The 56702-nt window shown below is 44.1% G+C and carries 62 protein-coding genes (2 of these 62 cut by a window edge); 21 read left to right on the top strand and 41 right to left on the bottom strand.

Annotated features, from left to right (window positions below; all coding sequences use genetic code 11):
* The 3 genes from R7O13_RS18525 to R7O13_RS18535 form a co-directional block, all read left to right on the top strand.
* Positions 1-184, top strand: partial view of a tripartite tricarboxylate transporter permease gene (locus R7O13_RS18525; RefSeq protein ID WP_005388177.1) — the 3' end only. Its footprint begins 1343 nt before the window's first position; the window shows 184 of its 1527 coding nt (coding positions 1344-1527); the start codon falls outside the window, past its left edge; it ends in the stop codon at positions 182-184.
* Between the two features lie 279 nt (positions 185-463).
* A complete protein-coding gene (locus tag R7O13_RS18530) occupies positions 464-979 on the top strand; it encodes an adenylate kinase (protein WP_053307019.1) in 516 nt (171 codons plus the stop codon).
* A gap of 81 nt (positions 980-1060) precedes the next feature.
* On the top strand, positions 1061-1831 hold the full coding sequence (locus tag R7O13_RS18535) for a sulfite exporter TauE/SafE family protein (RefSeq protein WP_318304426.1): 771 nt from the start codon (positions 1061-1063) through the stop codon (positions 1829-1831).
* 292 nt (positions 1832-2123) lie between these two features.
* Here R7O13_RS18535 and R7O13_RS18540 read toward each other — a convergent pair whose 3' ends face one another.
* The 13 genes from R7O13_RS18540 to sctW all read right to left on the bottom strand — a co-directional run bounded on the left by R7O13_RS18540 (position 2124) and on the right by sctW (position 13736).
* A complete protein-coding gene (locus R7O13_RS18540) occupies positions 2124-3095 on the bottom strand; it encodes a TAXI family TRAP transporter solute-binding subunit (RefSeq protein WP_005377264.1) in 972 nt (323 codons plus the stop codon).
* A gap of 978 nt (positions 3096-4073) precedes the next feature.
* Positions 4074-5078, bottom strand: a complete 1005-nt coding sequence (gene vopD, locus R7O13_RS18545; protein WP_130546111.1) for a type III secretion system translocon subunit VopD — start codon at positions 5076-5078, stop codon at positions 4074-4076.
* Between the two features lie 10 nt (positions 5079-5088).
* Positions 5089-6288 (bottom strand): type III secretion system translocon subunit VopB, encoded by a 1200-nt coding sequence (vopB, locus tag R7O13_RS18550; protein ID WP_318304427.1) that lies wholly within the window; start codon positions 6286-6288, stop codon positions 5089-5091.
* 7 nt (positions 6289-6295) lie between these two features.
* Positions 6296-6781, bottom strand: a complete 486-nt coding sequence (gene vcrH / locus R7O13_RS18555) for a SycD/LcrH family type III secretion system chaperone VcrH (protein ID WP_005377258.1) — start codon at positions 6779-6781, stop codon at positions 6296-6298.
* Between the two features lie 12 nt (positions 6782-6793).
* Positions 6794-8617: a virulence-associated V antigen gene (locus R7O13_RS18560; protein ID WP_318304429.1), complete on the bottom strand. Its 1824-nt coding sequence runs from the start codon at positions 8615-8617 to the stop codon at positions 6794-6796.
* A gap of 10 nt (positions 8618-8627) precedes the next feature.
* The gene (locus tag R7O13_RS18565) at positions 8628-8912 is read right to left on the bottom strand and encodes an LcrG family type III secretion system chaperone (protein WP_005377254.1); all 285 of its coding nucleotides are present in this window, start codon (positions 8910-8912) and stop codon (positions 8628-8630) included.
* Positions 8913-8972: 60 nt separating this feature from the next.
* Entirely contained in the window at positions 8973-9386 is a 414-nt protein-coding gene (locus R7O13_RS18570) for an LcrR family type III secretion system chaperone (RefSeq protein ID WP_005377252.1), read from the bottom strand.
* Positions 9386-11512 (bottom strand): SctV family type III secretion system export apparatus subunit VcrD, encoded by a 2127-nt coding sequence (vcrD, locus tag R7O13_RS18575; RefSeq protein ID WP_086013006.1) that lies wholly within the window; start codon positions 11510-11512, stop codon positions 9386-9388. Before vcrD ends, R7O13_RS18570 begins: the two co-directional genes overlap by 1 nt.
* Complete coding sequence (gene vscY / locus R7O13_RS18580) at positions 11496-11837, bottom strand: type III secretion system chaperone VscY (protein WP_005377248.1); 342 nt, start codon at positions 11835-11837, stop codon at positions 11496-11498. Before vscY ends, vcrD begins: the two co-directional genes overlap by 17 nt.
* A 5-nt stretch (positions 11838-11842) precedes the next feature.
* Complete coding sequence (gene vscX, locus R7O13_RS18585; RefSeq protein ID WP_318304431.1) at positions 11843-12220, bottom strand: type III secretion system protein VscX; 378 nt, start codon at positions 12218-12220, stop codon at positions 11843-11845.
* Positions 12217-12591: a type III secretion chaperone SycN gene (gene sycN, locus R7O13_RS18590; RefSeq protein ID WP_005388159.1), complete on the bottom strand. Its 375-nt coding sequence runs from the start codon at positions 12589-12591 to the stop codon at positions 12217-12219. Before sycN ends, vscX begins: the two co-directional genes overlap by 4 nt.
* A complete protein-coding gene (locus R7O13_RS18595) occupies positions 12578-12862 on the bottom strand; it encodes a TyeA family type III secretion system gatekeeper subunit (protein WP_005377239.1) in 285 nt (94 codons plus the stop codon). The genes sycN and R7O13_RS18595 overlap by 14 nt, the downstream gene beginning before the upstream one ends.
* On the bottom strand, positions 12843-13736 hold the full coding sequence (gene sctW, locus R7O13_RS18600; RefSeq protein WP_017821331.1) for a type III secretion system gatekeeper subunit SctW: 894 nt from the start codon (positions 13734-13736) through the stop codon (positions 12843-12845). Before sctW ends, R7O13_RS18595 begins: the two co-directional genes overlap by 20 nt.
* Before the next feature lie 185 nt (positions 13737-13921).
* Here sctW and vscN point away from each other — a divergent pair, with 185 nt between their 5' ends.
* The 10 genes from vscN to R7O13_RS18650 all read left to right on the top strand — a co-directional run bounded on the left by vscN (position 13922) and on the right by R7O13_RS18650 (position 22484).
* On the top strand, positions 13922-15244 hold the full coding sequence (vscN, locus tag R7O13_RS18605; RefSeq protein WP_054575030.1) for a SctN family type III secretion system ATPase VscN: 1323 nt from the start codon (positions 13922-13924) through the stop codon (positions 15242-15244).
* Positions 15241-15702 carry a type III secretion protein gene (locus tag R7O13_RS18610; RefSeq protein ID WP_042523778.1) on the top strand — a complete coding sequence of 154 codons (462 nt, stop codon included), beginning with the start codon at positions 15241-15243 and terminating at the stop codon, positions 15700-15702. Before vscN ends, R7O13_RS18610 begins: the two co-directional genes overlap by 4 nt.
* Positions 15703-15711: 9 nt before the next feature.
* Positions 15712-16923 carry a type III secretion system needle length determinant gene (locus R7O13_RS18615; RefSeq protein WP_239945630.1) on the top strand — a complete coding sequence of 404 codons (1212 nt, stop codon included), beginning with the start codon at positions 15712-15714 and terminating at the stop codon, positions 16921-16923.
* Positions 16920-17888: a SctQ family type III secretion system cytoplasmic ring protein VscQ gene (gene vscQ, locus R7O13_RS18620; protein ID WP_025768125.1), complete on the top strand. Its 969-nt coding sequence runs from the start codon at positions 16920-16922 to the stop codon at positions 17886-17888. The genes R7O13_RS18615 and vscQ overlap by 4 nt, the downstream gene beginning before the upstream one ends.
* Positions 17885-18535, top strand: coding sequence for a SctR family type III secretion system export apparatus subunit VscR (vscR, locus tag R7O13_RS18625; RefSeq protein WP_005377232.1), 651 nt, complete (start codon positions 17885-17887; stop codon positions 18533-18535). Before vscQ ends, vscR begins: the two co-directional genes overlap by 4 nt.
* A gap of 13 nt (positions 18536-18548) precedes the next feature.
* Positions 18549-18815, top strand: a complete 267-nt coding sequence (gene vscS, locus R7O13_RS18630; RefSeq protein ID WP_005377227.1) for a SctS family type III secretion system export apparatus subunit VscS — start codon at positions 18549-18551, stop codon at positions 18813-18815.
* Positions 18812-19597 (top strand): type III secretion system export apparatus subunit SctT, encoded by a 786-nt coding sequence (gene sctT, locus R7O13_RS18635; RefSeq protein WP_248486633.1) that lies wholly within the window; start codon positions 18812-18814, stop codon positions 19595-19597. Before vscS ends, sctT begins: the two co-directional genes overlap by 4 nt.
* Positions 19598-19612: 15 nt before the next feature.
* On the top strand, positions 19613-20662 hold the full coding sequence (vscU, locus tag R7O13_RS18640; protein WP_318304437.1) for a SctU family type III secretion system export apparatus subunit VscU: 1050 nt from the start codon (positions 19613-19615) through the stop codon (positions 20660-20662).
* 102 nt (positions 20663-20764) lie between these two features.
* Positions 20765-21475: a helix-turn-helix domain-containing protein gene (locus R7O13_RS18645; protein WP_054576983.1), complete on the top strand. Its 711-nt coding sequence runs from the start codon at positions 20765-20767 to the stop codon at positions 21473-21475.
* Positions 21476-21581: 106 nt separating this feature from the next.
* Positions 21582-22484: a DMT family transporter gene (locus R7O13_RS18650; RefSeq protein ID WP_412125721.1), complete on the top strand. Its 903-nt coding sequence runs from the start codon at positions 21582-21584 to the stop codon at positions 22482-22484.
* Between the two features lie 89 nt (positions 22485-22573).
* On the opposite strand, the gene R7O13_RS18655 is transcribed toward R7O13_RS18650, so the two are convergent.
* The 20 genes from R7O13_RS18655 to R7O13_RS18750 all read right to left on the bottom strand — a co-directional run bounded on the left by R7O13_RS18655 (position 22574) and on the right by R7O13_RS18750 (position 38682).
* Complete coding sequence (locus tag R7O13_RS18655) at positions 22574-24052, bottom strand: CesT family type III secretion system chaperone (RefSeq protein ID WP_318304439.1); 1479 nt, start codon at positions 24050-24052, stop codon at positions 22574-22576.
* 9 nt (positions 24053-24061) lie between these two features.
* On the bottom strand, positions 24062-24520 hold the full coding sequence (locus tag R7O13_RS18660) for a CesT family type III secretion system chaperone (RefSeq protein ID WP_005377211.1): 459 nt from the start codon (positions 24518-24520) through the stop codon (positions 24062-24064).
* Between the two features lie 230 nt (positions 24521-24750).
* Entirely contained in the window at positions 24751-25728 is a 978-nt protein-coding gene (vopR, locus tag R7O13_RS18665; protein ID WP_005377210.1) for a type III secretion system effector VopR, read from the bottom strand.
* 10 nt (positions 25729-25738) lie between these two features.
* Complete coding sequence (locus tag R7O13_RS18670) at positions 25739-26185, bottom strand: type III secretion system chaperone (RefSeq protein WP_021707758.1); 447 nt, start codon at positions 26183-26185, stop codon at positions 25739-25741.
* Positions 26186-26440: 255 nt separating this feature from the next.
* Entirely contained in the window at positions 26441-27604 is a 1164-nt protein-coding gene (locus R7O13_RS18675; RefSeq protein ID WP_062730560.1) for a VopS family T3SS effector adenosine monophosphate-protein transferase, read from the bottom strand.
* A gap of 3 nt (positions 27605-27607) precedes the next feature.
* Entirely contained in the window at positions 27608-28093 is a 486-nt protein-coding gene (locus R7O13_RS18680; RefSeq protein ID WP_258512499.1) for a type III secretion system chaperone, read from the bottom strand.
* 131 nt (positions 28094-28224) lie between these two features.
* Positions 28225-28863 carry an HrpE/YscL family type III secretion apparatus protein gene (locus tag R7O13_RS18685; RefSeq protein ID WP_005387146.1) on the bottom strand — a complete coding sequence of 213 codons (639 nt, stop codon included), beginning with the start codon at positions 28861-28863 and terminating at the stop codon, positions 28225-28227.
* A complete protein-coding gene (gene vscK / locus R7O13_RS18690) occupies positions 28842-29507 on the bottom strand; it encodes a SctK family type III secretion system sorting platform protein VscK (protein ID WP_005387147.1) in 666 nt (221 codons plus the stop codon). The genes R7O13_RS18685 and vscK overlap by 22 nt, the downstream gene beginning before the upstream one ends.
* Positions 29500-30246 (bottom strand): type III secretion system inner membrane ring lipoprotein SctJ, encoded by a 747-nt coding sequence (sctJ, locus tag R7O13_RS18695; protein WP_086012989.1) that lies wholly within the window; start codon positions 30244-30246, stop codon positions 29500-29502. The genes vscK and sctJ overlap by 8 nt, the downstream gene beginning before the upstream one ends.
* On the bottom strand, positions 30246-30590 hold the full coding sequence (gene sctI / locus R7O13_RS18700) for a type III secretion system inner rod subunit SctI (protein ID WP_005387149.1): 345 nt from the start codon (positions 30588-30590) through the stop codon (positions 30246-30248). Before sctI ends, sctJ begins: the two co-directional genes overlap by 1 nt.
* An 8-nt stretch (positions 30591-30598) precedes the next feature.
* Positions 30599-31234, bottom strand: a complete 636-nt coding sequence (locus R7O13_RS18705) for a YopR family T3SS polymerization control protein (protein ID WP_318304442.1) — start codon at positions 31232-31234, stop codon at positions 30599-30601.
* Positions 31231-31590, bottom strand: a complete 360-nt coding sequence (locus R7O13_RS18710; RefSeq protein WP_005377200.1) for a YscG family type III secretion system chaperone — start codon at positions 31588-31590, stop codon at positions 31231-31233. Before R7O13_RS18710 ends, R7O13_RS18705 begins: the two co-directional genes overlap by 4 nt.
* A gap of 3 nt (positions 31591-31593) precedes the next feature.
* Positions 31594-31842 (bottom strand): type III secretion system needle filament subunit SctF, encoded by a 249-nt coding sequence (sctF, locus tag R7O13_RS18715; protein WP_005377199.1) that lies wholly within the window; start codon positions 31840-31842, stop codon positions 31594-31596.
* Between the two features lie 18 nt (positions 31843-31860).
* Positions 31861-32064 (bottom strand): EscE/YscE/SsaE family type III secretion system needle protein co-chaperone, encoded by a 204-nt coding sequence (locus tag R7O13_RS18720; RefSeq protein WP_005377198.1) that lies wholly within the window; start codon positions 32062-32064, stop codon positions 31861-31863.
* The gene (sctD, locus tag R7O13_RS18725) at positions 32051-33352 is read right to left on the bottom strand and encodes a type III secretion system inner membrane ring subunit SctD (RefSeq protein ID WP_005377197.1); all 1302 of its coding nucleotides are present in this window, start codon (positions 33350-33352) and stop codon (positions 32051-32053) included. Before sctD ends, R7O13_RS18720 begins: the two co-directional genes overlap by 14 nt.
* Before the next feature lie 5 nt (positions 33353-33357).
* Positions 33358-35232 (bottom strand): type III secretion system outer membrane ring subunit SctC, encoded by a 1875-nt coding sequence (sctC, locus tag R7O13_RS18730; protein WP_161441215.1) that lies wholly within the window; start codon positions 35230-35232, stop codon positions 33358-33360.
* The gene (locus tag R7O13_RS18735; RefSeq protein ID WP_053307002.1) at positions 35229-35657 is read right to left on the bottom strand and encodes a YscB family type III secretion system chaperone; all 429 of its coding nucleotides are present in this window, start codon (positions 35655-35657) and stop codon (positions 35229-35231) included. The genes sctC and R7O13_RS18735 overlap by 4 nt, the downstream gene beginning before the upstream one ends.
* A 12-nt stretch (positions 35658-35669) precedes the next feature.
* Positions 35670-36650, bottom strand: coding sequence for a T3SS regulon anti-activator ExsD domain-containing protein (locus tag R7O13_RS18740; protein ID WP_005377193.1), 981 nt, complete (start codon positions 36648-36650; stop codon positions 35670-35672).
* 148 nt (positions 36651-36798) lie between these two features.
* On the bottom strand, positions 36799-37659 hold the full coding sequence (locus R7O13_RS18745) for an AraC family transcriptional regulator (protein ID WP_005377191.1): 861 nt from the start codon (positions 37657-37659) through the stop codon (positions 36799-36801).
* 609 nt (positions 37660-38268) lie between these two features.
* Entirely contained in the window at positions 38269-38682 is a 414-nt protein-coding gene (locus R7O13_RS18750) for a YscW family type III secretion system pilotin (protein ID WP_017821348.1), read from the bottom strand.
* Between the two features lie 388 nt (positions 38683-39070).
* On the opposite strand from R7O13_RS18750, the gene exsC reads away from it, so the two are divergent.
* Entirely contained in the window at positions 39071-39517 is a 447-nt protein-coding gene (exsC, locus tag R7O13_RS18755) for a type III secretion system regulatory chaperone ExsC (RefSeq protein WP_005377174.1), read from the top strand.
* Positions 39518-39525: 8 nt separating this feature from the next.
* Positions 39526-39831: a T3SS regulon translocated regulator ExsE2 gene (gene exsE2 / locus R7O13_RS18760; protein ID WP_005377171.1), complete on the top strand. Its 306-nt coding sequence runs from the start codon at positions 39526-39528 to the stop codon at positions 39829-39831.
* A 126-nt stretch (positions 39832-39957) separates the two neighbouring features.
* Here exsE2 and R7O13_RS18765 read toward each other — a convergent pair whose 3' ends face one another.
* Entirely contained in the window at positions 39958-41478 is a 1521-nt protein-coding gene (locus tag R7O13_RS18765) for an aldehyde dehydrogenase family protein (protein WP_318304443.1), read from the bottom strand.
* Positions 41479-41717: 239 nt separating this feature from the next.
* Here R7O13_RS18765 and R7O13_RS18770 point away from each other — a divergent pair, with 239 nt between their 5' ends.
* The gene (locus R7O13_RS18770) at positions 41718-43484 is read left to right on the top strand and encodes a sigma-54-dependent Fis family transcriptional regulator (RefSeq protein WP_005377167.1); all 1767 of its coding nucleotides are present in this window, start codon (positions 41718-41720) and stop codon (positions 43482-43484) included.
* Positions 43485-43545: 61 nt separating this feature from the next.
* Here the strand turns inward: R7O13_RS18770 and R7O13_RS18775 are convergent, their stop codons facing one another.
* The gene (locus tag R7O13_RS18775; protein WP_005377165.1) at positions 43546-43683 is read right to left on the bottom strand and encodes a hypothetical protein; all 138 of its coding nucleotides are present in this window, start codon (positions 43681-43683) and stop codon (positions 43546-43548) included.
* 578 nt (positions 43684-44261) lie between these two features.
* Between R7O13_RS18775 and R7O13_RS18780 the strand changes: the two genes are divergently transcribed.
* Positions 44262-44465: a hypothetical protein gene (locus tag R7O13_RS18780; protein WP_005377162.1), complete on the top strand. Its 204-nt coding sequence runs from the start codon at positions 44262-44264 to the stop codon at positions 44463-44465.
* Positions 44466-44475: 10 nt separating this feature from the next.
* On the opposite strand, the gene R7O13_RS18785 is transcribed toward R7O13_RS18780, so the two are convergent.
* From R7O13_RS18785 to zwf, 4 genes are all read right to left on the bottom strand, one after another.
* A complete protein-coding gene (locus R7O13_RS18785) occupies positions 44476-45003 on the bottom strand; it encodes a hypothetical protein (protein WP_033906174.1) in 528 nt (175 codons plus the stop codon).
* Positions 45004-45229: 226 nt separating this feature from the next.
* Positions 45230-46678: a decarboxylating NADP(+)-dependent phosphogluconate dehydrogenase gene (gene gnd / locus R7O13_RS18790; RefSeq protein ID WP_005377160.1), complete on the bottom strand. Its 1449-nt coding sequence runs from the start codon at positions 46676-46678 to the stop codon at positions 45230-45232.
* Positions 46679-46716: 38 nt separating this feature from the next.
* Positions 46717-47433 (bottom strand): 6-phosphogluconolactonase, encoded by a 717-nt coding sequence (pgl, locus tag R7O13_RS18795; protein WP_017634562.1) that lies wholly within the window; start codon positions 47431-47433, stop codon positions 46717-46719.
* Complete coding sequence (gene zwf / locus R7O13_RS18800; RefSeq protein ID WP_017634563.1) at positions 47430-48932, bottom strand: glucose-6-phosphate dehydrogenase; 1503 nt, start codon at positions 48930-48932, stop codon at positions 47430-47432. Before zwf ends, pgl begins: the two co-directional genes overlap by 4 nt.
* A gap of 537 nt (positions 48933-49469) precedes the next feature.
* On the opposite strand from zwf, the gene R7O13_RS18805 reads away from it, so the two are divergent.
* Together R7O13_RS18805 and R7O13_RS18810 are read left to right on the top strand one after the other, a co-directional pair.
* Positions 49470-50435, top strand: coding sequence for a helix-turn-helix domain-containing protein (locus tag R7O13_RS18805; protein WP_033906176.1), 966 nt, complete (start codon positions 49470-49472; stop codon positions 50433-50435).
* 99 nt (positions 50436-50534) lie between these two features.
* Entirely contained in the window at positions 50535-52670 is a 2136-nt protein-coding gene (locus tag R7O13_RS18810; RefSeq protein ID WP_170890281.1) for a TonB-dependent siderophore receptor, read from the top strand.
* Between the two features lie 91 nt (positions 52671-52761).
* Here the strand turns inward: R7O13_RS18810 and R7O13_RS18815 are convergent, their stop codons facing one another.
* Together R7O13_RS18815 and R7O13_RS18820 are read right to left on the bottom strand one after the other, a co-directional pair.
* A complete protein-coding gene (locus R7O13_RS18815) occupies positions 52762-53448 on the bottom strand; it encodes a response regulator (RefSeq protein WP_167415241.1) in 687 nt (228 codons plus the stop codon).
* A complete protein-coding gene (locus R7O13_RS18820; protein ID WP_318304444.1) occupies positions 53445-55064 on the bottom strand; it encodes a sensor histidine kinase in 1620 nt (539 codons plus the stop codon). The genes R7O13_RS18815 and R7O13_RS18820 overlap by 4 nt, the downstream gene beginning before the upstream one ends.
* 476 nt (positions 55065-55540) lie before the next feature.
* Here R7O13_RS18820 and R7O13_RS18825 point away from each other — a divergent pair, with 476 nt between their 5' ends.
* Both R7O13_RS18825 and R7O13_RS18830 read left to right on the top strand, forming a co-directional pair.
* Positions 55541-55768: a hypothetical protein gene (locus R7O13_RS18825; protein WP_005377125.1), complete on the top strand. Its 228-nt coding sequence runs from the start codon at positions 55541-55543 to the stop codon at positions 55766-55768.
* Positions 55769-55898: 130 nt separating this feature from the next.
* A protein-coding gene (locus R7O13_RS18830) for a TolC family protein (RefSeq protein ID WP_104975368.1) crosses the window boundary here: on the top strand, positions 55899-56702 show its 5' portion. It continues 612 nt past the right edge of the window; only the first 804 of its 1416 coding nucleotides appear in the window; it begins with the start codon at positions 55899-55901; the stop codon falls past the right edge of the window.

Raw genomic sequence — 56702 nt, forward strand, 5'->3', positions numbered from 1 at the left:
TGGAGGATTAATGGAAGAGAACTTACGCCGCGCATTAATGATTTCAGATGGAGAACTGAGTTTCCTATGGGAGCGTCCTATTACCCTTACCTTTACTGTTTTAGCTGTATTGGTATTGGCAAGTCCACTAATCGTAAAGCTGATTCAAAAGTTTAAAGCACAGCCAGTCAGCGTTGAGCAGTAATCGCTGTCTCTTTCAACCTAGATAAAGCCATCCATCGTGATGGCTTTATCTTCCGCCCTCCAAATCGTTCGCTTATTGTGCAGATGGTATTGACAAATCACTGTCGTTATATGAAGGTGATTGTATGAACACACACTTAGCGCAACTTAACCAACGAATTATCATCATTCCATAGGAATGGTGGGATTTTTTGATGCGCTCAGTATTTATCGAACCCACCCATAACGGTGGGTTTTCTGTCTCTACCGTATGGGAAAAGCTCTCTTGGAGGCGGTCACAATGCAAAAAATAGCAGTTTTTGGTAAACCCGGCAGTGGAAAATCGACGGTAAGTAAAGTAATCGCGTCGGCTACCGGTCTTCCTCTTCATCAATTAGATTCAATAGTCTATAAACCAAACGGTGATCCCGTTGAGCGTAACGTTTTTGATGAAGCCCATAGCAATATACTAAGCTCAGATCGTTGGATTATAGATGGCCTTGGACCGATCAGCTCTTTTAACGCTCGTTTAGATGCAGCCGATACTCTCATTTATATTGATCTACCATACTCAGTAAGCTATTGGTTTGTGACGAAACGTCTCCTTAAAGGACTTTTCATTAAACCTGAAGGTTGGCCTGATGGTAGTTCGGTACTGAAAGGAACGTTACAAAGCTACAAAGTTCTTCAGCAATGCCCTGCATTCTGGAATGATGACTTTATGTCTCGCCTCGAGGGGTACTCTCAAACTAAAGCCGTTCATGTCATCAAAAACGTTACAGAACTGAACAATTTTGTTTTGGAGCGGGTAAAGTAAACCTCATATCAGAACATTAGAGCATGTAGGTTGGATCATCTGAAGCTCTAACAATGAAAAAGAACATAACAAGGATTGTTTATGCTTTTAGAACTCGTACTTTTATTCGTTGCTGGCGTAATTGGTGGGATCATTAACTCCATAGCAGGAGGCGGAAGCTTTATTACTTTTCCGGCTCTATTGGCAGTTGGTGTTCCTCCTATTATGGCTAACGCAACAAACACGTATGCTTCATGTGCGGGTTACATTAGCGGAGCCGTCGGGTTCAGAGAAGAGATCATGAAGAACAAGCATGAACTGCTGTTCACAGTCTCATTCAGTTTAGTCGGCGGCGCTGTCGGAGCATATCTGTTGCTCAACACGCCAGAATCGCTATTTATGGAAGCTATCCCTTGGTTACTCTTATTTGCCACCGTGCTTTTTCTCACCGGTTCTCGTTTAACAATGCTAATCAAAACTGTCGCGAAAGAGCACAAACATGCTGGCATACTCGGAGCAATCGCGTTGGGTTTACTACTTGTTGGTGTCTCTGCTTACGGTGGTTTTTTCAACGCAGGTTTAGGGGTTATTGTTCTGAGTTATCTGGTAGTAGCTGGTCACCAAGACATTAATTTAATGAACGGTTTGAAATTGCTCGTATCTACGTGTGTTTCACTCATTGCTATCGTGATTTTTGTTGCCAATGGCTCCATTGATTGGCACACAGGTAGTGTTGTTTTGGTCGGTACGTTGGTAGGTGGGTATCTTGCAGCTCGTGTATCTCGTCAACTGAATCCCAATCATGTTAAAGGGTTTGTTGCTCTTTCTTCTATTCTCATCACTCTCTACTTTTTCATTGATGTTTATGTTTAAGCAAAACTTGTACAAGTGGATAACACTCCTAAAAAACGCTAGCGCGAAAGATTAATGCAGATAGCCTAACGATTTTTTGTGTCACTCCAGCGAGGTTAGGAATCTAATAGCACTACACTGAGCGGCTAATGAAACCATTTTGATCACAAAGTGCTCGGATGGAAGATCCTGTATCACGCTCCTTCGTCGCTGTACAGGATGACAAGAAATAGAAATATGCCACTCGCAGTTAAACGAGTGGCATTGTTCGAGAAAGATGGCGTTTTACATCAATAATAAGAGAAAGTAACGCTTACTTAATCAGCCCTACTTCTTTGTAGTATTTGAGCGCACCTGGGTGAAGAGGCGCAGATAAACCGTCTTTTACCATTTCCTCTTTCTTCAAGTTTGCAAACGCTGGGTGGAGACGGCGGAAATCATCGAAGTTTTCAAATACCGCTTTAACCACGTTATAAACCACATCTTCTGGTACAGCAGTAGAGGAAACAAACGTCGCGCCCACACCAAAGGTTTGAACATCACTATCTGTGCCACGATACATACCACCCGGGACATTTGCGACACGATAGAAGCTGTTGTCTGCAACCAGTTTTTCTACATTAGGTCCAGCTACCGTTACGATATTACTATCACACGACGTAGTGGCTTCTTTAATCGCTCCACTTGGGTGACCAACGGTATAAATCATCGCATCAATTTTGTTATCACAAAGTGCTTTTGATTGCTCTGCTGCTTTTAACTCAGAGACAAGCTTAAAGTCGTCGTTACTCCAACCATACTGGTTCATTAGCACTTCCATAGTACCTCGCTGACCAGAACCAGGATTACCAATGTTAACGCGCTTACCTTTCAAGTCATCAAAAGTTTTGATGTTCGCGTCTTTACGTGCAACGACAGTAAACGGTTCTGGATGAACGGAGAATACGGCGCGCAGCTCTTTAAAAGGCCCGCTTTCTTCAAACTTACTGGTTCCTTTGTAAGCATGATACTGCCAGTCTGATTGCGCGATACCGAGGTCCAATTCACCAGCACGAATAGTGTTGATGTTATAAATCGATCCCCCAGTACTTTCTACCGAACAACGGATACCGTGCTCTTCTCGCGATTTGTTAACCAAGCGACAAATAGCGCCACCAGTCGGATAATAAACCCCTGTTACGCCACCGGTACCAATCGTGACAAACGTTTCCTCCGCAGACGCAGAAAAGCCTGTTGTGAGTGCAGCCAAAGAAGCCGCAAGTGCGATTTGCTTAAACTTAAACATTGAACATCCCTTTTACTTGTGTTGATGACCGTTTAAGTATAGCAACCGTTAACAATTTGATAACGTTTGAGTTCTCATCCTTGGCGGTTAGCTTAGTAATCACCATTTTATTGGCATATTCTGCCGTTATATAATGGCTCTATATAAGCGTAAACCGTATAGTCTAGAAAATTAAATCTTTAGACTGATATGTCCATTCTAAATTATCTATTAAATAGAAATACTCAGGTCAAATTACTATAATCTTGTTAAATAACCTTTATTCTATATAAATATGATGAGTTATAACTCCAGCCAGAAGACATGATGTACTTGAAATAAATAATACGAATGAGAGAACAAACAATCGTTGAATATGAATTGGAACCTTATCCCTCTTCTCTAACATTTTATATCGTTTCGCATGAAAAGTGCTCAGAAAAACAGTTCCATATTGTAGTACTCCGTGACCTGATAAGAATATATTCAGAGTGTAGTATCGAACTCCATTATCAAGAGCATCTTCAAGATACTTCAACCACTTGGATTTCAAATAAATAACAAACAAAACCCAAGTAAATATACCTAAAATTCCAACCGTAGTCAGATAAATCACTAAATCTGATGCTAAACTGATATCTTCCATCTTCGACTACTTATTAAGTTGAGTTTTATATAATTCTGTTCCCAAATACTCACCAATCGAACTACCATATTTTGTTATTGAGTATCTAATTACACCCTTCACTACAAAAAATTCTTAAACACACTTTTTGTGAATAATAATGGCACTTTAACTTAATTTTACGCAACAAGGCTACTATGAAGTTGTTAGCTTTGAGCTGAGTTCAACAAAAACAGTAACTTTTATGCAATGTAACTCACTACGTTATATTGCTTTACAAACAAATCACCCAGTAAATATCCGTATCTAGTTTAGATAGCTGAAATAAAAAAAGCGTTGTATAAACAACGCTTTGTAGTTAGTGAAACGGATGGTTACACCGTTGGGACTGACGCTCGCCACGCTTGGTTCTGGCTATCTGAGATAGATCGGAACAAGTCACGTAGCTCTTTCAATAAACCTTCTTGGAAACCAATGTTTTCATCGGCTTTCTGTTTGGCTGCTTGTGCGCGAGTCGCTTGTACTTCATCATCTTTGCTGCGCGCTTGCGCTTTGGTTTGCTCTACATTCGATGCTGAGTTTGCCATCTGGCCCAAAGCTTGAAGAATCGCGTTCTTCGCTTGGTTTGAGCTCATCAACTTATCGAACTTACGGCCACCACTTGTCAGCTGCGCTGTCGTGTCTGCGATATTGTCTTTCGCTAGTGAGTGCGCACGCTTAACCTGATCTTGCTGCGTTTTAGACAAGCTATTGTTATTTAATAACTCTTCTGCTTGATCGAAGCCAGCTTTTTGCGTTTTCAGTACATTATTGCTCGCCATTTCATTCTTGATTTCTTTCCCTGCTTTGAAAGAACCAAGGGCACCAATAATTGCGGTAGCACCCGCTAGTACACCCGAAACGACTGCCATCGCGATCATCGCGCTTGCCGAGTTGTTTAGTTCTGCCGCTTGGCTTTCTAAACTCGCGACGTTTGCTTCAACAGCAATTTCACGTTGTAGCACTTGCTGCTCACGGCTCAGCTTTGATACTTGATACAACAATGTTAATAGCGTCAACGATTGTGATACCGCATCTGATGGTGACTTGATCACCTCCTCACCGTTAAGCGCTTTCATCGTTGTGCTCATTAATGAGCTCACCGTCGGCGCAAGAGCACTCATTAGGTTTGTAACAACTTGAGCTTGGTTACTCACTGTAGGAGCTTTAGGTGTCTCTAACTGGTAGCGTGCTGCACCAGAAACACCTGACTCACTTTGGCTTTTAACGGCGCCCGCTTCAAGCTTTGTTTCCGGCGCTTTTTCTGCTTTGTTGGTTTTAATGGTGTCGCCTAAACCGTATAGTTCACCACGACCCGTTCCGCCTACTTTATCTAGCATAATAAACTCCTTATACCGTTGCAGGACGGCTTAACACCGTTTGCATAGTTTCACTTTTCGCTTGAATCATTTGCATGATGAGGATCATCAGCTCTTGGAAGTCTTCCATCAACTTACCAATCTCTTCTTTGAGCTTATCAATGACAGCCTGGCTTAACGTCATTTTGGCTCGAAGGTCTGTGATATCAGCCTGAATCTCTGTCACGTGAGCATTGTTAGCAGCGTGAACACTGTCCGTTGCGCCTTTACCCACGTTGACGGCAAGATCGACGGTTTCTGCGCCATAACGAATCGCTTTCGCTGTTGTTGTCGCAGCTTTTGTGCCCATATCCGCCACTTTCGCCATGTTTGCAGCGGCTTTCGTAGCGATTTCCGTGACCTTTTGAGCTACCTTACCAGCACCTTTCGCTGCAAGTTTCGCGATACCGCCAGCTGCTGCACCACCAAACGTCACAACAGCTCCGATAACCGCGACGGCGATTTCTAATGCCATTACGACTTTGTTTAGCACATCGACATTTACGCCCGCTTCTTTTAGCGCATCTTGAACGGCTGGCTCTTGCAACGCCATGCTCACTGCTCCCATAACGCCACCAGCGATCATAAGTGCACCGGCTGCTGCACCAACACCCGTTGCCACCATTACGGCACCAACAACAATAGAAACCACCGCACTGATCCAACCAAAGATCTTCGCTGCTAAGCCTGATTTTTGGGCTTCTTTTGCAGCGGCTTCCGATTCTTTGATTTTGTCTTGGTTTTCCACCATCTCTTTTTCGTGCTTAGCTTTTGCGACCTTCACTTCCTGAATTTTCAGCTCGTTTTGAGCACTTTTCAGTTTATCCGTGATAGCAGCAAGCTCTACTTCAAAATCATCAGCAGATCCTGCGATGATTTTGACGGCAATCGAACCTGTTTGGTCTGCAACTGCATGGAGAGATTTTGCAATGGTATCGACGATCTTTTGCAGCTGTGCCATGGCTTTTAGCGTCAAATCATTCACTTTGTCACTAACAGCTGCGTTAGGTGCATCTAACTGAACTTTTACTTTTCCGGTGTTCAGTACATCTGCATCTTTACTCTTCACGTTTTCTACCGTCACAGAAGGCGTCGCTGTAGACGCCGTTTTCTGCACGTTATCTAACGTGGCTTGGCCAGATTCAGGGCTATAAACCTGTGTCTGGATGCGGTCAAGTGCAATAGAACTCATAGTCTAATTACTCCTTTTTATTTCTCACCGCTTCTAACATGATGCCTGCACGCTCATGCAAATCTGCATATTGTGATTTTCCGGCAGACATCTCCTTCGCGCTGTAAAACCCACTCTCTGCTTCTGTCAGTTGTTCCAGTTTCAGGTGACATTCAGCAGAGTGAAAAGGTGGGCGTGGATCATTTACGTCCACTAGCGCTGCGTAGCTGTAGGCGTCTATTGCCTGCAGATACTCACCCAACTCCTGACGAGCCGCGCCAAGGCCAATGAAAAATCGCGCCTGATAATGATCAAGCATGCTGAGTAATTGAAATACTTTCGCTGCTTGCTCAATCTTTCCCGATTGGAAAAAGTTGTAACCTACGGCATAAATATGTTCGATGGTGTCCTGAGACACATCGTGCAACATTTTTAGCGTGCCTCCCTCTTCCAAAAAAGACAGCAGTTCTTCTGCTTGCATTTGAGATGGATCGGTCGCGTTTGTTTTAGTCATGGTTGGTTATCCTTAAATGGCTCGTAGGATTTCTTGTAAAATACTGTGGTACTTCTGAACAAACTTGTTCATCGCTTCAACGGTCGAGTTGTATTGAGAACTGGTGTCGTTCAGCTCAGTGGTTTTGATTTGCACTTCATCGTTAAGCAACTTGGATTTAGCACTGACAGAACTAGAAAAATTAGACAGTTTTTTCGACTTCTCTTCGTCTTGGTACGACGCACCATCACCGATAGTAATACCTTGTGTTTGAAGGAAGTCTCGATGGTTTGTTATCTTATTATCCGTCAAATACTTGTACTCAGGTGAAGCTTCAAAATCCGTTTGATTGCTGTAGTTAAAGTCACTAGCTTTGAAGTTACTTTCTGGATATCCCGGTTTATAAACCCCATCAACACTTTGCGTAGAGTGAATTTTTGATTGCACAACACCAAAAACTTTAAGCTGTATTGTGAGATCCTCTAATGCCTCTTTCTGGTCATTACGTTTCTCTAAACGGTTAACACGACGCTCATTTAGTGCAAGCAGCACTTGCTCATCAAAACGGTCTCCAATGCTGGACTCAACAACGGCCAACAAATCACGAGCCGTTAGAGAGTGCTCTGCTCTCACCTCGCGATCCGCTTTCTCTTTATCGGTGATATTGAGTAGACGCTCTTTCAATGCCCCTAAGTTCTTGCGCAATGCCTCGTATCGCTCAGTAAATGAAGCCCCGGTAGATTCACCTTTTACTATTTTTTCAAACTGTAATCGGATATCTCGTTCGGTGTTTTCTTTGATCAAATTAACTTGAGCTGCCGTTATTTGTGTCTTTTGGACATCGGCTATCGCGCTGTCCTGGTAAAAGTCGTCGATTTCTATATTTGTTAAACTCACCGCGAAGTTGGCGAACAGACTAGAAAGGGTCAAAGGCTCAGTTCCACCAATGACAGTATTAAGTGCTGCTTTTAGATTGTTCGTTCCACTCGCCTCACCATAAGCTGCGCTATATTGGCCTTTCACTTGAGCGGCCATTTCATCTAACGCTTCTTTAAGCTGCTGTTTAGAAATACCAGGAGTCCAGGTAATTCTGCTAGCTAGCGCACTTGCGTCATCGGTGCTTAAAGTAATACCGATGCCTTGAAAACTACTTTTTAATTGAGCTGAGACTTGAAGGGCGAAACTCTCTTTAGTCAACAGAAAATCCGAGCTCTTCAGTTGCGCGAGATTAACGGAACCTAAGCTACTAAAGGCATTGCGAAGAAAAGAAATAGAAGCATCTCTCACTTCACGGGAGCCCATTTGATTAGCAAGCTCTGCAACAAAAAGAGAAATTTCTTTGGTGGCATTAGCCAGACCTGTCTCGGAGAGGTTGGCGATCTGCTCCGCTTGGTTACTCTGAGTGCCCAGATTAAATTGACTAACAAACTCAGTAGACAACGAGCTATCTACGTTTTCCGTCAGTAACTTACTAAACCAAGCCTGAAACTGATTTGATAGCGTTTGGTTTGTTTGAGCATTAAACTCGGCTGCGGTTAATTCGCCATCTGAGTTAGAACTTTGTAGCGACTTTATCCAGACAGATGCGGTGTCGGTCAATGATATACCAGCAAACGCGTTATTTTTCGCTTTTAGGCTTTCAAGTGTATCAACATAAAGCGCGATGCTTTGTGATTCCGTTTGTCCCGAGATAGTTGGCAATGAAGAGATTAGAGAGGCAAGTTGCTGAGTCTCTGCTTCACCCAGTACAGGGGTAAATGCCTCTATCAAGTTTTGTTGGAAAGTGGGTAATGGTGCACTACTCGCAGCTGTGTCTGTTGCTCCTGTCGTAGAGCCAGTCGTTTTCATATTCGTCATTTCCAAACCTCTAAATCATCATGCCGCGCATCACTGTGGGACGCTTTCTGCGTTTACCTGACGTACCTTGTAGCTGAGTTTGTTGTTGCCGGCGGCGCTGGACTTCGTCTATTAGCTCTTGCTCTGCACGTTTCATGGTATCTACTGGCGCTTTTATGCCGCCAAGTAATACATCCCCCGCAACAGGACCAACACCTAAGCCTTCCAATAGCTCATTAAAAATATCGGTTCTGTCTTCAGCTTTTCTAATGGCAAGCTCAGCGTTCTCAATCGCATCGGTAAACGGTTGCTTCATCTTGATTCCTATCTTAAAGCGGGTCATCTCATCGGTGCTGTCAGTAACAGTCGTGAGTTTTTACTTTTTCAACTTTTTCAAAGGTCTATAATCTGCTAGGCGTAAACAGTACCAGTCTTCTAGCTCATCATGGCTTGCACCGCATGCTTTTAGATAGAACTGTGCCAATCGCTGGCTGCTCATGTTGCTACCACGTAACACATCGACGTTGCCGCGAATGACCCAATCGGAGGGATAAAGTTGAATGGCATGTTCAGCCAAGAGAAATAAGCCGGCAAAGGGGTTACTCAACCCCAATTTTGGACGAACGCGTTTCAGAAGAACGATGATGATTTCACCGTCCTCCACCCGAAAAACGAGCTCTAAGCCTTCAACTTCAATTCGATAACCAAGTTGAATTTCACTTTGTTGCCAAAAGTATGGCGTCACTTCGATCCCCGCTTGCGCCAGCGAGAGTATTAGTTTTGTTTTCATTACATCCCCACCCTTCCAAGTGGCTGAATATTGATTTGCTGGGTTAGTTCTTGAAATGACAAAACGGGCAGATCGTAGTATTCCGATTCAATAAGCTTTCGCACATATCGGCGTACATCCATAGACACAACTAGCACAGGTTTATTCGGCATGCGGCTTAAGTCACCAATGGTCTGTTTCACATCACTGACAAATTGTTGCGTTACTGACGGATCTAACGCCAAGTAACTCCCTGCTGAGGTTTGACGAATACCGCTGCGTATTGTGTCTTCGAGATTTTGATCCAATAAGTAAGCGGGCAACATGTTTTGTCCGCTTGCGTATTTGTAGCAAATGTAACGTTTTAAGCTGGAACGAATGTACTCCGTCAGCTGTACAACATCTTTCTCTTTTTGGCCCCACTCAACCATCGCTTCCAAGATCACGCGAAGGTTTCGGATAGAAATGTCTTCAGAAACCAAGCGTTGCAAGATTTCCGTCATTTTTTGCAACGGAACAATACGCTGGGCCTCTTTGACTAGCTCCGAATAACTGCCTTCCATCTGCTCCAACAGATAACGCGTCTCCTGAATACCAATAAAGTCTTGTGCGTACTCCTTGAGAACATGAGACAAGTGGTACGTTAAAATCCTGTCGGGTGTGAGAAAACCGACATGACTGGCTACGAGTTTTTGCTCATAACTCTGTGCCACCCAAATGCTAGAAATACCGGGTAGAAAATCTTCATCTTGCTCATAAGGCACGCCTAATAAATCGATCTGCTCATTCCCTTCTGTCACCAAGAGTTGGTCTTTTACAATTCGTCCTCGTGCAACCGGAACTTCTTGTAACTGAATTAAATATTCGCCATTTTGCATCCCCTCGTTAAAACGCAGGTGGATACCCGGGAAAGGCACGCCGAGGTCGAGATATAGTGCGCGCCTCACCCTTGCTAGCTCTTCATTTAATGCGACTGCTTCCAAGCTTTCCTGAAGGCTCGCGTCAAGATCAATCAACAGCGGGACCGTCATGGCGAACTCTTCTTGCTCACCTAACTTACCTTTACTGTTTCTAGAAGGCGTAGGTTTGCTTGGCTTCGCTGCTGGCGAACCGGCCCCTTGCGAAACAAAGCTTGATAAGTCGGTGCTATCTGATTCAGCTTGTTTTTTCTGTTGATAGAAAAGGAAGAAACCACCACCACCAACCACGGCGGCCAAGACCAGAAAAGTGATTTTTGGAAACCCAGGGATGAGTGCGAACAGCACCAAAAGCACACCACCAATAAGAAGTGCTCGTGGCTGAGCAATGACCTGCCCACCAATATCCGATCCAAGATCAGAAGAGTCTTCATGGGAAACACGCGTCACGATAATACCGGCGGTAATCGCGATAAAGAGTGCCGGGATCTGCGATACCAAACCATCGCCAACGGTCAAAATCGCAAACAATTCAAGTGCTTCAGAAGCACTCATGCCTTTTTGCGTTACCCCGATCGTGACGCCACCTAAGATGTTGACCACAATGATGACCAGACCCGCAATGGAGTCGCCTTTAACGAACTTCATCGCGCCATCCATCGAGCCATACATTTGGCTTTCTTTTTCAATCAGTGATCGTCGGTGCCTAGCTTCGTGTACGTCAATTACTCCGGCACGCATGTCACCGTCAATACTCATCTGCTTACCAGGCATCGCATCGAGTGAGAAGCGCGCACTAACTTCTGCTACCCTTTCTGAGCCTTTGGTGATCACCATAAACTGAACAATGGTAATGATCAGGAACACAACGATACCGACCACTAAGTTACCGCCCACAACGAAGTTACCGAATGTATAAACGATTTGACCAGCATCGCCTTGTAGCAAGATCAAGCGGGTTGTCGTGATAGATAAAGACAGACGAAACAATGTCGTGATCAATAGCACCGCAGGAAATGCAGAGAACTCAAGTGGCGTGGTGATGTAAATCGCTAACATAAGCAGCACCACCGCAATGCTCATGTTGGTGCCAATCAGCACATCCACCAGTGCGGTAGGAAGTGGCAATATCATCATAAAGACGATCGCGAGTAACATCACCGCAAGCATGATGTCTTTGCGTTGCCCTACTTTGTTTAGAATATCGATCAACTTATTCATGTGATTCACTATTTAAAGATTGCAGATAGCGTCGGTGCGCTTGGCGTGCCCCATCGACGTCATTTTGTTTCCAACGCGCTTGGCTTAAACAAAACCAGAGTCCTGCCGAGTCAGGATGAAGGTCAGATTTTAATAAGTGCTCACACACCTCAATCGCCCGGGTATATCGACCACTTTGTAAACACGCCACAGCAAGTGTTTGCATCGCCTCTTTGTGCTGCGGTTCTATTTCTAGAACCGCATCGAGAATAGAAATGGCATGCTCCGGCTTTTGGTATTGAACTTGTAGCGCAGCGTGAACAAGTAAGAGTTCAATGTCTTTGGATCTCAACATGTTGGTTAGACCTGAATAAGGAGATTGAGCGCCATAGTGAGGTAACGCTGATCTAGTTGCGTACTTTGTAGCGTTTCAGATGCTTTGATAAAAGAAGCGGAGCCTGAATCCTGTGCATGAACTTGCAGCTGAGCTAACGTTTCATCAAATTGTTGACGGTATTTTTCTGGACGCAACAACTCTGAGTGCAGCAGCTTGGGCTTAGTTAACGCGATGAGATATTGGTCTGAAGGCCTGAGATCATAGAGCTTCTCTAAATGTGTAGCGACCGCCTGACCATCAGGAAGCAATTGAAATCGCTCTGGGAAATCGGCCTTAACTTCACTATGAGTAACATGCGTAAAGGCTTCGATGCCTACGTTTAAAGTGCTGACTCGAGTCATGAGCCTGCCACATCGTTATGTAGACGAGCCAAAAGCGTAAACGCTTGCTCTAAGGTCGGAAGTGTTACTTCTTCTCCTTTTAGCCTTGCTGAAAAAACCAGAGTTTGCTCATCTAGCAAGCCGGTTTTAATTTCGAAAGGCCAGCCTTGATCGGCATGACACAAACACAGTGCACTTTGAATCATGTCACTGGTTTGATGCCAAGATAACGCTCGAGACAACATCAAGAATAACTGCTCACCCTGTCGCTCAATATGCAGCGTACCACTTTGCTCAAAATCCAGCTGCACCCGTCCAGCTGATGAGAAATCGACGGCATCGAGCCCCATTCCTCGGCAAAATTCATCGACGGATGCATCAATCCAACTCATCTTCCCACGCTTCCTCTTCTTCTATATCAATGGCTTCGTCTAGCGCCTTTTGTACCGCTTGGATTAAATTCTGTCGTTGTTCTTCATCGGCGAATACGTCAATTGGGATTGCGCGAACTAACTTATGGAACTCTCGAAAAAAATCGATTTTTTGTTCTACCGCCGTCAATTCCATTGCGTTGGCGACTTTCCATATCTCATCACTGCTTACCCATCGCTGCTCTACCAACGCAATCACATCAGCCATCAAATTAGAAACTTGATAAGCCATAATTCGTCCTTTCCGGTTTAAACATTTGGAACAGCTGACTCACACGATCTTGCAACGTATTTAGAGTTTTGAGTTTTTGCATATCGGACATCAACCACTGCAACTTAACCGAATCGATACTGCTACCTTGAACACTAAGATCTGCACTCATGCCTTGCAGCATAAAGTCAACAGCGGTCGATACCTCCTGCTCACCAAAGCGCGCCACCACATCTTGATAAGCAGCGCCGAGCCCTTGATAACTATGAACGGTATCGCGGTAGAAGCCGCGCAGCTGATGCAAAGAGCTAAACTCTTGCTCTTGGCTATATTCATCAGCAAAATTTGAGACACGGATTTCCGTATCAATTTGAGACCATGTATCTGGGTTTTGCTCGATTCTTAGAAGTGCTTGGTCAATCAGCGCTAGTAGGTGTTTACTTTCTGGACTCGCACTCAAAAACTTTTTAACGGCTTTTAGCGCGAGGTATTGATGGCTTTTCTCCTCGGAAAACCCATTCAAGTAGGCTTGTAATTGCGCGATGGTCGAGATATTTCCTCCCGCCATTTTTGTAGCCAAATCTTTGATCTTTTGATTCTTTTCAAGATCAGGGACTTTTCTTAAATAGTCCGAAACGAGTTCATGTGCTTCATTAACTCGAACACCACTGTCTTTCACTTTGCGCTTAGTCAGATCTTTCTCTGCTTTTTCGGAACCGAGTGAAGTGAGTTCTTCCATCGCATCAAAAAGTGATTGTGTAGCATTGTGAACACGGACGGTTTCACCGCGATAATTGCCTTTTTGTGAAACGTCGGGGCGAGACGATTCCAACCCGTTTTGGATAGACGCATCAAACTTTGGATTTGTTGCGATATGATTGTTGATAATACTCATTCACTTGCACTCCTTCCGCACAATACAGGCGAATTATAGAAAGTGCGCTTTGTTGAAGCTGTCAAAATCAGACGTGTTTTTTTAGTGCGCTTTCAGTTTTCTAAAAACTCCCGACTGATATTCACTATAAATTGATTCTTATACTTTCTATCCTCTCAGCATCAATCATTGCGCATATTTTTACCTTGAACGATTTCTCATACATCACTGATATCCAACAATCTGCGATTAAACACACGCGTTTGATCCAAATTCGCGGGCGCGTTACACAAGTCACCGGCACCATTATCAAAGCTGTCGTCCCTGGCGTTCGTGTAGGTGAACTGTGTGAGTTGCGCAATCCCGATCAAACTCTGTCTTTGTTAGCGGAAGTGGTTGGCTTCCAGCAGCATCACGCTTTGCTCACCCCGTTAGGAAATATGTTTGGGATTTCCTCAAATACAGAAGTAAGCCCAATGGGCAAAATGCACGAAGTGGGTGTTGGCGACCACCTGTTAGGTACAACGCTTGACGGGCTTGGACGTCCTTTCGATGGTACGCAGAGTCAGGAACCAAGTGCTTGGTATCCTGTTTATCGCGATGCGCCACCACCAATGCAACGTAAACTGATTGAAAAGCCAATCTCTCTTGGCGTTCGATCCATTGATGGGCTACTGACCTGTGGTGAAGGTCAGCGCATGGGTATTTTTGCAGCGGCTGGCGGGGGTAAAAGTACCCTACTGGCAAAACTGATTCGCTCCGCAGAAGTTGACGTGACCGTTCTCGCCTTAATTGGTGAACGCGGACGCGAAGTGCGCGAGTTTATTGAGCATGACCTAGGCGAAGAAGGAATGGCCAAATCGGTTTTAGTGGTCGCTACCTCTGATCGCCCAGCAATGGAGCGCGCCAAAGCCGCTTTTGTTGCCACTTCTATCGCAGAATATTTTCGTGACCAAGGTAAACGCGTGCTACTGCTGATGGATTCTGTAACGCGTTTCGCCCGCGCACAGAGGGAGATTGGACTAGCCGCAGGCGAGCCACCAACACGACGTGGCTATCCGCCTTCCGTTTTTGCCGCTTTGCCAAAGCTGATGGAACGAGCTGGACAATCAGACAAAGGATCAATTACAGCACTGTACACCGTGTTGGTGGAAGGTGACGACATGACAGAGCCTGTCGCGGATGAAACTCGCTCAATTTTAGACGGGCACATTATTCTCTCGCGTAAACTTGCGGCAATGAACCACTACCCTGCGATTGATGTACTTCGGTCAGCAAGCCGAGTGATGAATCAAATCGTTGAATCCGATCATCAGGCGTCTGCTGCTCATATTCGCGAAATGTTAGCTAAGTATGAAGAAGTTGAACTGCTAATCAAAATTGGCGAATACCAACATGGTGCAGATAGCCGAGCGGATATGGCCATAGCACAAAGTGATGATATACGCGCCTTTTTACGCCAAGGCACTCATGAACCAAGCGATCTTGATGGCGCTATCGCTCAACTTAAAGGGATGGCGAAACAATGATAGAACGCCTATTAGAAATCAAAAAAATTCGCGCTGAACGTGCGGATAAAGCCGTCAAGCGTCAAGAATACCGAGTGTCAAACGCCGCAGCACAGGTTCAAAAGGCCGAACGTTCTGTCGCGGACTATCACGTTTGGCGCCAGGAAGAAGAAGAGCGACGTTTTGCTAAAGCAAAACAACAAACACTCGTTCTCAAAGAGCTAGAAACATTAAGACAAGAAATCGCGTTGTTAAGAGAGAGAGAAGCCGAACTTAAACAACGTGTGGCCGAGTCAAAAAAAGCGCTTGAAATCGAACGCTCGGCACTTAAAGAAAAGCAAAAAGAGGCGCGACAAGCCCATAAAACCAAAGAAAAATTCGTTCAGTTGCAGCAACAAGAAGTCGCGGAAAAATCGCGAGAAAGGCAATACCAAGAAGAGCTCGAACAGGAAGAGTTTCGCACTGTCGACATTATCTAAAGGTTCACTATGCGCATTACCCCAACAACTGAAACATCGAATACGCTGCACAAATCAACGCCAGAACAAGCGCCTCTCGAGAAGGAGGCCGAGCTTCAATCACAATTCGAGCATGCAATGACGAAGAAGCCTAGCAAGGGAAAGGAGTCTATCGTTGGGAATCCCCAAAAAAATCATACTGGCGAAGAAGACATACCGCTAAGGCATAAGACATCTCAAGGTCTAGATAAGAAACCTAACCTATCGAACCAAGAAGCCAACGCTGACAAAAACACCTTCACTTTAAACGGTCAAAGTGACGTCGTCACTAAGAGAGATATAGAGAAACCGCAAGACGACGCAGCAAATAGCGAAGAAATAATTAGCGAAAACAATAAATTGCTTAAAAATGATGGAAAAAGCGATGGCGACACAGTTCTAAGCTCCCCTTCTACCGAGCGTGTTGATCCTCACTTTCAAGCTCAAGCTCATTTGAAAGATGATAAACCGACGCCGATGGATAAACATACCTCGCCGGATTGTCTCTCTACGCTTGAATCTGGCTTGCTTCCCCAAAGTGCGACAGAGACAGAGCTCGCTCAAGATGGGATTAACATTGTTGGCTTAACGAAAAGGCAAACTGAAAAAACGCACAATAAGCGTGCAACTCCGCCGCTACAGAATACAGGCAAACGATCAGACCAAACTGGTGGCCTGCCTGAAACCAAGCCTCTTGAAAAAATCGTGACGAAAAGCGCACTAGTCGCCGTTAAAACGGATGAAGAAAAAGTGCCTTCTCAACCCCTTGCAAGTGCGGTAACACAAGGCGATGTCATCCTAAAAAGTGTTGCTTCGCAGGCTCAACCAAGCCCAACGCGAGACGTAAACCAATTACTCCAGCAATTGGTGGATAAAATCTATGTTGCTCTGCCAACCGCATCGGACAACAAAGAGGTTCGGCTGTTTCTAAGTGAAGGACAATTAAAAGGTGGCGAAATCCACATCAAGTTGGACGCTCAAGGGTATAGCGTGACGATTCGACAAGAGCATGCCCTTTCCATTATTAGCCAGCAAGCTAGACAAGATCTTGCTGAACGGCTAAACCGATTCGGTGGTGAGCAGCCACTTCGCTTAGCGATCAGCGAACAAACTCAACAGCTCGATCAACAACAACATGAACAACAACACTCACGCCAACAACGCAGCGTGTATGAAGAATGGCAAGCGGAGAATGACCTATGACACCGTTAATAATACCCAAAGTGGATGCAGAAAGTATCGCGCTCAGCAATCAACTTTGTGCAAAACAGTGCCACTTCCAAGGGACTGATGGTCAGAGCGTATCGATTACTGTTGCTCAAATCCCTTCATTTGAAGGGTTCCGTTTAACCACGTTGATTGGAGGGCAAACCCTACAAGTAGACTTTTCTCGTGCGCAGCTCCAACATTGGCTGAAATCGACCTTAAATGCTACTGCGTTTGAGTCCCTGCCTAACTCCCTCCAGTTAGCACTTTTGAGCTCACAGATAGAACCGCATAGTGAGGCAATCAAAGCGCTATTTGGTCAGTTACCCATTCTTAGTCAACTACAGCCGTTAGAGGCGAGCCAGGCCCAAGAGCATACTTTAATGTTAACCCTCAATAAGCCTAACGGCTCTCTTTGTTTGTGGGTTAGCGAAGGATCAGACGTGTTGTTGGATGCGCTACCAAACAGCGCTGCTCTACAAGCTCGACACCTCGCTTTACCTGTGTGGTTAAGTCTTGGAAGGACCCATTTGACGTTAAGCGAATTTAATTCGCTCGAGCTGGGAGATGTCATCTTTTTTGACGATGGTTACATCGCCAAGCAACAAGCCATTTTTCAAGTATCTAACCAGAATCTCTGGCGCTGCCAGCTAGATGACCAAACTCTTCACATTATTGAAAAAGAAACCAATATGAATGACGTAAACACTTCAGAAATGTTAACCGACCACCAGCAACTGCCTGTGGAACTCACGTTTGATATCGGCCATCAAACCATCACGCTAGAGCAGCTTAACCAGCTTCAGCCAGGGTACGTATTCGAGCTAAACCAGCCTGTATCTAAGCCGGTAACATTGCGTGCCAACGGCAAAATCATTGGTGAGTGTGAACTGGTTAATGTTAACGAACATTTAGGTGTGCGCGTACTGGAGCTGTTCGGTGGCACGCAGGAGCCAGCATGATCCAGTTACCCGACGAGCTCAATCTCATTGTCAGCTTAGCACTGCTGGCACTGATCCCATTTATCGCCATGATGGCGACGTCGTTTGTGAAACTCGCCGTTGTATTCTCACTGTTGCGTAACGCTCTCGGTGTACAGCAAATTCCGCCGAATATGGCGCTTTACGGATTGGCTATCATTCTGTCAATTTTCATCATGGCTCCCGTCGGGTTTGAAACCTACGACTACGTAAAGCAGCATGATATCTCCCTTGAAGATTCTGCAAGTGTAGAAGGCCTCATTGAAAGCGGTTTACAGCCTTATCGAGAATTTTTGAAAAAGCATATTCGGGAAACCGAAGCCATATTCTTCACTGATGCTGCACGCACATTGTGGCCACAGAAGTACGTAGACCGTTTAGAGTCGGACAGTTTATTGCTCTTACTGCCCGCATTTACCGTCAGCGAGCTTACTCGCGCTTTTGAAATTGGCTTTCTGTTGTACTTACCGTTCATCGCTATTGACCTAATTGTGTCGAATATCCTACTCGCGATGGGGATGATGATGGTATCGCCAATGACGATTTCCCTCCCCTTCAAATTGTTGCTTTTTGTCTTGCTTGACGGCTGGACAAAGCTCACCCACGGCTTAGTGTTGAGTTACGGTTAATCACGGAGAAAGTATGCATTCTGCTGAAATCATTCATTTCACGACTCAAGCATTAACCCTAGTGTTGTACTTGTCATTACCGCCGATTTTAGTCGCAGCATTGGTTGGTACATTGGTGTCGCTTATTCAGGCGTTAACTCAGGTCCAAGAACAAACGTTAGGCTTTGTGGTCAAGCTTATCGCGGTCATTATTACGCTGTTCGTCACAACGCAATGGCTAGGGGCAGAGCTCCACGCCTTCGCCTCGCTTGCTATGGATAAAATTCCTCAAATACGATGAGTTATCACGACTTACACCAGACTTTATTTTTGTACAGCCTGACGTTACCTCGGTTAATGGCGTGCTTCATCTTTTTGCCTATTTTGAGCAAGCAAATGCTAGGCGGCACCATGGTGAGAAATGGTGTGCTTTGCTCACTCGCGCTGTTTATATTTCCGATGATTAATCAGCAAAGCTTGCCCGCAGAAACCGACGGCATTTGGCTGATAATGATTTTGGGTAAGGAGGTATTAATTGGGCTATTGATAGGGTTTGTTGCTGCTATCCCTTTTTGGGCGATAGAAGCGGCCGGTTTTCTGGTCGACAACCAACGTGGGGCTGCCATGGCAAGTATGTTTAACCCAACGCTAGGCTCACAATCCACACCAACAGCGGTATTACTGACCCAAACGTTGATTACCCTGTTCTTCTCTGGCGGGGGCTTTGTCACTTTTATCTATGCGTTATTCAAAAGCTATACATCTTGGCCGATCGTGGACTTTTTCCCAACCGTTAGCGACGCATGGGTGAGCTTCTTCTACGCGCAATTTGAACAGCTTATGTGGCTTGGTGTGTTGATGTCCGCTCCACTAGTGTTGGCAATGTTTCTTGCTGAGTTTGGTCTGGCGCTTATCAGTCGTTTTGCACCGCAATTGAATGTTTTTTTCCTTGCCATGCCAATAAAAAGTGCCATCGCGAGTGTTTTACTGATCGTGTATCTCGGAATTATGATGGATCACTTTGAAGTACAGTTTTACGGCATTACCCGATTCGCAGAACAACTCAATACCATTTGGCAATAACGCTTAGGATTCTTTATGAGTGCAGAAAAAACAGAGCAACCCACCGCAAAAAAGTTACGCGATGCTCGACAGAAAGGTCAGGTTGCCAAAAGCCAAGAAATCGTATCGTCTGCATTAATTTTGGCGCTCATAATTGTACTGTTTGCGTTCGCCGATTATTACATGTCGCACATCTCAGCGCTTATTCTCCTACCAAGTAAGCTTGCTTATCAGGGTTTCCAAGATGCGCTAGTCGATGTCGCTATCGCCATCGCAAAAGAAATTGCCTATCTACTCGCTCCGATTATTCTGGTTGCTGCACTCGTCGCCATCTTTTCCAATATGGGGCAGTTCGGATTCCTATTTAGTGGTGAATCCGTTAAACCCGACATCAAAAAGATCAATCCCGTCGAAGGGGCCAAACGCATTTTTTCCCTTAAGAGTGTGATTGAGTTTATCAAGTCGATCCTTAAAGTCTCTCTTCTTTCCTGCATTATCTGGGTGACATTATGCGGTAACATCAACGCTTTAATGCAAATTCCAACTTGTGGGCTAGAATGTGTCCCGACCATTACTGGCGTCATGATTAAACAATTAATGATTATCTCTTCGGTAGGCTTCATCGTCATCGCTGCCGCAGATTTTGCGTACCAGAAATTTGATCACACGAAAAAGCTCAAAATGAGCAAGGACGAAGTGAAACGCGAATACAAAGAGATGGAAGGCAGTCCAGAAATAAAAAGCAAACGTCGTCAGTTGCACCAAGAGCTACAAGCCTCCAATCAACGCGAAAACGTTAAACGTTCTAATGTATTAGTTACAAACCCAACACATATCGCGGTTGGCCTTTATTACAAGAAAGGCGAAACGCCCCTGCCCGTCATCACTTTGATGGAAACCGATGCGGTAGCCAAACGTATGGTCGCAATCGCTAAAGAGGAAGGCGTGCCTGTGATGCAAAAAGTCCCTCTTGCTCGTGCACTATACGCCGACGGTAACGTCGACCAGTACATCCCAAGCGATCTTATTGAGGCAACTGCGGAAGTGCTTCGTTGGTTGGCTTCGTTAGAGTCCGAGGCGGACTAACAAACCACATCCCATTCAAGATCTGGGCTTACAACTGCCCAGCTTTCAACCTCGATACTTTCAACGCTATAATGCGGTATCCTTTAACTGTATGTTGTTTTTATGAAATCTAGCTTAAGCATTCGCTCCTACACGAAACGTATGAGCCGACATACTCATAGTGATTATCATCAACTGGTGCTTCCTCTCCAGGGCAACATACATATTGATATGGATAGCTATGTCGGAAAGGTGGCGGTTGGCGACTGCATAGTCATCCCCAAAAGTTGTGCTCACGGGTTTAATGCCGAAGAGTCATCACGCTTTATTGTTGCGGATATGACCACTTTGCCCACTCATTTGATGGATAATAGTGTGGCTGTGTTTTCGATTAGCCCGCCTCTACTGAGCTTTATCCAGTTTGTCGAAAAGCAACTTGAGTATCAGGTTAATGATGAAATTGAAAACTCAATGGTTGCAACCTTCTATCTGTTGCTGGAGCAGCAAAAGCGGTCTCGCTCCGTGGATTCGCGTATTCGAGATGTACAGGTTTTGATCGCCGAGCAGCTTGATCAGCCACTCACCATTGCCTCGTTAGCGAATGCCGCTTGCTTGAGTCCGACGCAGTTTAAAAAGCTTTTTAAAGAGCAGCTAAAAGTGAGCGTCCATAAGTACATTACACTACAACGTATGGAAAAAGCCAAAGCACTACTGACTCATACAGACCTTCCAGTTCAGTTGATAGCTGAACGAGTTGGTTATAGTGACCTTTCCGCGTTTAGTCGACGGTTTTCAATGCATTTTGGTATGTCTCCTAGAGAGTTTTCCCGATAGTCACTAAAATAGTCTTCTGGAACAAGTATTCCGTCTTTTCAGCACAAAAATCTCTATCGCTTTCTTTTATTCTTTCTACCCTAAAACAGCCATTCACTAGGTAGAAATTACAGTGTTAAAAAAACATTTCACCGACTATCAATTAGGAACTTTATCCATACTTTTTGCTTCAACCCTGTGGGGAACGACGGGCACCGCTGCCAGCTTGGCACCGGATGTCAGTGCTCTCGCCATTGGCGCATTTTCTATGGGTATTGGTGGGTTTATGCAAGCATGTCTATCTGCGAAGTCACTGAAGAGAGATTTTCGAAAAGTCGTACATAAGAAGAAAACGTTACTGATTAGTATTATCGCCTTAGCCACCTACCCACTGGCTTTTTATTCATCAATGCGATTCGCTGGTGTGGCTATTGGTACGGTTATTTCTATCTCCACTGCTCCTTTCTTTTCTGCTTTGTTAGAGTGTCTCTTTAGCCGAAATCAGACCATAACCAAGCTCTGGATGATGAGTTTCGCAATCGGGGTCATTGGCATTACCTTGTTGCTGGCTTCTGAGTCATCCGCAAATAGCTTATTTGATCAGGATATGAAGCATTGGGGTGTATTACTTGGCCTATTGGCAGGTTTGACGTACGCCATTTACTCATGGGGAGTAAAGGCTATGATTGACCACGGCATTGAATCGCAAACGGCCATGGGAAGTGTTTTTGGTATTGGTGGAGTTTTGCTTCTACCAACACTTTTCATCACGGGTGATAATCTATTTGCATCGTCAACTAATACGACGGTCATGCTCTACATGGCCTTGATTCCAATGGGGTTAGGTTACGTCGCTTTTGGGTTTGGGCTACGGTTTGTTACAGCCAGTGGAGCTAGCATACTCACGCTATTTGAACCTGTTATCGCAGCAGCACTAGCAGTTGCGATTGTTGGGGAAGAAATTTCTTTCATTGGTTGGGTTGGTATAACGTTGACACTTGTGTGTTTGTTTCTTCAGTCGAAAAGTTAAATTAAACCGATATTAGCCAGCCCCAAAAAGGAACGCTGACGGTAGATAAAGTAAGGAGCAGCACCTACTCCCTACTTTACCATTTGAAATTACACCCAGCCTTCTGCCAAGTACATCAATCGCAATTGACTTGGTGAGCCTAGTTTTTCTAGCGCATCTAATTGGACGTCACTCAGGTTTGGGCATTTATCAAGATAAACTCGTCCGTTTGCTGCATCTAGGGGGAGCTTGTAGGTGAGCTTTTCGTTTATTTTACTTGCTTCCCCTTTATCAATCGCTCGAACAGCTGGCATGAGCCAATCCCAATCTTCTCCTAACAGTTTTTTAAACGCCCCGTTAGCAATAGACTCGGTTTTACTTGGTGCATCCTCTGGGCTTAGCTTCAAGATAGAGTCTACATCAGGAACCAAGTGCTCACTTGGCTCTGAACCCAACATCTTTTTCAGTGTTAATCGAGCGGTTTCCATCTCTTGTGCCTCTTTAGGCGCTTGAGGAGAAGTCATTACAGTATTCTCCTTAGGACCAAGGTACGCCATTAATGCGCGGACAGAAGCCGGATCTTGCATACTGAAGGTAAAGTCTCCTTTGGCATTAGAAACTTCAAGCCTTGGTAAAACACCAGACATCTCACCTTGCATGAGTTGTTCTTTGACTTCTGTATTTAGTCCGTATGCTCCAGCTTGGTTCGCCACAAAACCACCGCCGCTCATGATAGCAGTCGTTGCCGCAGAACCGATTGCCTCTTTTGCTATCGGTGTGACGCCCACCGTTGCTACAGAGCTAACACCGAACGTGCCCAGGCTCCCCGTCGCCATACCTAACGTAGCTCCAATGCCACCTTCAGCCGACAGTATCGCATGACCTTGAGCCAAGGTTTGCTGCATCGGCATAGAAAGACGTTGATCTCGCCCTGGCAGCTGTGAAATTTGTTCTAACTGATGATGGTAAGCCTCAGCATCACCATTTACGGCCGCTTTGTGCAACTCTCTACCTGTAGAAATCAATAAGCCAACGCCAGGTAATGCCAAGTTAATAACGGCGTTCACACCAGAACCTTTTAGCTTTTCTTTGCCCATCTGTAACAGTTCAGCAGCGAAGCCATCCATTTTTCCTGGATACTGGGCTTCTAAACTCACCTGCATACGCGGATCTTTGCTGATCGCATCAAACGTATTTTTAAGCTGCTGGTACGTATCGCTGCTCACTTTTATTTCATCCAATAGGCTGACAACTTCTAAGATTTTACGCTCAGTAAGTGGCTCACCGCGATAGCCTGAAGGACTCACTAGGGAGTAAGCCAACAGCGCAACCTCAGGTTTTTCTTGCTTAAGTAGCGCCTGCTTTAAATCAAGGTGAGTTTTGATGTTTTCTTGGAAAAACTTAGTGTATTTGCTTCTCAATACGCCTTCGTGAATAGAAGCAAACTTATGACCTTTGTGGAATGTGGAAGGTTCTTTTACTTCACCTCTTTTACTGATCACTCGATCATCTTTTTGCGCAGCAACTGCACGAAACTGTTCTAGATCAGGTACTGGGCTTTGGCTGATTTTTTGTGTTGTATTAACCATTTTTCTCTCCTACACACGAAGTGATTGAACATGAGCTTGTTCATGATTAGAGGTGGTTGGAATCGCTTGATCCAACATTGCGAAACGCGCTTGCCACAGCTCGGCCTGTTCAATAACTTCGTGAAACCAAGCGGTAAGGTTCGTCGTATTTAGATGCTCAACGGGTTTACGTCCTGCTAAGACAAGCTGTCGACCGTTTGGAGCCAAAGCAAGTGCGAGGTTGCCACTACCAATTCCTTGATAGTTAGCATGAGCAAGAAGCTCTAAACCTTTTAGTCGTTGTTCACCGGATTTTTCTAACCCTCCGAACGTTACAGACAACATCAAATCATCCGTATCTGTCGCGATGAAATACAACATGTAGCGATCATCGACCAGTAGCTGACAACGTTCATTTTCTTCAAAATTCAGTTCGGGCAACTCATTGAGTTGGCAAAACTCCAAGAGCAGTTGTTGAATCGTGTTCATAACTTTTTCCTTTTGTTTCAATAACTCTATTGAACAACGATTGCAGATTGAACGATGTCGGTAATGGCTTTATTTTTGTCACTTTTTCGCCTTCATTGTGAGGTTTTCCGCAGAAATCTCGCTCTAAAATCGAGTTGCCAGAGTAATAAAAAAGAGCAGCTCAGAGCTGCTCTTTCAATAAAGGTTAGATGCTTAGCATGGTGTATTTGCTCACTTCTTTTGCAGAGTGACTAACCCAGTTTATGGCTATCAAAAATGACTTCTGTTGGCGGGAACATATTCGAAACAGGTGGTCGTTGTGCATCTCCAAACATTGGTGCACCGAATGCAGATGTCGCCCACGGGTCAACAATTTTCACATCCTTACTCCACGTTGATGGATCTTTTATGTCGCTCCCCTCTTGTCGACCAACCAGTACATAAAGGTGTGTACCTGAATGACCCTTTTTAAACGCAACCACTTCTACTTTGGGTTCACTTTCAGGTGTTCCTGACATGCCTTGAATCATCTCAGCGGCGGCAGCAAAGGCAAATGTAGTACAGCAGCCAGCTTTCGCGGTTTGTACTGCCTTAGCAATGTTCTGTAGAGTGCTTAATTGCGGTGCGGTTCCTCTTTGTGCTGCAGCTTGAACTCCGTTTGCGGACATCGTCGCTCTGTGATCTTGCATGATTCGCGCTTGATCCGCGTGAAGCTCTTTTAGTCGTGGCTTTCCTTTTGTTTCATAAAACTGTGACCCCTTAACACCGAACGTATTTAAGTCCGTACAGGCAAAATCACCAAGCTTTTGAAGGTTGGCTTTATGTTCGTTGATAAGCGCGACACTCGATGAGGCTTTATTGGTTTTGGAAGAAGAGGCTGCCGTTTGTGAAGTGGGCCAATTTGAGCTAGGACCAGACGACAATCTCTCAAGATTTTTCAGGCTCCCAAGCGTTAACTTGTTTTCACCGTTCAACACATTTTTCAGCATCAGCTTCGCAACATCTTTAGGAATACCCTGCTTAGTAAGCAGGTTCACTACAATATCTTTCGCTTTATTCTGGTGGCTAATACGCGCGCTGATACTTTTATTTTTTGGTGCGCCCTCTTTAACAAAAATATCTTTACCGTTGTGTGCTCGAACCTCTTTGTCGTCAGCTTGATTTTGTGTCGCCAAATGTGACGTTAACTGACTCAACGAGTGCATTTGCGATGTATTAATATTGACCATGTGTGATGCCTTAAACTTGAATAAATGCGTGTACGTCTGTTTGGCTAAAATCTACAACCGTGTTGTTTTGAAATAACTGTCCCCAAGTATCAACTAATTCGTTCAACTGAATGATTAAGTTAGCAATGTTGGTGAGTTCACTTCCAGCCGCGATAGCAACTTGAAGAACAACGTCTTTGCGTGTTGGATTCACACAAAACTGCACACCACCTGTTTCTCGATACAAGAAGTTGTATTCAAGTAAAACTTGAAGTTTATCTAGCGTAATATCATCTTGTTCTATAAGCAGGTTTTTGGAAATCAATAACTCGCCTTTTTCCTCTACGAGCAGAACATCGACACTGTTGTTTTCAGCAAAATGCAGTGACCACATTTGATTGTCATACGCTGTCACGCGCTCAAGGTTCAGCACTTCTCCTAGCTCAGAGAGAAGCATATTAATCTTTCCTGTATCCATGTTGTGTCCTGTCTAATTTATTATAACTAAGTGACATCGATATATTTATTGCAGCGAAGCCACTTGGGTATAACGGCTCATTTAAATAAGCGAATAAGGATAAAAGAGATTTTATGGCGAGATAGAAACCGACACTTTATTTCAACGTCTCATTTTTATTGCTATTAGCCGTTTTATTGAGAAGAAAAATTAAGGTTAAGCTGGAAAATAAAAGAGCGGCAATCGCCGCTCCAAAAATTAAATAGAAGTAAAAAATCACTTAATACCGTGAAGGCTATTTTCTGCATCCATAGCTAAAGGATTGAACGAGTCGTTACGAAGTTCTGCTATCGCGTATAGCATGCGACCCATGCGACCATTTCCATCGGTAAAGCCATGGTACCCGATAACTCCGGCGAACAAATGCTTACCTAAGTCTTTATCTTCTACAGGGTTCTCTTTCAAAAAGCCTTCAATGTGCTGCTTTAACATGCCCTCACCGCCAATACTTGAAGGCAAAGTGCCACCCGAAATATTTGGCCCTCGGTAATCACGCTCAACATTAGGCACCAATCGAGCGTGTAGCTCTTTTAGGTTTTCCATATTCAATAAATCTTTACCATTAGACGCGTATTCTTTCAGTAAAGACGTAATATTTTCGGCATCGTTTCCTTTAGAGTTAGAAGCATTAATGATCCACGCCGCAGCTCTTTCAACATTATTGGTTACGCCACTTTTGTTAAACGCGTCCTCTGCCAGTCCTTCAGCGTATACACCTTGGCTTAGATCGGTGCTTGCTAGACCTTCGATATGACGTTGCGCCGATTTAAGATGCATCACCTCCATATCAAACACCGCTTGCATTTGATTAATGCTACCTGCCGGGTTTTTCTGCGCTGCAGATACACCACCGCCGTAGTCTTTTACTACACGTCCAGCAAGCAACTTCGCTGCACTTTCGCCAATCAGTGATGTGAGGTTTTTACCAGAATCGGTTTCTAACATTGCCTCTGTCATCGCTCGCTCAGCTAACTGGTTTAGCTCAGCAGAGTTCGACTGAACTGATTTACTGTCTAACTTCGCAAAGGCATTTAAGACATCTGATGCGGTTTTTATGCTTCCATCTTTGAAGAACATTTGTCCATGCTCAACAGAAGAAGCAGCTTGTAAACGCTGAGCTTGTCCTTGCTCATTATCAAATACGGCTTTTGTAAGGGCTTTCGCTACCGATTGTGGGCTACCTTCGCGAAACAGTTTTCCTGTCGCTTCAAAAAATCGCGCTACTGCACCATTCGTAGGATTGGCGCGAGTAAATTCTTGGGTCGCTGCGTTGATTTGGTATTCTTTGCCACCAATACTCAGCTTACCTTCGTTAAGTATCTCGTTACGAGCTTGCGGCATGGCGGCCTGCAACGCGCTAACACTTCCAAAACTGATCATGTTTTAAACCCTTAATGTGGAAAAATGAGTGGTATTCGTTTCCGGTACTTCGGTTGTTTTATTGGTTACTTCTTGTGTATTCGCACTTTTTAACCACTCGATGAAATTCGCAAATGACTCATCGAAAAAAGATGCAGTTAGCAGTTGCTGAGGCAGGTGTATGAAACCGATATATCCGGTCTCTTCCTCCCAGCATACCGCTGGAGAGCCTTGCGTTAAGGCACCTTTCATATGTTGATGCAAAATATCAGCACTCGGTTTATCACCTGAAATTAGCCCGATAAGCGTCACACGATCTTCTTGTGCACGAATTGTGATTGCTGTGTTTTGCTCAACGAGTAGATGGCAACAATCATCCTCATCAAAAACCAACGGCTCCAATTGGCAGCGGCTGGCAAAATCTGTCAGTAAAGAAGTTATAAATCCATTAGCCATTCGACTAAATAATCCTATTTTTGTTGTTTTAGAGGCGCTGCTTGGTTGCAACACTTATCAACTAAGCAGCTTTCTTAGGTGTATTCTTAAGGATTTATGGCAGTGAATATTTTAGAAATGGTCGGATTTTTTTTGTTTAAAGGCATTAAAATGAAAAAACTCAGCAAGTGCTGAGTTTTTGAGGTTTATTCATGAATCGTAATTTTACGCTCGCTGAGCTGCTTCACCATGGCTTGCTTTAATGCATGCAGCTGTCCATCAATACTGGCGTCGATGATCCCAACTTCTGTTTCCAAAATGCAGCCTCCATTTTTCAAGCGCGCATCTGCTACCACGTCAACGTAACCGACTTCAGGGAAATCACTTAATACACCAGCCACCTTTTCTCTCACCTCAACAACCTGCTCTGGGTGGACATGTAAAATGACCTGCTTTTGGTTACTCACCAGTTGCAACGCTTCTCGAACTACACTCACCGTGGTATCGACATCATCGAAGGTATCGATGATCTTACGTACTGCTTCTAACACCACACCTGTCATTTTTTCTTCGACTTGCTGATAGTAGTCATTACAACGTGCTAAGGTTTCAACCATCGTTTGCGCATTTTCAATCTTGGCTTGTGCAAGGCCATCTTGATAACCACGTTGTTTTTCGGTTTCGTAGGCTTGTTGGGCATTAGCAATGATGCTTTCAGCTTTGGAGTTCGCGGCTTCAACTAAGTGTTGCGAATCCAGATAACTGGCATAATCTTTCGCTTTCAGCACCTTTAAGCCAGGTGCCAGCTGCAAATTGTCTGTTTTTATTTCAACAAATGAAACCATTGAGGAATAACCTGTTTTGCGATTTTTTTTGTGAGTCGATACGCCAGATCTCGTTGATCCGCTTCCAACCAGTTAGCTGTTTCTGCGTTTTCGCTAAGTTGCTTTTCTAATTTGAATTGCCAACGAAGAACAACATCTTCCGGTGAGTTAATCAAAATAAACCTCATCCAAAAATATCCCAGCGCCCTCATACTTGCTTCAACAGACCTTTCATCCAATAGTTCTGGTAACGAACGCTGCCAGCCTTGCGGCCAGCTGGATAACAGCATAGGCCCGTTTTGAATTAAGAACCGAGCGCCTTCCAAACCAAAAACGTTGTTCAGAACCTGTTTCGGGCGTTTTAAAACAACGCCTCGCATTGCCACACAATGTAAAGCTCCGCCCACCATCAATACGAGTTGGTTCAACGCATCCGCTGGGAGCAACGCCAAGCTATGGCAAGGTTTGTTAAAAGCCGTCTCAGGAACGGGAGATAACGCCCACTCATTTATGCACCATTGGTTAAACATGGGGTTATCTCTCCAGCCTTCGATATTTAGTAACCAAGGCTGCTTTTGCTCTATCCAACTTCTATGGATGTACTGGCAAGGCGCATAGTTAAACTGGTGTTGTACCTGCGCGAGTGGTGTTTCTGGTTTAACCACGCTTCGTGTTCCTACGACACCATGTAAAAGTAGCGATATTTGAGCCGATGAGTGCCGCTACCAAGAACACCAAAATGGCGATAAGATTATTCGCCGTCTCTTTGGTGACCTGAACCGACAAAATGCTTTTAAATTGATTGTTTTGAGTAGCAACTCGAACCTCTGATGAGGGTACCATCACTACGCTGATTCGATCGTAGTTCAGCCCCTCAATGCTATTGTTCACTAATAATTTGATCTGCGGAACATATGAATCAAGCGCAATATCTGCTGCGTGTTTAATAAATACGGAGGCAGAAGCTGGAGTTGGGCGCTCTCCTGGACGCAGATCTTGATCTTCCAAAACAACATGAACACGTGCCACCAGCACGCCATCAATCTGAGATAAGGTTGACGAGAGCTCTTGAGATTTCGCGTACACCAAACGGGCTCGTTCTGCTAATGGTGACGAGATCAAATCGTCTTTAGGAAACACCTCTTTCAGTGTAGAAAACTGCTCTCTTGGATAACCTTTTCGCTTTAGCGCATCTACCGCGAAGGCGATTTGAGAACTGTCTACCATTAACTTGACGGTGTTGTCTTTGTCAGGTTCTTTTGTTGCAACGACACCTTCGGATAGTAAGATCGACAACATCTCATTACCCTCTTTCTGAGTAACGTTGGTGTATAGCTCGGTCTGACAACCTACCAGAAACAACGTGAGCATGATGAAAACTGCTCTCATTTTATTCATCATCACTATTGTGCCTTCAATAAGGTTTCTACGTTTTGTGTGGTTTTACCCACGGTTTTCGCGATCAGCTCTTCTTGAAAAGTAATGCGTGTCAGCGCCCACTGCATTTGCAGTAATTGCGCCGGATCATCACCCACCATCTTCATGTTGTCTTGCAGGTTACTTTTCGCGTTATCGATAGTGTTTTTCAACTCGCTGATGTTTTCTAGCAAACCTCCCTCCAGGCCATTACTTGCCTCGGGAACCGACATGGCTTGCTCAAAACGTTCGCTTAAACCGTCTTCGACTTGCGCATCCTGCAACTTATCAATGTTGGTTTGCATCACCTCGGTGTACTGCGTGTTTATCATATGTACTCCTAAGATAAATCTAACTTGTGACTGTGAGTCATGATGTTTTTCACCATCGCATTTTTTTGGATCATGAAGCTAAGTTCATCACGAACCATGTCCAGTGTTGATGCCATATCAGGTAACGACCTCAACTCTGCCCAGCAATGCCATAAGGCTTGTTCTTTCTGGGCACCCAGTGGAAAATGCTGCGCTAGCATTGCTTTTAGTGCTGTTTTATCAGCAGGTGGTTCGGCAATAAGCTGTCCCGAAAAATTCCCTAGTAACTCCTGCTTCAACACCTTTAACAAATCAGATTGTGGCTGCTCGTTGCCTTTTGCACTCTTCGCCTCATGAAAGGCGTACCACATTGCCTCTCGTTTAACTTGAGGGTCGGAAAACGCTTCATTTAACGACGATAAGACACTTTGTTTACTGACAACCTCTGCGTCTTTTAATGATTCATACCACGCTTTGATCTCCGCCAGTTTCGCTTCTGTTTTCTCTAGCGTCTCTTTTGGAGAAACATGTGAAACTTGCTCTTGCTTGTCACTTCGCTCCATGAGTGCTTTCATCTTGTCTTCATCGCTCCGCTCATAATGGCGCGACTCCGACTGACGCAAAGATTGGTGTTGAAGACCTAGGTTACTCGAATCAATTATCATCCAAGATTCCTAATGTCCTGAGAAAAGCTCGCAGCAAATGCTTGGCTTTCTTCGCTTCCTTGTGACGCAAGTTCTACCCAGCTTTCCGCTTTGCTCAGTAAACCGGCTTTGGCAGAAGCAAGAGCCGCTAAGCTGATCAGATCTGGATAGGCGTTACAAAGTGGTTCGAGTAATTGATGAGCCTCTTCATACAAGCCTTTATTCATGAGGCTCATTGCACGAATCATCGCAACGGTCTCTTCAGAACCTGAGCTTGCTTCAAGGCCGTCTGCAATCGTGTTGGCTTCTTGATGACGATGCATACCTGTTGCCATCAGCGCGATTTCAGCCAGCAGTTGGCGCGTTTCTCGTTCCATGCTTTACACCTTCTGGAGAATCGACTGCATCACATCTTTAATCGCACGAGTGGTGGTCGCATTGATATTGTAAACAACAGACCATTTGTTGATCGCGTGCTGAAGCTCGGCAAGCTTTGATGGATCATCGGCATTGGTTTCTAGGTTCTTGATGGCTGCCGTCACTTCTGTGTTGGCATCTTTCGCTTGTTGTTCTAACTTAGCTTTAACATCATCAAGGTTTACACTGTTACTAGCATCGTAAAATGACATAAGACTTCCTCGTATTTTTTAGTTAGCTTCGTATGATTCAACGACCGCATGGGCGGCTGTGTAAGCTTCATACTGTTTGAGTAGCAATTGGTACTGCTGTGGTGAGCACCCTAAATCCAACTGACGTTTCACCACCGCTTGTGCTTCTAAGAGCTTGCTCTTAATCTTGTGCACTTCCGCACCGTTTGTGTCGTTATTTAAAATTTGTTCAAGATTTGTCATTGTTCGTCTCGCCTTCATATCCAAGTTCTATTGTTATCACCCGCCCGCCTTTAACCAACTCAATACCAGCAGGTGTAACACTGGATATTCGGTAGCCCTGAGGCGTTCTTGCACCGACCATATAGCGAACGTTATCGGTCAGAATCACATATGGAACCTGGCCAAAGTTAACGCTACGAAACGGGAAATCGATGTTGGTGCCTTTACTCACCTTAGGTATGGATTTCAAAACTAAGTACGGTTTCTCACCATATTGTTCCCGGAAGTCTCGGGTCACACCGTAAAATCGAGTCGTTTCGATATCATCAAGCTCACCACGAACTTCGATGCGATCACCGCTGGTGACCAACTGGACTTTCTTCAGTAGCTCCGCATCCGTTAATAACGCTTTTAGCGTATCCATGTAGGCACCCGCTCGCTGCAGTTCAACCTTCCACGCAATAAGACCCGGCACGTCTCGCTCCAAGATTTGTTCAACTTGGTTCCAGCGGCTTGCATCATCGATATAGCCCGTCAGCAGCAGTGTGCCGGTCTCATCGCCATTTTCGACTTTCACTTGGTGATAGCCGAGGTTGCGCAAAATAAATCGAACCCCGCGACGGATTTCTTCCATCGTTCTTAAGTCACTTTTGTAATTGATGCCCAATACATCAATTCGACCAAGCAAATCGAGTTTCTGTGTTCGGTCTTCAACATAGCCCTCTAAGACTGCTTGGCGTGCGGCGGCATTCCATTCCACGCGAACGTCGCTAAGTTTGAGCTCGCCTAAGATGTTACGTACCAAAACAATGGGTTCTGCTTCTGTAACAATTTCATTGTTGTTTCCGTTAGCTTGGCTGTACCACATACCGGCAAAAATGACACTCGGGACAAAACTACAAAGCAAAGCGATGAGCGTTGTTTTTTTCCAGCTAGAGCGTTGCACAGCAACCACAGGTGTATTCTGTTGGCTAGATTCGTCGCTGACGTTACTCACAATTAACGCATCTTCCGCGTATCCCAGAGCGAACTTCACAACGCCGACCGAGACAACAGCATGGCGTGACAACTCGATACCATCACCTGCAACAGCGATGTCTTCACTGTTAATATTTGCCTCTTCGCAGCCTCGTAAAATGACCGAGTCTTGCTGGCAAACGAGGGTGAAATGGTTCGCTTCGACCCCAGCATCAGACAGTACAAGATCAGCAATAAAGTCGTCACTGCCAAGCACGAGAGCACCTTCAGGTAAGGTGACTTCTACTCCGGTATGCACGCCTGATAAAATACGAATTTTCCATTGCTGCATCGCGGTTAAGACTCCTCTGAAGGGCGCACACACTCACTTTGTGAGTCATCACATTCCAATACTTTCACCCGCCAACCCTTTTGCCCTGTTGGTAATTGGCACTGCGTTAATTGAGACGACTTTTGCTGTGACAATAAGTCTTGTTGATAGCGCTCGGCTTGAACCCTCGATGTGCAGCTATATACTTCCACTACCGATTTAAATTCAGCGCTATTGTTGGAGATGTTGTTAAGCTTGCCGATACTTGGTCGCAAGTCATATTCGTTGCCAATCAACACACTATCGCCAATACCATCCACAACAATTCGAGGTTCTAAAATAAACATTCGTACTGTGCGGCGCTTAGTGTTGGTATTACTTCTAAACAGCGCGCCTAAATATGGGATGTCTCCTAGCAATGGCACTTTACGTAACTGATGGCTCACTTCATCTCGGTACACACCACCGATAAGTAAGCTTTGCCCTTGTTTAACCGTCGCTAAGGTGCTGATTTCAGTTTTACGAACGGAAGGAAGATCATCGACGCCACCATCAGCGATCTTTGCACCGTCTTCGAGATGAAGGCTCAGGTTAATTTCAGGTCGTGCAGCAAATCTATCACCAACGATACGTGGGACAATTCTCAGTAACGTGCCATACGTGACCTCTTCCAGCGCTGCGGTTTCTTTACCAACCAGCTTGACGTAAAACGTGCTGCTGTTGTTCAGTACCGCTTCGACATTTTCCTGAGTTAACAATGTTGGTCTTGAAACCACTTGAGCACTGCCTTTGGATTCCAATAAACGAATTTGAGCCAGCAAGTAATTTAGGTTGGTTGAATCAAGCAAGGACTTAAAGTTCTGTCCACTGCCGAGCGTCACATCCCCCGAATTCACATCCCCTGTTGTTTTGATATCGACAATGCGGTTGTTTCCGACAGACACTCCCGCTCGCCAATCCACGCCTAACTGACTTAAATCGTTGGCACTGATATCGACAATCGATAGCGCGACTTCAATTCTTGATTGCGGCTGGTCTAATTGCGCGACCAGTTTACGATAGAGCGGTAATCGTGCTTGAGTATCACGAACGATAATCGCATTAAGACCCGGCTCTGCTTCAACTGTTGCGCCACCATGAACTGAGGCGGTTTTATTACTTTTTACAGGCTTATCTGAACTGGTAACTTCTTTGCTAGACGCACTCGCCACTTGCGTTTGAACACCAGACACGACCCGTTTTAACACCGATGCGATGCCAGGGACCGTAATTGTCTGATCTCGATATGCAATTTCTCTATCCGTTGCAGAAGCGTACTTCAAAGGAATTATCTCAACGAATAATTCGTCGGTTGAATTCGATTTCTGCAGCAAGCGCGTTTCCAATGCCTCCGCCGTTTGTACCACTAAGTCGACATAACGTGGAGGACCCGCAAGATAGACTAACCCTTTGCTCTCAGCCGCTCTCCAACCATAACGAGAATCCCAAACGCCGGTGGAAATTAACGTACTGCGTAGCTCTCTAGCCGTAAGTAATTCCAATTGAAGTAAACGTGAGCGAGTTTCTGTCGCCTTATAGACATGTAAGACGGCACCATCGAAATACCACATCAAGTTGTACACTTGCGATAAGTAATCGAGGAATTCCGCCGGATCTTCAGGGGTAAAACGCCCATTCACTCGATCGTTGACTTTGTCACTAACAGAAACCGAGACACGATAATTTGCACCGAAGTTATTCAACAACTCTTTTAATGAGTCGTTATCTGCATAGTAGCGGAACGGTTGTTCGGGCCAGTGTAAGTCTGTTGCTTGCGCATATCCCAAAGGAACAACACTCACTGCGCATAGCAATGCCTTTGTTGCAGCACGTCTAATGTTGGGAAAGATTTTTAGCATCATGGTAACCACACTGTATGGTTGATTGTGTGGTTCACACGTTCTTGTTCCAATAATGCAATGTAACGCTCACATAGATTGACGTGCTTAGAAAGCAAAGCAGAGAACCGTTCCACCGAACAGTCCTCAACCCGTACTTTACTTTGCAAAATCAATTGCTGATCATCATTGGTTGTCAGTACGCCGCCATCCGCACGAATGGTTTTTAATGAGAGCTGCATGCAACGTTGTAACGCTTGTTCTTGTTGATAATCTAGATGCTCTTTAAATTGGAAGGGTAACGTCGCTTCCCATAAAATCCATGACGCACGTTGCTTGATGGTCAGTGATAACTGGTCAACCTCGATGTTGTAAGAACCATTTTCTGAGGCAATAAAATCCCCTACCTTTAGCGCTTCCGCTAAAGATTTCATCATCTTATCTAACATTTAACGCCCTATTTAGATCTGGCTGAGGTGATTGCAAGCCTGGCCGCACTGACCACTTTGAGTATCAAAATAGTAGTGATCGATATCACCAACAGTTTGCATGTTCTTGAACCATTGCCATACTTTCGCAACCGCATTTTGGTCGTTGTAAACCACATCGCATGCATCCCAAACTTCGTTCAGCTCAGGGGCTTCAAGTCGTACTTCCGAACACCAATTTTTCCACTCAGAAATAAATTGTTCGGTTGTCGAGGTGTACTCCGCGAACCCTTTCAGCTCGTCTAAAGACGGTTGCCACTTCTCAATTAACAAACGATGACATTCAATCACTTGCAACTGTTGTTCGCTTAACGTCCCAAGTTGCTTTTTAAGTTGATGCTGCTGGCTCTTAATAAGATCGAGTTGCTGTTGAACAAAGACGGCACTGGTGTCTTCCCCTGATAGCTTCGACCAATATTCCTTCTGAATATCGAGTTGATTGATAAGTTGTTCAACTTTAATCGAAGCATGAAGAGCACTTTGATCGACTTGTCGGTTAATCCACTCGTTGAGTGATAAATGGAAACAAAGCATCAACGTTTTTGGGACAGCCAAATTAAAGCGAAAGCCCAGACGAGAGTTGATGTAGTCCAGCCTTTGTTCGAACGTTGTGATTGTGCTGCTATCACTGAGCTGCGATCCAATTTCCAAAAATAAACGCATGGCAAACCGGTCTATCGAAGCACCAAGTTTTTGATACGTTTTTACTAACTGGCTAGCGCACAGGCTATCGACGACATTTCTATCCAACAAGCGTTGAAGTAAAGATAACTGCTCATAATTTATGACGCCTTCACTCAACAATTGTCGGTGATTGACGTGCACAACATTGAGATCCTGCGTAGGTTTCGAGGCGCTTTCATAACGAGCTCCTCTTTGTAAAACAGTCACTTTCCGCTGTGTCACTATGCTGTCTGGAAAAAGCGAACGGCGTCGCCAATGCTGCTTTTTCATTTATGTTCGTCTCCGCACCCCTTTCGAACAATCCAGAAAGAAAGAGATGTAATAATTTTTAATCGTTCGTTGTTACACGATACATAATAGAATTTACACTGGTGAGTGACTTTCAAAATTAGTCAGAAAATTTTAGTCCCAAGTCATTTCATTTCGCGATAGCCACTTGATCGTCTCCCGAACGTACGCGGCTTGGGGTCGTTCCAAAACGACGACGGTAACTCTGCGTAAAGTAAGACTGGCTGGAAAACCCTGCCTCCATCGCCACATCTACGATGCTCATCTTGCTCGTCAACAGCAGTTTATGAGCATGCAGTAGTCGACGCTCACTGATCCAAGCTCTTGGAGAAATGCCATAGTGCTCATTAAAAAGCTCTTTAAAAGTGGTTAAGCTGGCACCAAACTCCTGCGCGTAGTCTGTCAACTTCCATTCTTTTAAGTAATGCTGTTCCATAAATCGACGTAACCGTTCCGACGTACGGTTTGTTTGTTGTGACAGCAACGCATACAGTGATTCTCCTCCTTTGCTGTGTAGCAAGAGAATGAGTAGTTCTTCGTATTTTAGGCACATAATGGCATCAGGGTACGCTTGTTGCTCAAGCGTCTGCATGCTAGAAAGCACTTGTTCAACGAGTATGTTCAAACCAAAAGTAAACAAACCAGAACAAACTTTGTCTACCTTAGGCAGCATCATCAAAAGATCACTGTGTTTTTGCAGCAACTGACTAACGAGTTCATTGTCGTAGGCAATGATCGACGCTTTGTATGCCCCATCTAGCGGAGAGTACTCTAACAAGTAATCCCCTTGGGATAGAAATACCCCATTTTCTGCAGCAACATCGATTGTGCAATCACCTGTTTGAACTCGAAGCTGACCATTGTGAACGACAACAATGTGAGACTGGTCTGAGTGAAATACTTCGTCAGATTTTTCATAGCAGGAAAAACTACGAATTTTTCGTGAACTCGAGTCGACCCTTTCTGAGTTTAGTTGGCCTGACACATCCATTTTCTACCCTTCATTATTTTGAGTTTCTCAGTGCAAATGTTGAGAAACTTTCAAAGCACTACTTTGATTGTTGTTATTTCTAAGTACTGCTGTATGAATTAAAGAAGCAAAGAAAAGAGCATAGAAGTTCTATCACTTACCATACCCCCCGAATAATTAGCGAATAACCCAAGCATTACCTTTACCTAAAGGTAAAAGTTTGACTTAGTAAATTTCTGCTGTCCGTCTTTATTATTTTTATCAGATAGCGTTTATCATTAGCCAAAACTTAAATATCATTTGGTTATTTAAGTTTGGTTGTTTTGTTATACATTAGAATACAATTAAATAGATTTCGGCATCGTTTCGAGAACAAAATTAAATTTCCAAAATCATAAAAATGTATGTTTTATAGCCTAAAACGCCAAACCAACGTGTTCAAGGAGCGAGATATAATCATAAAAAATACTGTTTTTGCAACAAGTATGAGTCTAAAAAACAACTGACCCGATGACTTCAAAGTCATGTAATTAATGTTTATAAAAGACAACAAATCTTTCACAAAAGGAAAGATATAGTCTTTATTTTTATAAATTAGAAAATTCTAATAAAAATGTAGTACTTAAAATTTTATCTGTTTATTTTTGGAACAAGAATCAAGTTTTCTTGTTTATTTCCCTCTAAAAATAAATAGTTCTTTTCTTTTTCCGCAACGAGCTCACCGTTTGAATAAAGCTTTCCAATAATCTTCATTTTTCCTTCACCAGCTTGAATTGGTGCAATTAAAAACGAATACTGCACAGGCAACTGAACGCCTTGGTAGCTCTGAGATGCCGATTTAAAACATTGATTATCAATAATTTTACATATTTCCACTTCAAGAGAAGTAATCGAAGGTGGAAAGTAGCCGTCGACAGAAACCCAACCATAGACTGATGCCTGACTCTGTGTATCAAAGCCATCCACCCCATTAACGGACACAGTCTGACTGCACCCACTCAGTATGAATAACCCAATAAAACCAGCCCATATAGAATTGTTCATTATGACCCCATAAACGTATTTTATATAATCTAGCTCATTTGAAATTCACACAATTCTTTATGTAAAAATATAAAAGATCAACTTATATTTATACTACAAGCGGACAATAAATCGCATTTTTCAACAACACGTAGTTAACATGGACTGTAATTTCAAAAACAGTTTCTGCTCTCTTTCATTCTTTCCTTAATTGAAGTTCATTAGAGAAAAATGATATTCATATATCTCATTACCTTTGAGATATGCATCTGAACACATTTAATTTTGCCGTTCTATTTCTCTCAACACATTTAAAAGCTAAAATATAATAACAACCGACTAATATTGATAAACATGAAGAGATACATCTAATATTTTCCTTGATAAAATTTCAAAAGGGACTATTCCTATGTCAGCACGCCAAACTATCGATGAGATTTTGCTAAAGTTTGCTCATCAAATAGGCTTGCCTGCACTGCATCTAACGGAAAATGAAGTAAGCTTAGCCTTTGATGATAATCTAAGGGTGCATATCATCTTTCATCCTGAATCGACAACTCTGCAGCTCGAAGCTGAGATTGTTGGCCTTCAAATTGTAAATTCCGATCTCTATCGCTCTTTCTTGGCCTTTAATTATCACTGGCCTGAGCACCAGTTATTTTTTAGTTTAGATAACCACCGACATGTCCTATGTTTAAACCGACTCATTAACATTAGGCGACTGGATTACGAATATTTTGAAACAGCTTTAGCAGAATTGCTGACGCACAGCGAGTCGTGGGAAGCGTTATTGTCTTCTCATGTAACCATTGATGAGGCACCACCGATGCCACAAACTTTAGACTTGAGAGTTTAGGTGTCTTTATGTCCAATGACATCCAATCCACATACACCAATTCATCGGTTCATGACGTTCAACAAGCGCAGCAAAGTGATGCAGTGCCGCAAGGAACGTTTCATGGCCGTAAAGTCACCCTACTCTCCTCATCAGAAAGCAGTATGACGCGAACAAGCTCTAAAAGAGAGCTTGGTGAATGTTTAAATCAATTTGCCAGTCTCGAATCTTGCAATCGCGTTTTGGACTTTGATCCGCAACTCAATATTGACAAGCAAAACGCCGCCGTAGAAAAGCTTATGGAACGAAAAGTGGCGATAATTCAACGTTCCTGATATCACAATATAAGCAGGTTAAACATCTAAGTTAACCTTCAGCCGACAAGCTCACGCTAATAAAAAACCCCGAAGATTCGGGGTTTTGATTCATACTGCTTTTTCTTTATTAATTACTTAGTTTCACTAGAAGAAGCCTAACGGGTCGATGCTGTAGCTAATCAGCAAGTTCTTCGTGTTCTGGTAGTGACCCAGCATCATCTTGTGCGTTTCGCGCCCGATACCCGATTTTTTGTAACCACCGAACGCTGCGTGTGCAGGGTAAGCGTGGTAACAGTTAATCCAGATTCGACCAGCTTCAATATTACGGCCCATACGATATGCGACGTTCGCATCACGTGTCCAAACACCTGCGCCTAAGCCATATTCAGTGTCGTTTGCGATTTCCAACGCTTCAGCCTCATCTTTGAATTTGGTGATAGCAATCACTGGGCCAAAGATTTCTTCTTGGAAGATTCGCATCTTGTTGTGGCCTTCCAACATGGTTGGCTGAATGTAGTACCCCTGGTTGATAGACTCTGGCTGTTCTGACACTCCACCACCAAAGACCACTTTTGCGCCTTCTTCACGGCCGATTTCCAGGTAACTTAAAATCTTATCAAACTGTTCTTGAGAAGCCTGAGCACCGACTTGAGTATCGGTATCGAGCGGATTACCTTGTTTAATCAGCTGTGCACGTTCCGTCAGTTTCTCTACAAACTTGTCATAAATCGCTTCATGAACCAGTACGCGAGATGGACAGGTACAAACTTCACCTTGGTTGAAGAAACCAAGTAACGTACCTTCGATACACTTATCAAGATACTCATCTTCGTAATCGAAGATATCTGAGAAGTAGATGTTTGGAGATTTACCACCTAACTCAACTGTCGATGGGATCAAGTTGTCTGCTGCACATTTCAGAATGTGGTTGCCAACTTGCGTAGACCCGGTAAACGCGAGTTTCGCAATGCGGTTGCTGGTTGCTAATGCTTGACCCGCTTCAGAACCATATCCGTTTACAACGTTGATGACACCAGGAGGAAGAAGGTCACCGATTTTTTCCATCAGAACCAGAATGGACGTTGGGGTTTGCTCTGCTGGCTTCAATACCACACAGCAACCCGCCGCTAGTGCCGGTGCTAGTTTCCAAGCCGCCATCAACATTGGGAAGTTCCACGGAATAATTTGACCAACCACACCAATCGGTTCTGGGAAGTGGTAGCTTGCGGTGTGCTCATCCAGTTCTGCCGCACTGCCTTCTTGTGCGCGAATACAGCCAGCGAAGTAACGGAAGTGATCCACTACTAAAGGTAAATCTGCCGCCAGGGTTTCGCGAACTGGTTTGCCGTTTTCCCAAGTTTCTGCAACTGCAAGCTCTTCTAGATGCTGCTCAATACGGTCAGCAATTTTCAGCAAGATGTTCGAACGTTCTGTCACGCTAGTTTTGGCCCATTTTGCTTTGATGTTGTGCGCGGCATCCAGTGCTAAATTAATATCTTCCTCGCCAGAGCGAGCAACTTTACAATACGCTTGTCCGTTGATTGGTGAGATATTGTCAAAGTACTCACCACCCGTTGGTTTTACCCATTCCCCACCGATAAAGTTATCGTAATGCGATTTAAAGTTAACAATGGCATTTTCACTACCTGGCTGTGCATAGATCATAACTCTTCCTTTTGTTTCTCGTTCAATGTGTTATTGCAGTGTCGTATCGCACTGTTCACAAAGAGCATTACGCAAGTCACACGCCAACTACGCCACACTTGTTGTTAATTAAATGTAAAACTATGATTACCAAGCGATAACAAACCAAGTGAGCGATGTTTGAGCGGATGTATGGTGTGAACACCAATGTTCAAGTGTTCCAAAATGGCACACCCTCACTGTGACAAAATGGTACAGTCATGGAACTTCAACATATTAGCGATAACAATTGGCTTTCAACTTCATGGGTCAGAAGTGAACAAGCGGGTTTAAAACAGCGTCGACGCCCTGAAGATATTCGAGTAACGCCAGCGACGCTCCAAGATAGGCGTCACCAACTCAATTTTTTGCTAGAGGCAGTCACTCAATTTGCGCTCCCTTTGTTTAATCAGCTATTTGCTCATAGCGACAGTCGCTTAATTTTGACGGATTCAGATGGTGTCATCATCGGCAGTTGGGGACAGCCTAGATTTCGTGAAAAGTTAACGGAAATCTCGCTAAGCTCTGGTGCATGCTGGCAAGAAAAGGTCAAAGGCACCAACGCGATTGGTACAGCCTTGGTTGAAGCAAAGCCCGTTTCTGTTATTGGTGATCAGCACTTTATCCAACACCATCGTTTTATTAGCTGTTCGGCTAATCCTATTTTCGATCATCTTGGTAACCTCATTGGCGTATTAGATATTACGAGCGAACAAAAGAGACATGACTTCTCAACGCAAGTACTAGTACAAAACATGGTCCAGCAAGTGGAGAATCAACTACTTAACTTGATTCCACAAGGGCATATTCGTGTGGATTTAGCGTGCGAAAAAGGTTTACTGAATAGTGGTTGGCAAGGAATTATCATTGCAAATGAAGACGGACAAGTTTTGGCTCACAATCAAGTAGCCTCTCAACTTTTTGCGCAAAAAAGTATCATTGGGCAATCCTTAGACGACATTCTATCCACTCGGGGAAATGAGCACCCTTTCGTTTTCAAAACAAAACCGCTTACCGATAAAGATAGCAAGGTCAAGTCTCGTGCTGTAGCGGCGTCCAATGATCTTCATTATGGCGACTCCGCTGTTGAGCACTGTTGGCAGCAAGCCAATCGCGTCATCGATAAAGACATCAGTTTGTTGATTCTCGGAGAGACTGGTGTTGGCAAAAACGAGTTTGTGAAAGCACTCCATAAAAACAGCCAGAGAAAAACGGGACCGTTAGTTTCCGTCAACTGCGGAGCGCTACCAAAAGATCTGGTTGAATCTGAATTATTTGGCTACGTAGCCGGTGCCTTTACTGGCGCAAACAGCAAAGGCTATCAGGGAAAAATTCGCCAAGCACACAAAGGGATTTTGTTTCTAGATGAAATCGCAGATTTACCCTTGGAAGCTCAAAGCCGATTGCTCCATGTATTGCAAGATAAAACCGTGCTTCCCGTGGGTTCCAACCAAAGCATTCAAGTCGATACGCAAATCATTGCAGCCACGCATAAAGATCTGGAACATTTGGTCAGCGAAGGATTGTTCCGCCAAGATTTGTATTATCGCCTTAATGGCTTGATCATTGAGCTACCTCGCTTTGAGGAACGTGATGACAAACGACAACTGATTGAGAACATTCATCGGCGTCACGCCGAATCTGAACAACAGCTTTGCCCTCACCTACTTTCTCTGATGCTGTCTTACTCATGGCCAGGAAATTTGCGTGAACTCGATAGTTTAATCAAAGTATCCGCCTTAATGGCGCAAGGTGAAGAAATATTGGAACTCACACACGTCCCAGCCCACCTAAGTAAGAAACTCAGCCAAGCTCAAGAAGGGGCAGCATCCGCTGAACCAACTTCAGAACTGCGTGCAACCGTCGAAGATAAGTTGCTCAAAACATATCAAGCCAACCAGGGGAACATTAGCAAAACGTCTCGTATGCTTGGTGTGAGCCGAAATACCATTTACAGAAAGTTGAAAAGCCTTGGCATATTAAGTTAATTCTACGACCTCAGATACAAAAAGAGCACCGTTGCGGTGCTCTTTCTCTTTGAAACCTAGCTTACAGGCCGCCTTGTTGTTGTGCCTGTTTTACTAATGCCTGACGTTGAGTTTCCTTCTCAGAGATCACTTGATTGTCCTTGTGCATTTCCTGTTCCAATTCTGCTGGAATGAAAACAAAGTACTTGTTAAGAGTCATCTTAGAACCTCAATTTGCTGTGTTAATTACCTTCTTGGTCGACGTAAACAAAACCAGAAAAACATGTTTTACTGGATCCTTGTTGCTAGTTTCAAAAAATAAAGGATGTTCATATAATAAACATCCTCCATGTGGGCGCTAATTATAGGCGTAGTTTAAAGGCTTACCTAGCACTCTTTTTCACCTTTTGTGCAATCTGAGTTTCGATCGAAAAACGGATTTAATTGCCCGTAATTACTAAGGTATTGTTAAAAAGAGAAAAAAGCTTTTACTGTAACTGACGACAGGGATGAGCTTACGAGTGTAGGTTCACTTGCAATTGTGTATCGTAGAGTTCGAATACGATAATAATAACGCTACATGCCCTTAATCTGCGTAGTTAAAAACTTTGAAGTGATAGACAACCGAAGTCATATCTGTGCAACTCAGTTTAACGATTTGTCTACCAGTTCAATATTTCACCTTTTTTGAGAAATCTTTAGCCACTTTTTTGTGTGAAACGCCCCAAAAGAGCAGACAATTAAAAGTGTGGCATATGACCACAATTGTCTATCCCCACTTAGCATCGGGAGGCGTTTATGAAAAGTAACAAACTTGGCCATGTGATGTCTTTCAGCAGGATGTTTTCCTTCATTGCATTCTTGACGGCCACATTCGCATGGATTCTCAGCATGTACGCCCTATTTACTGTTTCTTTAGTGGCTCTTGTGGTCAGTGCAATTCTCTACCTAAAAGACAGGTTTTATCAAAACAAGAAAACGACCACTGAAAAGAGCGCCTAGGCGCTCTTTTCTATTGGATGTCATTTCCGTGTGACTTGATATAGTTATCAATCCGTTCGAGTTCGTGAAAATAACCATACATACCAATACGATTAATTTCTGGTTCTATACAGTATTTTTCTTCTTTTACCATAGCTTCTACAAACATTCCGCTTGATGCAATTGTGAAAGGTGGACACGCTGAGTAACCATTACTTTCTGCAATATATTTCAATCGCCCAAATTCAAAAATTTGACCTGGAATAGCAACGATAAGGGACAAGACAATTGTTATAGTTATCACTTTAATCGGCACTTTGACTAACTGAGTCATTCGATCAAATAAAATATAGACCAATAATGTAGGGCATAAGAGTAAGCTTGCGATACTTAAAACATATGACGCATCAATGTAGAGCACTTGAAAACCACTACTGAGCTGAAGCGGTAGAGATTCGAAAACGAAATGATGATAAAGGCGATAGATAGAGTAAGTAATCAGTAATATGAACATAAGCAACACGAAAGCTGTGTGAAATGGATGCTTCTGTTGTGTCATTTCTATTACCTTATAGTTGAGGAGACGACAGAGAGCTGCTTAGCTTCACTCTTCGAAGAGAAATATTAAACTGCTAGCAAATGCATGCTCTCCCATTTCTGAGAAGTGCGTGACGAATCAACGTTTAATGTAACTTTTAAATCTACCAATATCTTACAGACACAAAAAAGGATGCCACTTGGGCATCCCTTTATATCTTTATATTTAGTCGGTTTACTTAAAACGATTACACGTCGTAAGTTGTAGACGCTGTGTCGCCGCCTGTACCAGTCCAGTTAGTGTGGAAGAATTCACCACGTGGACGGTCAATACGCTCATAAGTGTGAGCACCGAAGTAGTCACGTTGAGCTTGAAGCAGGTTCGCTGGTAGACGAGCTGTTGTGTAACCGTCTAGGAAAGATAGCGCAGAAATCGTACATGGCATTGGGATACCAGACTCTAGAGATTTCGCTGCTACTTTACGCCATGCTGCTAGGCTGCCTTGTAGGATGTTTTTGAAGTACTCATCAGAACCAAGGAATGCGATGTCTGGGTTCGCTTCGTACGCATCACGGATGTTGCCTAGGAACGCAGAACGGATGATACAACCGCCACGCCACATTAGAGCTACGTTACCGTAGTTTAAGTCCCAACCGTTCTCGTTAGACGCTTCGCGCATTAGCATGAAGCCTTGAGCGTAAGAGATGATCTTAGAAGCTAGTAGCGCTTGACGTAGTGCATCAACCCACTCTTGCTTGTCGCCTTCAACTGGAGTGATTGTCTTACCGAATAGAGATTCAGCTTCAACACGTTGGTCTTTCAGTGCAGATAGACAACGAGAGAATACAGACTCAGAGATAAGCGTTAGTGGAATACCTAGGTCTAGTGCGTTGATACCAGTCCATTTACCAGTACCTTTTTGGCCTGCTGTGTCTAGGATCTTTTCAACGAGAGGCTCACCGTCTTCATCTTTGTAGCCAAGAATGTCAGCCGTGATTTCAACAAGGTAGCTGTCTAGCTCAGTCTTGTTCCAATCAGCGAATACTGCTTGCATCTCGTCTGCAGACATACCAAGACCGTCTTTCATGAACTGGTAAGCTTCTGTGATAAGCTGCATGTCACCGTATTCGATACCGTTGTGTACCATCTTAACGAAGTGACCAGCACCGTCGTTACCAACCCAGTCACAACATGGCTCACCAGCGTCAGTTTTCGCAGCGATACCTTGGAAGATAGGCTTAACCGCTTCCCATGCTTCAGCAGCACCGCCAGGCATGATAGATGGACCGAAGCGCGCACCTTCTTCACCACCAGATACACCAGTACCGATGAAGTGGATACCTTTTTCACGTAGTGCAGCAACACGACGGTTTGTATCTGGGTAGTTAGTGTTACCACCGTCAATAATGATGTCGCCTTTGTCTAGCAGAGGTACTAGCGCTTCGATGAACTTGTCTACAACGTCACCAGCGCGAACCATCAACATTACTTTACGCGGCGTTTCTAGCTTCTCTACTAGTTCTTCTAGAGAGTATGCACCGATGATGTTCGTGCCTTTTGCTGGACCTTCCAGGAACTCGTCTACTTTAGCAGCAGTACGGTTGTGAGCAACCACTTTAAAGCCGTGATCGTTCATGTTTAGGATAAGGTTTTGACCCATTACTGCTAGGCCAATTACACCGATATCACCTTTCATTGTTTCTCTCCAATTTTATTTCATCGACGAGCAGCGTCTTAAGCAATTTTTGCTGCCGCGTCTAAATCTAAATACCATTCCGTTAGGCCCGATTTCGCTTGAATCTTAGCCGCTGGGTATGGCAGTGCGTGTGCTGGTGAACTGTTAATTTCTTCAACAATGTCCGCTTTTCCTGCACCAAGCACTAAGTAACTAATGCGTTTCGCTGCTTCTAATACGCGTGCGGTTTTCGACACACGAAGTTGGCCCGATTCAGGATGCGACGCCACAAGAGATAGGTTCGCATCATCATAATTCGTTTGGCCAGGGAACAGAGAAGCTGTATGACCATCTGCACCAACGCCTAATAAGATCCAGTCAAACACAGGTGTGCCGTTTTCACTCGGGATCACCTCTGCCATCTCTTTTGCAAAGCGCTCGGCTTCTGCTTTAGGCTCATCTTCGCCACGGATGCGGTGAATGTTTTCCGCAGGAATATTTACTTGGCTAAACAACAACGTGTTCGCTTCACCGTAGTTGCTTTCTGCATCGTCAGGGGCAACACAACGTTCGTCACCCCACCAAAAGTGGAGGTTTTCCCATTGAATGGAGGTTGCGTAAGCCTCTGAAGCCAGTAGTTTAAACAGCATTTTAGGAGTGCTGCCGCCAGAAAGAGAGATGTGAACAGGTCTGCCCATTTCGCTAAACGCTTTCATATCGTTAGCTAGGCTTTCAACTACCTGTTCTGCTGTTTGGTAGATCTTATGGTTGATCATAGTTCACAGTAATCCGTATCTGTTAAGTTTTTACATGGGAAACGCCAAGCGCGGCCATCACGCTGTAACAAGTCATCTGACTCTTTAGGTCCCCAAGTGCCGCATGCGTACCCGAAGAGGGATTGTGGATCTTGCTTAAAATCTAAGATTGGCTGTACGTATTGCCAGCACGCTTCCACCGCATCACTACGTGCAAATAGCGTAGCATCACCATTCAAAGCATCAAGTAGAAGACGCTCGTATGCCGTTAGCATTTGCGTTTCTTGCAGGTCAGCGTAATGGAAGTTCATTTTCACTTCCTTCGCTTCAAAGCCTGCGCCTGGCTCTTTCAAGCCAAAGCTCATTTGAATGCCTTCGTCTGGTTGAATACGAATGATCAGCTTGTTTTCTGGTGCGTTTTGACCAAACACAGGATGCGGTGTTTGTTTAAAGTGGATAACCACCTCAGTAACGCGTGTTGGAAGACGCTTACCAGTACGCACGTAAAATGGCACGCCATTCCAACGCCAGTTGTTGATGTACGCTTTCAAACCGATGTAAGTCTCTGTACGAGAATCGTCTGCAACTCCCGGCTCTTCACGGTAGCCGCGTAGGCTTTGCCCACGGACTTCAGACGCCGTGTATTGGCCTAATACTAGGTCATTGCGCAGAGCGTTTTCGTCTAATGGCTTTAGGCATTGAAGCACTTTTACCACTTCATCACGCATCGAGTCTGCATTGATTTGCGCTGGTGGTTCCATACCTACCATTGCTAATACTTGTAGCAAGTGGTTTTGGAACATGTCGCGCACAGCGCCAGAGTTGTCGTAGTAACCACCACGCTCCTCTACGCCAAGGAATTCTGCGCCTGTGATTTCAACGTAATCAATGAAGTTACGGTTCCAAAGTGGCTCAAACATCGCATTAGAGAAACGAAGCACAAGTAGGTTTTGTACCGTTTCTTTACCTAAGTAATGGTCAATTCGGTAGATTTGATGCTCTTGGAAGTGCTCGTGAATTTCTTTGTCCAGAATACGCGCCGATTCAAGATCATAGCCGAATGGTTTCTCAATGATCAGGCGTTTCCAGCCATCCTCTTCACTGTTAAGACCATGTGCTGCAAGACTTGCAGGGATCACACTGTATAAACTTGGTGGGGTTGCTAAGTAAAAAAGCGTATTGCGTTGCTCGAATTGATATTCGTCCGCAAGTTGGTCTAAGCGAGAAGATAGCTTACCGTAATCTTGTGTGTCAGAAGTATTAATTGCTTGGTAGTGCAGATGGTTAATAAATGCATCAAGCGTTTCTGGCTCAGTCTTTTCCATTTCCTGAAGCGATTTTTTCAGCTTCGCGCGGTAAGACTCATCACTGTATTCAGTGCGACTTACACCCAGAATGGCAAAATTCTCTGGAAGCTGCTTGTTCGCGTAGAGGTGGTATAAAGCAGGAATGAGCTTACGGTACGTAAGGTCACCTGAAGCACCAAAAATAACGATGCTGCTGTTTTCTGGTATTACCATCATCTTTCCCTTAAAAACGAGGTACTTATTGTGTGCCCGGATACGGCTAGAGAATGAGCCAACCCTATCAATGGCACCTCAAAATAGAAAATTGGTCTTACCTATTACGTTGATAGGTAAAGTCTATGGGCCCAAAGAACCTCAAGAAGTTGCATTTCCGATTCTTGGAAACACGACGTATTGAGGTCATTTAAGTCACTTATGTCTCAAAAGTACACACTGTACTCGCTGGAGGAGAGTCCGACACGGGGCAATATTGTCTACGACTATTTGATTTACATCAACACTTGCCAGTGCAAACGTTTAAATAAGTTGCACAAAACGTCATAAGCGATTGTATTTTATTGATAAAAAAAGTTTCATCTGAACGCTCCAAAATTTAAGCAAAAACTCTAATATGGACAATAATTACTCATCCTTGCAATCCATTACAGTTTTATCGTGATCTGTGTTACTTACTTTTTATTTCATCATCCTATTGATAATGATACTCAATTAAAGATAATGAAATCACTATTAATGTGAAAGTAGAACGCCATGAAATCAAGCGCCATTAACCCACATCCCATAAACCGAATACAATCGGTGCTTGACTACATTCACACCAACTTAGACAGCACTCTGAGCGTAGATGAAATATCGAAAGCAAGTTGTTGGTCGCGCTGGCAACTGCAACGCGTATTTCAACAACACACTGGCGTATCCGTCGCTCACTACATCAGAGAGCTTAAACTTAGCCTTGCGGCTGAGCGCTTAATCCATACTTCTGACCGCTCGTTAGATATAGCGATAGAAATGGGATTTACATCTGAACACGCATTTAGCCGTGCGTTCAGGAATATGTTTTCAAAAAGCCCCCGCGAATATCGAAAAACGCAACAACTCTCCGGGTTGAGGCAACCTTTGACGCTGCGTAAGACACCAGAAGAAGAGAAAAAACATCAGCGCTTTATTGAAGTTCGAATAGAAACAAAACCGGCTTTTGAACTTGCTGGTTATCATGAACCTATTCACGGATTGTTTTCCGCTACGCCCGATTTCCAATCCAAAGTACCGTCACTTTGGTCACGTCTTTATTCATCTGAAAACCTTAACAATTCGGAAAGTAGTTACTTTGGCGTGATTGATGTGACTCAAGCGTATTCAAACAACCAACAACTTGAGTATTGGGCAGGTTATGAGTGCAGTCCAACAGCAAACGCACCAAGATCAACGAACTCTTCCAACTCGGGGTTAGACCTCTTGGCTGTTCCTGAGCAAACCTACGCCGTCATTACACACATAGGCAAAGCATCAGAGCTCGCCTCAACGCTAGAATGGTTTATTTTACATTGGCTACCCTACTCTAATTATCATGCTATCGATGGTTATGAGTTAGAGCTTTATCCAGAAGGTTATGATGTTGATAGCGAACAAGCACAAATGCAGTATTGGATTCCTGTCGAGCCAAACGACGCGCTATCTTTAAAACCTAAGAACAGAAGAATAAGTTCCAAAGATTAGTGTTTTGCACCAAATTGTTAACTTTTCCTATTTCTTTGAATATAGAATACAAATAACAATCATTATCAATAAATAGAAAAAGTAGTGGAATTTATAAATATGGAAAGTCCGATTCGATTTCATCGTTCAGCGGTTGCTATCGTCGTATCCGCATTGCTCGCTGGCCACGCCAATGCAACTGAGAGCATATCCCAACACGAAACGATTACGGTGCTAGGAGAAACATACCGAAACACCGCAACTAAAACCGTTTTAGAACCGGAGGAAACACCGCAAGCGATCACGGTAATCACTAAAGATGACATGGACCTACGCGGCGTAAACTCGGTGAGCGAAGCATTGCGTTATGCGCCTGGCGTAAATACAGAATTGCGTGGTGGTGCCGTTTCCCGACTTGACCTATTCAATATTCGTGGTTTTATTAACTACACCAACTTTTATGATGGTCTTCCTTTGCTGTACAACGGTTGGAACCTTCAACCGCAGGTCGATTCCGTTGCTCTTGAACAAATCGAGGTTTTTAAAGGGCCAACGTCTGTTCTTTACGGCAATATTCCACCAGGAGGTATGGTCAACATTATCGCCAAGGCGCCTCAGTCAACACCCTCGCACTCTGTCTCGATTAGTACAGGGACTAACAGCCTAAAAGAACTGACGTTCGACACCACAGGACAAATTGGTGATTCTAATGTTGATTACCGTATCGTCGGCCTGGCAAAACAGCGAGATGGTCAAGCCGATACGTCTGAAGACGAACGTTATGTACTCGCCCCATCTTTCAATTGGCAAGCGACAGAAAGCACATTAGTGAACGTGAATGTTTACTATCAAAATGATCCATCAGCAGGTATCTACACGACTGTGCCTGCATCTGGCTCAGTGATTAAAAACCCACTTGGCTCGATGTCACCAAGCACCTATTTGGGGGATGAGGACTGGAACACTTACGAACGCGAAGTTCTGATGATGGGTTACAAAGTCCAACACGACTTTAACAACAATTGGCAATTTCTACAGAATGCCCGCTACATGACCGCCGATGCCTATCAGGAAAACACATATAACGGTGCACTTGAAGCGGATAACCGTACCGTTGGTCGAAATGCCTATTTAACCGATGAAAAGTCCAAATCCTTTGTGATTGACAACCAACTATCGGGCTACGTTAAAACAGGAAATTTTGAACATAACTTATTGTTCGGGCTTGATTATCAGTATCTAGATTCAGATGTAAAATACAAAGACACGCTTGGGTATTCGCTAACTCAGGACATTTTTAATCCTGACCACAACAGCATTGATCGTAATGCACTGAATTTCCAATACAAACAAAACTTGGATATCAAAACGAAGCAGATTGGCGTTTATTTCCAAGATCAAGTTCGTTACGACCAACTTGTAATGATTGCAGGTCTTCGTTGGGATAAATACGATTCAAATACAGACGCCGTTAGCGATTATCTAGGAACAGTATCCAAGAGCAAGGAAGAGTTAGACGATACCAACGTATCTTTCCGAGTCGGTGGTTTGTATGAGCTAGACTTTGGTCTCTCGCCATACCTTACTTACTCGGAAAGTTTTGAGCCAATTGCGGGTGCCGACTCTTCTGGTAAAGCATTTGAGCCATCAACCGGTCATCAATGGGAGTTAGGCTTTAAATACGCCCCATTATCTGGTGATATCTCAGGTAACTTAGCACTCTTCCATATTACGAAGAAAAACGCGATCTTGACCGATCCGAATAATCCTTATGCACCGAACTATCAAGCGGGCGAAGTGGTATCACAAGGTATTGAACTTGAGGCAAAATGGCAAGTTACAGCACAAGCTGATTTCACTCTAGGCTATACATATACCGATATGGAGATTACCGAGGACAGTTATTACAACCAAGAAGGTAAAACGCCGGTTTGGGTACCTGAGCAAACGGCTTCTCTATGGGCAAATTACTTCTTTGAAGGAAATCTTTCAGGCCTTCGTACCAGTGCTGGCGTTCGCTATGTCGGGGAAGCACAAATTGATGCACAGAATAGTCAAAAAGTACCGGACTACACCTTGTTTGATTTAGCAGCAAGTTACGATTTCTCAACGGTATCTGAATCAATGAAAGGGGCTAGCGTCACGCTTTCTGCAAGCAATCTATTCGATAAAGAATACTATTCTTGTTACGACAAAAATAACTGTTGGTTTGGCGCTGAGCGCTCTATCGAAGCGATGTTAGAATACAACTTCTAGCCTCTTAGAACGGAACAGCAGTAATTTGTAAAGCGATGGTTTCTAAAACAAGCCATCGCTTTTTATTTTGCATAGAGCATCAATATAAACGCTACCGTGTCACTTTTTTATAGCACCTTTCTGGCCTACCTACCGACCCATAGTTTAAATCAGCCTCTAGTTCACCAGTACTGATAAGAAACTCAAGATAACGTCTAGCGGTTGTTCGGCTCACTCCGATTTTTTCACCTGCCTCATCAGCGGTCAGCACACTGCCATTTGGGAACAACTCTCTGATCTTGTCTAGGGTTACACCATCAATCCCTTTTGGTAATCGGTTCGGCAAGTTGTCTTGATTGGCGTGAGACTGCAGCATTTTATCAACGAGGTTCTGATCCAAACTCTCTACGATGTCTAGTTGTTGGCGTTGGGACACATACTTTTTCAGTGCGGCATCTAAACGTGGAAACATCACTGGTTTTAACAGGTAATCGACAACGCCACCCCTCATCGCCTGTTGTAACGTATCGACATCCCTTGCGGCTGTAATCAAAATGACATCACACGTTTGGTTACTTGCACGCAGTGTATTTAGTATCTCAAGCCCTGTGCCATCGGGAAGATAGACATCCATCAATAGTAAATCTGGCTTAAGAATGTCGAGTTGCATTTCTGCTTCCATTCTCGTGGTCGCAATTCCAACCACTTCCAAACCTGTCAGTTGGCTTAAGTATTTGTGGTGCAGCTCAGCAATAGCCAGATCATCTTCAATGATCATTACGCGAGTCGCCATACTCATATTTGTTCTTCCTTGGGTAAGTACACCGTTATTCTTGTCCCATAATTTGTATTGGGTATCATCTCAACATGGCCGTGATATCGAATAGCAAGCTGATTGACAAGGTGTAACCCAACACCTCGATTTTGACGAGATTTCGTCGAAACGCCTTTTGTAAATAATGTTTGTGGATCCACTGTTTTTGGGAGGCCACAGCCATGATCTATCACCTCAAGTATCACTTCATTTCCGTAATCGCTAACGGACACATCAATGTTTCTGCGTTCTGACGCAACATTTGATTCATCGCGAATTGAAGTTAACGTGGCATCGAAAGCGTTATCAATCAAATTACCCAAAATTGTGACAAGGTCTTCCGAATTTAGCCACTCAGGTAGGGGCTCCAGACGACTGCCTTCCTCAACCACCAGTTGTAAGCCTAACTCGCGAGCACGTTCAGTTTTTCCAAGCAACATACCTGCAATTAGCGGGTCCTTAACGGTATCTCTTAAAAACTCAATCATTGCTTGATAGTGTGCGGTTTCTTGTCCAATTAACTTTTGCACCGCATCAAGCTCACCCATTTGTACTAGCCCACTAATGGTGTTGAGCTTATTTCGATGCTCATGGGTTTGCGAACGTAACAAATCTGCATATTCCTTGGTTTGTGATAGCTGCTCGGTTAGATCATTAATTTCATCCCTTAAACGGAAACTCGATACCGCCCCCACGATTTTTCCATCAACATAAATTGGAGAGCGATTTGCAATCAGGCGCTTATGATTAAGGAATATTTCAATATCATGATCTTCCTGCCCGCTTTCTAATACTGTATATAGATCGCTATCACGCAGCGTGTCAGTCAAAGGTTTATTGAGCGCTGATTCTCTATCAATACCGAGAATCTGGCAGGCACTACGATTTATCGAGCGAAGTATCCCTTGGGCATCAATGCTTAACACGCCCTCTTTGATGGTGCTCATCGTCACTTCTAATTCGCCGTACAACCGCCCTATCTCTTCAGGCTCAAAGCCTAAAATGGCGCGCTGAAACTTTCTCGACGCATAATTGGATACAATGGCATTAGCGACGACAACTACGATGACCATTAAAATCAAAAAGGCCAAAAATGGTTCGATGCGGTCTTGCAGTCGGTCGAGCAAATAGCCAACCGAAACCACACCAATGATGTTCCCTTGCTCGTCAAAAATCGCAGCTTTACCACGAACTGAATAACCTAACGAGCCCTGTGCCGTCGAAACATAAGACAATCCCCGTTCTAGCGCTCGACGATTGTCGCCACCTCTCATTGGCTTGCCCAACCGCTCATCAACAGGGTGGATTAAGCGTACTCCCTTATGGTCGCCAATAACGATGAATGCAGCACCTATGGCTTCGGTTAATTCTCGAAAGCGAAGTTGGTATGGCTGGGGGTTTTGGGTTTCGATCATTTCACGAACAACCGCTGAGTCCGCTAAAAAACGGGCAACACCCAGTGCTTTTTCTCCCATTTCTTGCTCTTGATTGATTTTGAGATAAGTGAACCCCGCGGCGACAAGCAATAACAGCTCTATCAACCCCGATAGCGTCATAATAATGAGCATCCGCTTACGAAAGCTGATGGTTTTCCAACTCATTGATACATCCTTGTGATTCACTCTTGAGCGTAACGTTAACACTCAGTTAACAGCATGACGTTGTCGCGGTGATAAATCTGTGAGGAAGGCAAACAAACCGCAGAGTTTACGGTTAATTAATCGACGAGCTGAAACATAAAATTACAACCATTCACCAAATTTAGCATTCCTCTCTGATACTCAATTCCATACATAAATTGCCCTTAAAATCATGATCGCGATCACATCGATTTTAGCGGTTTTTGAGGCGTTTTTAGACTTTACAACGTATAATTTTTAATCAACGAAACCAATGAGAGTTTCGGTTTGAAAGCAGTGAAGCTGGAAGTCTATTAAAAGCTCAACATTGACGTCAGTGGTTTGGACACAAATAAAACAAAATACAAATACTGACTATATGACAAACACTTAGACACCATCTGAAAACTGGAAAACTATAAACAGAGGTGCATTTATAGTTAGAAGGAACACCAAACATGGAACGCGATACCTTTGGAATATGCCTGAATAAGGCGATGCTGTCAGAGAATATGTATTCAACATTTACACACGTCAGGGCTTATGAAAAAAACGGAGGCGGTACTTCTGATCTCAAAGTCCTGTTATCGTTCCCTCAAATGAGTGGAAAAGATCTATTGAATACGATGCGAGGTTCTCGTCAGCTAGAGTGGAGAGCGGAGTTTCACTGTCCATATACGAAATAAATTTGTAACATCTCCCGCGCCCAGCACAAATATAACTGGGCGCATACTACTGCCCAATTTTCCCTCCTACTTAACACGCAGTTACGAATCCTTTATATTAGAGCTAATACTCTACGACAAAGCAGCCATTATGAAAAAAACAGGAAAGGTTTGGATACTGGGCTTACTTAGCAGCTCGATTTCCCTTGCCTGTCATGCGGCACCGATCACTTTTGATACCGCATGGCAGCTATTGCTAGAAAACAACTATTCTCTCAAAGCTCAACGCTCAAACGTCGAGAACTACCAATACCAAGAGAGTGCCACCAGCAATCTCAACTTACCTCAGGTTACTATTGGCGCGAATTACACGCGTTTAGATACCGATATCACGCTTTCGGGAAAACAGATCCTAGACAGCACAGGAGCACACATTAACGTACCTCCTGCTTTTCAGCCTATTTTTGGTGCCTTAGCTAATACCACTTCGACCATAACCGAGCGCGATATTTTCTCTTCGTCTATTCGTGCGATTTGGCCAATTTTTACTGGTGGTCGAATTTCTGCGGCTCAATCAGCAGCAGAAGGCAAAACGGATGAGGCGAAAAGTCAGCTTCTAATGGAACAACAAGCGCGTTTTGAAGATTTATCGAAGTACTACTTTTCTGTCGTACTGGCAAAGGAAGTACTCGCAACGCGGCAAGCGGTTGAAGCAGGGCTAAAAAAGCATCGAGATTTTGCCATTAAGCTTGAAGAGCAAGGACAAATCGCGCACGTTGAGCGCCTGCAAGCCGAGGCTTCTTTAGATAAAGCATCTGTAGAAACACGTAAAGCAGCCAGCGATTTGAGTATCGCTCAGGCTGCATTAGGTAAATTACTCGCACAAGATGATGCCGTAGAGCCCGCTGAATCTTTGTTTATCAACGACAGTCTTCCCCCTCTTACTGCTTTTGTC

It is taken from the genome of Vibrio sp. Y176 (assembly GCF_033438945.1).

Excerpts from the sequence above, each read along its gene's own strand:
- R7O13_RS18610 (WP_042523778.1), top strand. The coding sequence starts at position 15,241 with ATGATAGAACGCCTATTAGAAATCAAAAAAATTCGCGCTGAACGTGCG.
- R7O13_RS18785 (WP_033906174.1), bottom strand. The coding sequence starts at position 45,003 with ATGACACAACAGAAGCATCCATTTCACACAGCTTTCGTGTTGCTTATG.
- R7O13_RS18710 (WP_005377200.1), bottom strand. The coding sequence starts at position 31,590 with ATGGAACGAGAAACGCGCCAACTGCTGGCTGAAATCGCGCTGATGGCA.
- R7O13_RS18655 (WP_318304439.1), bottom strand. The coding sequence starts at position 24,052 with ATGGTTAATACAACACAAAAAATCAGCCAAAGCCCAGTACCTGATCTA.
- R7O13_RS18540 (WP_005377264.1), bottom strand. The coding sequence starts at position 3,095 with ATGTTTAAGTTTAAGCAAATCGCACTTGCGGCTTCTTTGGCTGCACTC.
- R7O13_RS18780 (WP_005377162.1), top strand. The coding sequence starts at position 44,262 with ATGAAAAGTAACAAACTTGGCCATGTGATGTCTTTCAGCAGGATGTTT.
- R7O13_RS18745 (WP_005377191.1), bottom strand. The coding sequence starts at position 37,659 with ATGGATGTGTCAGGCCAACTAAACTCAGAAAGGGTCGACTCGAGTTCA.
- R7O13_RS18535 (WP_318304426.1), top strand. The coding sequence starts at position 1,061 with ATGCTTTTAGAACTCGTACTTTTATTCGTTGCTGGCGTAATTGGTGGG.
- R7O13_RS18825 (WP_005377125.1), top strand. The coding sequence starts at position 55,541 with ATGGAACGCGATACCTTTGGAATATGCCTGAATAAGGCGATGCTGTCA.
- R7O13_RS18670 (WP_021707758.1), bottom strand. The coding sequence starts at position 26,185 with ATGGATACAGGAAAGATTAATATGCTTCTCTCTGAGCTAGGAGAAGTG.
- R7O13_RS18805 (WP_033906176.1), top strand. The coding sequence starts at position 49,470 with ATGAAATCAAGCGCCATTAACCCACATCCCATAAACCGAATACAATCG.
- vopD (WP_130546111.1), bottom strand. The coding sequence starts at position 5,078 with ATGCTAGATAAAGTAGGCGGAACGGGTCGTGGTGAACTATACGGTTTA.
- exsC (WP_005377174.1), top strand. The coding sequence starts at position 39,071 with ATGTCAGCACGCCAAACTATCGATGAGATTTTGCTAAAGTTTGCTCAT.
- sctC (WP_161441215.1), bottom strand. The coding sequence starts at position 35,232 with ATGATGCTAAAAATCTTTCCCAACATTAGACGTGCTGCAACAAAGGCA.
- pgl (WP_017634562.1), bottom strand. The coding sequence starts at position 47,433 with ATGATCAACCATAAGATCTACCAAACAGCAGAACAGGTAGTTGAAAGC.
- R7O13_RS18560 (WP_318304429.1), bottom strand. The coding sequence starts at position 8,617 with ATGACGAATATGAAAACGACTGGCTCTACGACAGGAGCAACAGACACA.
- exsE2 (WP_005377171.1), top strand. The coding sequence starts at position 39,526 with ATGTCCAATGACATCCAATCCACATACACCAATTCATCGGTTCATGAC.
- vscS (WP_005377227.1), top strand. The coding sequence starts at position 18,549 with ATGCATTCTGCTGAAATCATTCATTTCACGACTCAAGCATTAACCCTA.
- R7O13_RS18675 (WP_062730560.1), bottom strand. The coding sequence starts at position 27,604 with ATGATCAGTTTTGGAAGTGTTAGCGCGTTGCAGGCCGCCATGCCGCAA.
- R7O13_RS18705 (WP_318304442.1), bottom strand. The coding sequence starts at position 31,234 with ATGATAATTGATTCGAGTAACCTAGGTCTTCAACACCAATCTTTGCGT.
- R7O13_RS18720 (WP_005377198.1), bottom strand. The coding sequence starts at position 32,064 with ATGACAAATCTTGAACAAATTTTAAATAACGACACAAACGGTGCGGAA.
- R7O13_RS18765 (WP_318304443.1), bottom strand. The coding sequence starts at position 41,478 with ATGATCTATGCACAGCCAGGTAGTGAAAATGCCATTGTTAACTTTAAA.
- R7O13_RS18820 (WP_318304444.1), bottom strand. The coding sequence starts at position 55,064 with ATGAGTTGGAAAACCATCAGCTTTCGTAAGCGGATGCTCATTATTATG.
- vscR (WP_005377232.1), top strand. The coding sequence starts at position 17,885 with ATGATCCAGTTACCCGACGAGCTCAATCTCATTGTCAGCTTAGCACTG.
- sycN (WP_005388159.1), bottom strand. The coding sequence starts at position 12,591 with ATGAGTTGGATTGATGCATCCGTCGATGAATTTTGCCGAGGAATGGGG.
- vscY (WP_005377248.1), bottom strand. The coding sequence starts at position 11,837 with ATGTTGAGATCCAAAGACATTGAACTCTTACTTGTTCACGCTGCGCTA.
- R7O13_RS18660 (WP_005377211.1), bottom strand. The coding sequence starts at position 24,520 with ATGAACACGATTCAACAACTGCTCTTGGAGTTTTGCCAACTCAATGAG.
- gnd (WP_005377160.1), bottom strand. The coding sequence starts at position 46,678 with ATGAAAGGTGATATCGGTGTAATTGGCCTAGCAGTAATGGGTCAAAAC.
- sctI (WP_005387149.1), bottom strand. The coding sequence starts at position 30,590 with ATGATAAACACGCAGTACACCGAGGTGATGCAAACCAACATTGATAAG.
- R7O13_RS18530 (WP_053307019.1), top strand. The coding sequence starts at position 464 with ATGCAAAAAATAGCAGTTTTTGGTAAACCCGGCAGTGGAAAATCGACG.
- R7O13_RS18595 (WP_005377239.1), bottom strand. The coding sequence starts at position 12,862 with ATGGCTTATCAAGTTTCTAATTTGATGGCTGATGTGATTGCGTTGGTA.
- R7O13_RS18770 (WP_005377167.1), top strand. The coding sequence starts at position 41,718 with ATGGAACTTCAACATATTAGCGATAACAATTGGCTTTCAACTTCATGG.
- R7O13_RS18565 (WP_005377254.1), bottom strand. The coding sequence starts at position 8,912 with ATGAAGCAACCGTTTACCGATGCGATTGAGAACGCTGAGCTTGCCATT.
- R7O13_RS18735 (WP_053307002.1), bottom strand. The coding sequence starts at position 35,657 with ATGTTAGATAAGATGATGAAATCTTTAGCGGAAGCGCTAAAGGTAGGG.
- vcrH (WP_005377258.1), bottom strand. The coding sequence starts at position 6,781 with ATGACTAAAACAAACGCGACCGATCCATCTCAAATGCAAGCAGAAGAA.
- vopR (WP_005377210.1), bottom strand. The coding sequence starts at position 25,728 with ATGGTCAATATTAATACATCGCAAATGCACTCGTTGAGTCAGTTAACG.
- vscX (WP_318304431.1), bottom strand. The coding sequence starts at position 12,220 with ATGACTCGAGTCAGCACTTTAAACGTAGGCATCGAAGCCTTTACGCAT.
- R7O13_RS18750 (WP_017821348.1), bottom strand. The coding sequence starts at position 38,682 with ATGAACAATTCTATATGGGCTGGTTTTATTGGGTTATTCATACTGAGT.
- R7O13_RS18810 (WP_170890281.1), top strand. The coding sequence starts at position 50,535 with ATGGAAAGTCCGATTCGATTTCATCGTTCAGCGGTTGCTATCGTCGTA.
- R7O13_RS18685 (WP_005387146.1), bottom strand. The coding sequence starts at position 28,863 with ATGGTTTCATTTGTTGAAATAAAAACAGACAATTTGCAGCTGGCACCT.
- R7O13_RS18645 (WP_054576983.1), top strand. The coding sequence starts at position 20,765 with ATGAAATCTAGCTTAAGCATTCGCTCCTACACGAAACGTATGAGCCGA.
- vscU (WP_318304437.1), top strand. The coding sequence starts at position 19,613 with ATGAGTGCAGAAAAAACAGAGCAACCCACCGCAAAAAAGTTACGCGAT.
- sctW (WP_017821331.1), bottom strand. The coding sequence starts at position 13,736 with ATGAGTATTATCAACAATCATATCGCAACAAATCCAAAGTTTGATGCG.
- R7O13_RS18570 (WP_005377252.1), bottom strand. The coding sequence starts at position 9,386 with ATGAAAACAAAACTAATACTCTCGCTGGCGCAAGCGGGGATCGAAGTG.
- R7O13_RS18740 (WP_005377193.1), bottom strand. The coding sequence starts at position 36,650 with ATGAAAAAGCAGCATTGGCGACGCCGTTCGCTTTTTCCAGACAGCATA.
- zwf (WP_017634563.1), bottom strand. The coding sequence starts at position 48,932 with ATGGTAATACCAGAAAACAGCAGCATCGTTATTTTTGGTGCTTCAGGT.
- R7O13_RS18775 (WP_005377165.1), bottom strand. The coding sequence starts at position 43,683 with ATGACTCTTAACAAGTACTTTGTTTTCATTCCAGCAGAATTGGAACAG.
- vopB (WP_318304427.1), bottom strand. The coding sequence starts at position 6,288 with ATGAGTTCTATTGCACTTGACCGCATCCAGACACAGGTTTATAGCCCT.
- sctF (WP_005377199.1), bottom strand. The coding sequence starts at position 31,842 with ATGTCATTTTACGATGCTAGTAACAGTGTAAACCTTGATGATGTTAAA.
- vscQ (WP_025768125.1), top strand. The coding sequence starts at position 16,920 with ATGACACCGTTAATAATACCCAAAGTGGATGCAGAAAGTATCGCGCTC.
- sctT (WP_248486633.1), top strand. The coding sequence starts at position 18,812 with ATGAGTTATCACGACTTACACCAGACTTTATTTTTGTACAGCCTGACG.
- sctD (WP_005377197.1), bottom strand. The coding sequence starts at position 33,352 with ATGCAGCAATGGAAAATTCGTATTTTATCAGGCGTGCATACCGGAGTA.
- R7O13_RS18615 (WP_239945630.1), top strand. The coding sequence starts at position 15,712 with ATGCGCATTACCCCAACAACTGAAACATCGAATACGCTGCACAAATCA.
- R7O13_RS18815 (WP_167415241.1), bottom strand. The coding sequence starts at position 53,448 with ATGAGTATGGCGACTCGCGTAATGATCATTGAAGATGATCTGGCTATT.